This window comes from Polyangium sorediatum (assembly GCF_029946465.1).
Taxonomy (GTDB): domain Bacteria; phylum Myxococcota_A; class Polyangia; order Polyangiales; family Polyangiaceae; genus Polyangium; species Polyangium fumosum.
The window spans coordinates 1-57,671 of record NZ_JARZHI010000068.1 but is presented as its reverse complement, the minus strand read 5'-3'; the positions used below and the strand labels follow the sequence as shown (position 1 = coordinate 57,671).

General features: G+C 69.6%; 40 protein-coding genes. 16 read left to right on the top strand and 24 right to left on the bottom strand.

The genetic code is table 11. From position 1 onward, the window contains the following. Positions 1-85 precede the first annotated feature (85 nt). From QHF89_RS40780 to QHF89_RS40770, 3 genes are all read right to left on the bottom strand, one after another. Positions 86-487 carry a YkgJ family cysteine cluster protein gene (locus QHF89_RS40780; protein ID WP_136972498.1) on the bottom strand — a complete coding sequence of 134 codons (402 nt, stop codon included), beginning with the start codon at positions 485-487 and terminating at the stop codon, positions 86-88. A gap of 73 nt (positions 488-560) precedes the next feature. Beyond that, complete coding sequence (locus tag QHF89_RS40775; protein ID WP_284721583.1) at positions 561-2,093, bottom strand: DUF1552 domain-containing protein; 1,533 nt, start codon at positions 2,091-2,093, stop codon at positions 561-563. A gap of 36 nt (positions 2,094-2,129) precedes the next feature. Beyond that, positions 2,130-3,878: a DUF1588 domain-containing protein gene (locus QHF89_RS40770; protein ID WP_284721582.1), complete on the bottom strand. Its 1,749-nt coding sequence runs from the start codon at positions 3,876-3,878 to the stop codon at positions 2,130-2,132. Between the two features lie 241 nt (positions 3,879-4,119). Between QHF89_RS40770 and QHF89_RS40765 the strand changes: the two genes are divergently transcribed. Together QHF89_RS40765 and QHF89_RS40760 are read left to right on the top strand one after the other, a co-directional pair. Then, a complete protein-coding gene (locus tag QHF89_RS40765) occupies positions 4,120-5,358 on the top strand; it encodes a beta propeller repeat protein (RefSeq protein ID WP_284721581.1) in 1,239 nt (412 codons plus the stop codon). 178 nt (positions 5,359-5,536) lie between these two features. Beyond that, a complete protein-coding gene (locus QHF89_RS40760) occupies positions 5,537-6,418 on the top strand; it encodes a hypothetical protein (protein ID WP_136972494.1) in 882 nt (293 codons plus the stop codon). Positions 6,419-6,448: 30 nt separating this feature from the next. Here the strand turns inward: QHF89_RS40760 and QHF89_RS40755 are convergent, their stop codons facing one another. The 5 genes from QHF89_RS40755 to glgX all read right to left on the bottom strand — a co-directional run bounded on the left by QHF89_RS40755 (position 6,449) and on the right by glgX (position 14,570). After that, positions 6,449-6,859, bottom strand: coding sequence for a hypothetical protein (locus QHF89_RS40755; RefSeq protein WP_136972493.1), 411 nt, complete (start codon positions 6,857-6,859; stop codon positions 6,449-6,451). A gap of 104 nt (positions 6,860-6,963) precedes the next feature. Then, a complete protein-coding gene (locus QHF89_RS40750; protein ID WP_284721580.1) occupies positions 6,964-7,431 on the bottom strand; it encodes a type II toxin-antitoxin system VapC family toxin in 468 nt (155 codons plus the stop codon). Then, on the bottom strand, positions 7,428-9,290 hold the full coding sequence (gene treZ, locus QHF89_RS40745; protein ID WP_136972492.1) for a malto-oligosyltrehalose trehalohydrolase: 1,863 nt from the start codon (positions 9,288-9,290) through the stop codon (positions 7,428-7,430). Before treZ ends, QHF89_RS40750 begins: the two co-directional genes overlap by 4 nt. Continuing rightward, the gene (treY, locus tag QHF89_RS40740) at positions 9,287-12,397 is read right to left on the bottom strand and encodes a malto-oligosyltrehalose synthase (protein WP_284721579.1); all 3,111 of its coding nucleotides are present in this window, start codon (positions 12,395-12,397) and stop codon (positions 9,287-9,289) included. Before treY ends, treZ begins: the two co-directional genes overlap by 4 nt. A gap of 10 nt (positions 12,398-12,407) precedes the next feature. Beyond that, complete coding sequence (gene glgX / locus QHF89_RS40735; RefSeq protein ID WP_136972491.1) at positions 12,408-14,570, bottom strand: glycogen debranching protein GlgX; 2,163 nt, start codon at positions 14,568-14,570, stop codon at positions 12,408-12,410. Between the two features lie 185 nt (positions 14,571-14,755). Here glgX and QHF89_RS40730 point away from each other — a divergent pair, with 185 nt between their 5' ends. From QHF89_RS40730 to QHF89_RS40710, 5 genes are all read left to right on the top strand, one after another. After that, on the top strand, positions 14,756-17,344 hold the full coding sequence (locus QHF89_RS40730; protein WP_284721578.1) for an ATP-binding protein: 2,589 nt from the start codon (positions 14,756-14,758) through the stop codon (positions 17,342-17,344). 19 nt (positions 17,345-17,363) lie between these two features. Continuing rightward, positions 17,364-18,242 carry a S1C family serine protease gene (locus QHF89_RS40725; protein ID WP_284721577.1) on the top strand — a complete coding sequence of 293 codons (879 nt, stop codon included), beginning with the start codon at positions 17,364-17,366 and terminating at the stop codon, positions 18,240-18,242. Between the two features lie 91 nt (positions 18,243-18,333). After that, the gene (locus tag QHF89_RS40720; RefSeq protein ID WP_136972488.1) at positions 18,334-20,004 is read left to right on the top strand and encodes a serine/threonine-protein kinase; all 1,671 of its coding nucleotides are present in this window, start codon (positions 18,334-18,336) and stop codon (positions 20,002-20,004) included. Between the two features lie 58 nt (positions 20,005-20,062). Next, positions 20,063-21,127 (top strand): hypothetical protein, encoded by a 1,065-nt coding sequence (locus QHF89_RS40715; RefSeq protein WP_136972487.1) that lies wholly within the window; start codon positions 20,063-20,065, stop codon positions 21,125-21,127. Between the two features lie 45 nt (positions 21,128-21,172). Continuing rightward, positions 21,173-22,678, top strand: a complete 1,506-nt coding sequence (locus QHF89_RS40710; protein ID WP_284721576.1) for a PGRS family protein — start codon at positions 21,173-21,175, stop codon at positions 22,676-22,678. A gap of 67 nt (positions 22,679-22,745) precedes the next feature. Here the strand turns inward: QHF89_RS40710 and QHF89_RS40705 are convergent, their stop codons facing one another. Both QHF89_RS40705 and QHF89_RS40700 read right to left on the bottom strand, forming a co-directional pair. Then, complete coding sequence (locus QHF89_RS40705; protein WP_136972485.1) at positions 22,746-24,068, bottom strand: hypothetical protein; 1,323 nt, start codon at positions 24,066-24,068, stop codon at positions 22,746-22,748. Between the two features lie 36 nt (positions 24,069-24,104). Next, a complete protein-coding gene (locus QHF89_RS40700) occupies positions 24,105-25,103 on the bottom strand; it encodes a Rab family GTPase (protein WP_284721575.1) in 999 nt (332 codons plus the stop codon). A 451-nt stretch (positions 25,104-25,554) separates the two neighbouring features. Between QHF89_RS40700 and QHF89_RS40695 the strand changes: the two genes are divergently transcribed. Both QHF89_RS40695 and QHF89_RS40690 read left to right on the top strand, forming a co-directional pair. After that, a complete protein-coding gene (locus QHF89_RS40695; RefSeq protein WP_284721574.1) occupies positions 25,555-26,334 on the top strand; it encodes a hypothetical protein in 780 nt (259 codons plus the stop codon). A 301-nt stretch (positions 26,335-26,635) separates the two neighbouring features. Then, positions 26,636-27,598: a macrolide 2'-phosphotransferase gene (locus QHF89_RS40690; RefSeq protein ID WP_136972483.1), complete on the top strand. Its 963-nt coding sequence runs from the start codon at positions 26,636-26,638 to the stop codon at positions 27,596-27,598. Positions 27,599-27,600: 2 nt separating this feature from the next. Here the strand turns inward: QHF89_RS40690 and QHF89_RS40685 are convergent, their stop codons facing one another. The 3 genes from QHF89_RS40685 to QHF89_RS40675 form a co-directional block, all read right to left on the bottom strand. Next, positions 27,601-27,993: a VOC family protein gene (locus QHF89_RS40685; RefSeq protein ID WP_136972482.1), complete on the bottom strand. Its 393-nt coding sequence runs from the start codon at positions 27,991-27,993 to the stop codon at positions 27,601-27,603. 485 nt (positions 27,994-28,478) lie between these two features. Next, a complete protein-coding gene (locus QHF89_RS40680; protein WP_136972480.1) occupies positions 28,479-29,531 on the bottom strand; it encodes a DUF6607 family protein in 1,053 nt (350 codons plus the stop codon). Between the two features lie 152 nt (positions 29,532-29,683). After that, positions 29,684-30,511 carry a siderophore-interacting protein gene (locus QHF89_RS40675; RefSeq protein ID WP_284721573.1) on the bottom strand — a complete coding sequence of 276 codons (828 nt, stop codon included), beginning with the start codon at positions 30,509-30,511 and terminating at the stop codon, positions 29,684-29,686. 289 nt (positions 30,512-30,800) lie between these two features. Between QHF89_RS40675 and QHF89_RS40670 the strand changes: the two genes are divergently transcribed. Beyond that, on the top strand, positions 30,801-32,129 hold the full coding sequence (locus QHF89_RS40670; protein WP_284721572.1) for an MFS transporter: 1,329 nt from the start codon (positions 30,801-30,803) through the stop codon (positions 32,127-32,129). Positions 32,130-32,141: 12 nt separating this feature from the next. On the opposite strand, the gene QHF89_RS40665 is transcribed toward QHF89_RS40670, so the two are convergent. Next, positions 32,142-33,599 carry a M61 family metallopeptidase gene (locus tag QHF89_RS40665; protein ID WP_136972477.1) on the bottom strand — a complete coding sequence of 486 codons (1,458 nt, stop codon included), beginning with the start codon at positions 33,597-33,599 and terminating at the stop codon, positions 32,142-32,144. 150 nt (positions 33,600-33,749) lie between these two features. Between QHF89_RS40665 and QHF89_RS40660 the strand changes: the two genes are divergently transcribed. Beyond that, positions 33,750-34,136 carry a hypothetical protein gene (locus tag QHF89_RS40660; RefSeq protein WP_136972476.1) on the top strand — a complete coding sequence of 129 codons (387 nt, stop codon included), beginning with the start codon at positions 33,750-33,752 and terminating at the stop codon, positions 34,134-34,136. 59 nt (positions 34,137-34,195) lie between these two features. Here the strand turns inward: QHF89_RS40660 and QHF89_RS40655 are convergent, their stop codons facing one another. Beyond that, positions 34,196-34,414 (bottom strand): heavy-metal-associated domain-containing protein, encoded by a 219-nt coding sequence (locus tag QHF89_RS40655; RefSeq protein ID WP_136972475.1) that lies wholly within the window; start codon positions 34,412-34,414, stop codon positions 34,196-34,198. A gap of 139 nt (positions 34,415-34,553) precedes the next feature. Between QHF89_RS40655 and QHF89_RS40650 the strand changes: the two genes are divergently transcribed. Together QHF89_RS40650 and QHF89_RS40645 are read left to right on the top strand one after the other, a co-directional pair. Further along, positions 34,554-36,869 (top strand): heavy metal translocating P-type ATPase, encoded by a 2,316-nt coding sequence (locus tag QHF89_RS40650; protein ID WP_136972474.1) that lies wholly within the window; start codon positions 34,554-34,556, stop codon positions 36,867-36,869. A gap of 50 nt (positions 36,870-36,919) precedes the next feature. Beyond that, positions 36,920-37,537, top strand: coding sequence for an RNA polymerase sigma factor (locus tag QHF89_RS40645; protein ID WP_136972473.1), 618 nt, complete (start codon positions 36,920-36,922; stop codon positions 37,535-37,537). 11 nt (positions 37,538-37,548) lie between these two features. Here the strand turns inward: QHF89_RS40645 and yedA are convergent, their stop codons facing one another. After that, positions 37,549-38,733 carry a drug/metabolite exporter YedA gene (gene yedA / locus QHF89_RS40640; RefSeq protein ID WP_284721571.1) on the bottom strand — a complete coding sequence of 395 codons (1,185 nt, stop codon included), beginning with the start codon at positions 38,731-38,733 and terminating at the stop codon, positions 37,549-37,551. A 184-nt stretch (positions 38,734-38,917) separates the two neighbouring features. Here yedA and QHF89_RS40635 point away from each other — a divergent pair, with 184 nt between their 5' ends. After that, positions 38,918-40,363 carry an aminotransferase-like domain-containing protein gene (locus QHF89_RS40635; protein ID WP_136972472.1) on the top strand — a complete coding sequence of 482 codons (1,446 nt, stop codon included), beginning with the start codon at positions 38,918-38,920 and terminating at the stop codon, positions 40,361-40,363. A 465-nt stretch (positions 40,364-40,828) separates the two neighbouring features. Here the strand turns inward: QHF89_RS40635 and QHF89_RS40630 are convergent, their stop codons facing one another. Both QHF89_RS40630 and QHF89_RS40625 read right to left on the bottom strand, forming a co-directional pair. Further along, positions 40,829-41,632: a hypothetical protein gene (locus QHF89_RS40630; protein WP_136972471.1), complete on the bottom strand. Its 804-nt coding sequence runs from the start codon at positions 41,630-41,632 to the stop codon at positions 40,829-40,831. Positions 41,633-41,657: 25 nt separating this feature from the next. Next, on the bottom strand, positions 41,658-42,518 hold the full coding sequence (locus tag QHF89_RS40625) for a PD40 domain-containing protein (RefSeq protein WP_136972470.1): 861 nt from the start codon (positions 42,516-42,518) through the stop codon (positions 41,658-41,660). A 51-nt stretch (positions 42,519-42,569) separates the two neighbouring features. Here QHF89_RS40625 and QHF89_RS40620 point away from each other — a divergent pair, with 51 nt between their 5' ends. Beyond that, a complete protein-coding gene (locus QHF89_RS40620; RefSeq protein WP_136972469.1) occupies positions 42,570-43,766 on the top strand; it encodes a cytochrome P450 in 1,197 nt (398 codons plus the stop codon). Here the strand turns inward: QHF89_RS40620 and QHF89_RS40615 are convergent, their stop codons facing one another. The 6 genes from QHF89_RS40615 to QHF89_RS40590 form a co-directional block, all read right to left on the bottom strand. After that, positions 43,767-44,345: a hypothetical protein gene (locus tag QHF89_RS40615; protein WP_136972468.1), complete on the bottom strand. Its 579-nt coding sequence runs from the start codon at positions 44,343-44,345 to the stop codon at positions 43,767-43,769. Positions 44,346-44,522: 177 nt separating this feature from the next. Then, entirely contained in the window at positions 44,523-45,326 is an 804-nt protein-coding gene (locus QHF89_RS40610) for a CPBP family intramembrane glutamic endopeptidase (protein WP_136972467.1), read from the bottom strand. Between the two features lie 140 nt (positions 45,327-45,466). Further along, positions 45,467-47,542 carry a S8 family serine peptidase gene (locus QHF89_RS40605; protein ID WP_136972466.1) on the bottom strand — a complete coding sequence of 692 codons (2,076 nt, stop codon included), beginning with the start codon at positions 47,540-47,542 and terminating at the stop codon, positions 45,467-45,469. A gap of 74 nt (positions 47,543-47,616) precedes the next feature. Next, a complete protein-coding gene (locus QHF89_RS40600; protein WP_136972465.1) occupies positions 47,617-50,532 on the bottom strand; it encodes a hypothetical protein in 2,916 nt (971 codons plus the stop codon). 168 nt (positions 50,533-50,700) lie between these two features. Continuing rightward, the gene (locus QHF89_RS40595; protein WP_136972464.1) at positions 50,701-53,862 is read right to left on the bottom strand and encodes a CHAT domain-containing protein; all 3,162 of its coding nucleotides are present in this window, start codon (positions 53,860-53,862) and stop codon (positions 50,701-50,703) included. Then, positions 53,859-54,521, bottom strand: a complete 663-nt coding sequence (locus QHF89_RS40590; protein ID WP_136972463.1) for an RNA polymerase sigma factor — start codon at positions 54,519-54,521, stop codon at positions 53,859-53,861. The genes QHF89_RS40595 and QHF89_RS40590 overlap by 4 nt, the downstream gene beginning before the upstream one ends. A gap of 114 nt (positions 54,522-54,635) precedes the next feature. On the opposite strand from QHF89_RS40590, the gene QHF89_RS40585 reads away from it, so the two are divergent. Continuing rightward, the coding region (locus QHF89_RS40585; RefSeq protein ID WP_284721570.1) for a hypothetical protein at positions 54,636-57,671 on the top strand (3,036 nt) is incomplete at its 3' end.

Genomic DNA, 57,671 nt, shown 5'->3' with positions numbered 1-57,671 from the left:
AGCCAGGCCATGACGGACCCTTCCGTATTCGCAAGCCGCGCGCAGATCCAGCGCGGGCCGAGCTGAGGCCGACCGATCTCGACGTCTACCGCCCGAGCCGCCCCTTCTTCCGAGCATCCCGACGGAACTCGAGGCATTGCCACGATCCCGCCTGGAACTCGCGGCACGTGCTCGCGCGATCCGTATAAATCGAGCAGATGCTCCGGCCCTCGGGGCGCGTGAAGTAGATGCAGGCGCCTTCGTGCGTCGTGGGGAAGGCCATCATGCCGAAATGGCCTTCATCCACGCGCTCGGCGAGGTCCTGCCTGCCCGCTCGGCGCCAGAGGACCAGGTCGTCCTCCGTCAGGGGGATGTTCCCCGGCCCTGCCTCGCAGCAGGCTCCGCAGCGCGTGCAATCGAGCGGCTCGCCCGTGTCCGGGTCCACGGGAGCCTCATGCTCGCGCGCGAGCTCCGGGTCGAGCGGGAGACTCGTCTTGTCGGTCGGCATCTCGTTCTCGGGGTCTCGTTCGGGCCCGGGCGCGCGCTCGCTCGGTCGAGGGCGCGCGCCCGGTCAGGTCTGCTCATGCCTTCAGGAAGGGGAGAATCTCGCTCATCACGCCGAGCTCGGCGTTCGTGTACTTGTTGTACCCGCCATACCAGCTCTCCGTCGAGAGCTGCACGAGCCCGTAGCCGCCGTACCCGTCCGACTCGTAGTCCGAGGGCGCGAGGCCCATCGACTGTAGCACGGTCCCGAGCCACTGGTTGTAGACGAGCCCGACGTGCGAGTCGACGAGGTTGTTCCCGTCCGCCTTGCTCGCCGGTTTTCCCAGGTTGCGATAATCGCAATAGGTGCCCGTCGAGAAGAACCCGTCGGCGCTGCCCGCCGTGACCACGGCCATCTCGATGGGATCGTGCGTGAGGCAGCCCGACTCCTGGGTCCATTGCACGAGGGAATGGTCCAGCACGGAGCCGCCGCTCGCGTCTTGCAATGCGTCGAGCTTGGAGACGAGGTCGAGGTAGACGTCCTCGAAGAAACGCCGGTGCCCCGCGAAGTTGAGCTCGTGCCGCTCGGCGCTCACGTTCGCCTGGTGCGCCACGTCCTGGTGCCAATCGCCGACGTAATTCGAGAAATGGTCGCCGATGTTCATCGTCACGACGCGGCAGGTGTCGCAGGCGAACGCGGCCACGATGACGTCGTTCATGAGCTGCCAGAACCGCTTCTGCGCCTCGGGATCGACCGAAAACGAGGAGCCCCACTCGTCGATCGACGAACTCGAAGGCGTCTGGATGTCGCCGCACGACGCGCTCACGTTGAGCTTGCGATCGAGCTCGTTCACGCGATCCATGTGGTCGTCGAGCCGCTGCTTGTCCTTCGAGGAGAGGCGGCGGCTCCCGTCCCGCAGGCGCTTGTAATCCGCGAGCACGCGGTCGACGATCGGCGGGCGCGTCTCCGTCGGATCCTGCGGGGGCACGAAGATCTTGTTGAAGAGCGCGAGCGAGTCGTTCTCCGGCGCCACCGACTGGATCGTGCCCGTCTGGTTGCCGGGGTTCGACCACCCGTGCGACATCCCGCCGCTGCCGATCACGATCGAGCGCTCGCGGATCGAGCCGAGATCCGGGTAGAACTTGCTCGACCAGGCGAGGATCTGATCGAGGGTCTGCTTCTTCTTCTCCCAGATCGCCTGGCCGTCCGCGCCGTTGCCGTCGTTGTCCGCGTAATTGCCGAGGTGGCCGCCGCGGTGGTGCGCCAGGTAAAACGTGACGTCGAGCCCGCGCAGCACGTTCATCTTTTGCACGAGCGCGCTCGTGAGCTTGCTCGAATCCCCCTCGAGGACCGGGGAGAGCGAGGCCAGCCCATTCGCGGCTTCGAGCGCGAGCGTGCCGCGCCGGACCTCGTGACCTGCATACATCATCGATTGCGTGAGCGTCGCGTCATTCGGGAACATCCGCGGCTGCCAGACGCCGCCGTGTTGCGTCGCGAGCGCGACGAAGCGCTTGGGTCCGCCGGCGGCGAACGCCTCGTCCTTGCCGAAGAGCGAGGGAAGGAACGGGATCGCCAGCGTGAACCCCGCCGCGCCTCGGAGCCACATGCGTCGGTTGAGCTTCTTTACCATGTCCATACTCCAGTTTCCGGGCCGTGTTCACGCACATCAATCCACGAACGAGCGCATGCGGAACGCCTTGCTCCGCGCGATGGATCGGAGGACATCCGCCATGGGCTTGCCCTCGTCGAGGGCGAGCTTGACGTCTTCGAGCGCGCAGGCGTCGCGATCGAGGTCCTCCACCCGGCCAAAGGTGAACCGGAAGTATTGCCTGGCGAAACATGCATACGGCTTGGGGCTCGCGGCGATGAGGCTCGTCAGGTCCGCCGCGTTTTTCGCGACCCGCTCGTCGCCGCTCTCCACGCGCGGCACGACCTCCGTGTCCACGCTGGCCGTCCCCACGACGTCGCCCGTCGCCGGATCGAAGAGATCCTGCTCGGTGCGGACGCGGCCGAGGGAGTCGAAATTCTCCGTGGCGAAGCCGAGCGGGTTGATGACGACCTTGTGGCAACCGGCGCACGCGCCTTGCCCCGTCAGCTCCTCGACGACCTGCCGCGTGGACAGGCTCTCGCTGAGCTGCGGCGGATTCGCGGCGGCGTTCGGCGGCGGCGGCGGGATGTCGTCGCAGAGCAGCGCCTTGCGGATGAACACGCCCTTCATGATGGGGCGTGTATTCGCCGAGCCTGTCGAAAGGAACGCCGCGCGGGTCAGGAGCCCGACGCGCTCCGGCTCGGTGAACGTCGGCGGCTCACCGCTCCCCGACCAGACCGGCACGTGATACAGGCTCGCGAGGTCCTCGGTCCGGGCGAACGATTTGCGGCTCGTGAGCAAATCGCGGAAGGTGCCCGGCTCCTCGAACGTGTAATAAAGCGCCGCGTCCGTCACCTCGGCGAGCATGTGCTCGCGCAGATCGGGCCCCGGGGTATAGTCCGCGGTGAATGCGTCGAAGAGCGGCGTGCCCACGCGGGCGTCGAGCTCTTCCAGCGTGGTGTTGTCGAGCCATTGCCCGAAGAGCTCGCCCATGGCCACGTGCGTGCGCGGGTCGTTGAAAATGCGCTCGACCTCGGCCTCGTAGCCGGCCTCGGTGAGCAGCGCGCCGCTCCGCGCCGACGCGAAGAGCGCCTCGTCGGGCAGCGTCTGCCAGAAATGGTAGGAGAGCCGCGAGGCGACCTCGTATGCGTCGAGCGGCGCCGTGGAATCACTTCCGTCCTGCCCGTGCTCGACGAAATACATCAGGTGCGGCGCATTCAGGAGGAGCGCGACGACGTCGGCGTAGTCGGCTGCCTCGAAGGGAGCCGCGCCGGCCGGGCCTCGATAAAAGGCCACGTCCTCGTCCGTCACGGGCCTGCGCAGGGCACGCTCGCCGAGGCGGCGGATCATGTCGTCGAGGCAGGCGTCGTCGTTCGCCGCGTCGGCGTCCGTCGCGCAGGCGCCCGCGAGCTCCGCGAGCCGCGCGGGCGAGGCCGTGAGCGCCTTGCCGATCTCGCCGCCCACGCGATACGCGCCGTCCACGTGCTGCTGCTGGAGCGCCTGATCGAGGCGCGTGAAGCCCGCGTAATGCTTATCCGGGCCGACACGGCGATCGTCCGGGAGCTGCGCGAACAGCGGATCGGCCGCGCCGAGGATCTCCGCGGCCGCAGAGGGCGCCGCGAAGCGCACCAGATCCGAGACCGTATTGCGGTATTGCAGGTGGCTCAGCCGGCGCAGGGGCAGCGCCTCCGGCACCGCCTCCGTGTCGCACACGAACGATGTGGGCGTGGAGCCCCCCTCCCCGTCCAGAGGCTCACCAATGAGCCCCGTGCAGGCGCCCGTGAGGGCGCCGAGTCCCAAAAGCCATGGCCAGCGTCTTCGCATCATCGAAAAGGACCTCCTGGCAAGAGCGGTCACGAGGCTTTCCCCCGTGAACGAGGGCCCCAACGTATCCGCATCGGCTGGCGCGCGCCAGAGCATCGAACGGCCGAGACCCGCGCCGCATCGCGCAAAGATGGCATTGTGTCCCGCCCCTGGATCCAGGGCTCCGCGTCAAGGCACATCGAGAGACAGGCCCCTTGACGCGCCGCCGTCGCGCGGATCTCCTTTGCCGCGGAGGATTCTCGGCATGCTCGATTCGGCGGCGTTCGTAGGCAAATATGGGAAGGCGGCGCTCGCTGCGGCGGCGCTCGTGCTCGTCGCTTGTGGGGGCGAGACCGCGGGAGGCTCGGGCGAAGGCGGCAGCGCGGGCCCGGGCGGCGCGGGAGGACAGGGCGGCGGCGGACCGGGCGGCGGCGGGCAGGGAGGACAGGGCGGCGGCATCGTCGACCCGGATCTCGTGCCCATCTTCGTCGCGCAGGGCATGGTCGGCCGGACGGTCGTCTCTTGCGACGACGGAATGACCTGGGTCGGCAACCGCTCCGACGACGACACGTATCCTTGCTTCTCCAGCATCGAATTCGATTGTGATCACCGCCCCGGCGCGGGCCGCGGCATCACCTACGGCAATGGCTTCTTCGTCGCGACGTTCGGCTGGGGCGAGCCCGGCTCGATCCGCCGCAGCAAAAACGGCGTCGACTGGGAGACCGTGCTCGAAGGCAAGACGTTCGCGGGGATCGTGTACGGGAGCGACGTCTTCCTCGCGGGGGAGCGCCCGCCGCAGGTCGCGGACGCGTTCGGCGGGGCGTGGGCCCCGGGCGGCGACGTGGATTCCGAGGTGTGGAACGTGCGCCGGACCGGCTTCGCGCCGCACGACGGAGGACGCTTCCTGCTCGCGTTCAACAGCGGCAATGGCAACGACATCAACGTGAGCAAGGACAAGGGCGCGACCTGGGCGCGACCGACCACGCTCCCGGCCGCATGCGCGGGCGACATTCAATGGGCCGGCGGCTTCGCGTACGGCAACGGCACGATCGTCGCCCTCGGCGGCACGGGCGTCGCCTGCCGTTCCCTCGACGGCGGCGACACGTGGACCGCGTCGAACATCGGCGGCGAGGTCGACGCGCGCCTGCTCTGGACCGGCGACACCTTCGTCACGTGGGGCCGGGACGCGGACTACGTCTCGCAGCGGTACACGAGCCCGGACGGCGCCACGTGGACGAAGACGCCGACCGAGGTGCGCAAGAAGAACGCGGACGGCACCACGCAGACGAGCCCCGGGCCCCTCGTCGGCGCCGTGACCCGCAGCGACGGGGGCACGTACGTCGCCGTCAATGGCAACTGGGGGCAATGGTACGACCAGCAGCGGTTTTTCCGGAGCACGGACGGCGTGACCTGGGACGAGCTGCCGGCGGGCGCGTTCCCCGGCAGCCACCCGATCCAGTTCATCACCCACGGCCTCGGCGAACGCAGCGTCGTCTGTCCCTGATGTCACACGGGGAGTGAAATTCCAGGCGCGCGACATCTGCTCAATTCGAGCAACACGCGCCCCGATTGCTCCCCTCCCCTCGGGTTTCCCGCCTGAAACGCGCCGCTCGCGCGCTGGCACGCCGGTTGCCAATACGAAGCCGCACAGAACAACCCCCCGTCCTCGGGAGGAGAATCTCATGCGTGCTCCTTCGATCCTCGGCATCCTGTCCTCCATGGCGTTCCTGTCGGCGTGTGGCGCCGATACGACACTCGGCGAGACGCCCGATCCCGGGCCGACCTGCGCGGCGATCCTCGAGACCGAGGGCACGCTGGGCGGCGCCTCGGCGGCAGAGGCCTATTGCACGGGCGGCATGGCGCGGATGCAATCGGGCGACGCGTGGCGCATTTCGGCCGAATACCAGGTGACGGACGACCCCGCGGACGGCACGCTCAGCGCGCGATTCTGGGGCACGGGCGACGTGGAGGAGGATCAGGCCGTGACGCCGGTCGTGGGGATCGTGGAGGTCTCGTCCCCCGACGCGCCGCGCGAGATCCTGTGCGTCGGGAACACCAGCTCGGTGACGCGTGGATCCACGCCGGACAAGGATTCCTTCACGTTGCCCTCGCTCACGCGGCTCGGCGCCTGCCCGGGCGGCGAGGTCACGAGGGACGTGGTGACGGCCTCGCTCTCGGGCGACCTGACGACGGGGCTCACGACGGAGCTCGAAGGGACGCTCGGCGACGTCACGTTCCGCGGCGCGGACGGCCTCTCGTGCGCGGGTCGCGCGTGCGAGGTCGAGTTCGAGGTCGCGGGGAAGCGGGGCCTGCTCGAGCTGAAGCTGCATGCGCCCGTCGGGGAAGGCTCGTTCGAGACCACGATCGACGAGGCGTATCTCGCGTATCCGTTCGACCAGGCGCGCGTCGCGTTTTTCTGCGGCGGGCCGGCGTCGATCGTGCGGGGCAGGATCGAGGGCACGCGGATCGACATCGATTTCACGCTCGCGGCGCCCTCGGCGCTCGGGAGCTGCCCGGGGACGCCGTTCGAGGGCACGCTCTCCGCGCGCGGCGTCGCGCCCTGAAGAACCCGCGCGCGGCCGCCGCAGGCGGGATTACCCGCTGGTGCCGGTCCGCTTGACGTGGTGAATGCCGAGCAGCTTGTTCCAGAGCTCGTAATCGACCTCCTTTTTCATCACGTACCAGTGCACGTCGTCGGCGAACATGCCCGCGCGGCCGAGGATCTCGCCGCGTTCGCGGTGCCGGATATCCATGTACGTCGCATTTTCGAAGAGCGGGGCGCCCGGCGGGAGCACGCGGAGATCACGCAGCTCGTCCGCGGTCAGGTCGGGCAGGGCCTCGTGGGCCTCCTTGATGTCGTAGGCGCTGTTCCCCTCCTCCTTCTCCGGGTGCGACGCATCCATTCCGATGTTTTGCCCGGCGAGCGCGGTCGGGTTGAGGTCGTGGAGGTATTCCTCGGGATGCTTGTCCGGCGTCGTGGCCTGGGGTGCTTTCGGATGCTTCACGTCGTCCTCCTCCGCGCGTTCCTCTCGCGGCAAAAGCGGACGTGGTGCCGAGGCTTTCCCGATACAAGCGGCGCCGCGCGGCTCGGCTCGACCGCCGCGACCCGTCAATCCAGGCGAACGTGGAACGGCCGCACGACGTCGCAGACCCTTCCGTGATACTTGATCAGGCCGGCGTCGAACGTCACGAGCGCCGCGCTCCGCTGGAACGCGACCCACAGGTACACGAGATCCGTCGCATTCGTGAACGGCGCGTGAGCCCGCGCGTGGCGCGCGAGGCGCTCGAAGAGCACGTCGATCTCCTCGACGCTCGTGATCGGCACGAGCTCGACGGCGAGCGCGGCGAGGAGCTCGGCCATGCCCGGCCACGCGGAAGGGACGCCGAAACGCCCGAGCTTTTGCGCGACGGCGCGCACCTCGAACCAGAGCTCCGGGGGCGCGAAGACCTCGGCCCGGCCGGCCGCGTGGGCGGCGCGCAGGCGATCGAGGAAATCGACCGCATCCGCATGGCCGGGATCGGCTTCCTTCATCGCGGCGACGAGCACCGAGCTATCGAGGACCAGGCGGACGCTCACGCAGACGCGCGCGACTCTAGCACCGCCGCGGCCGGCCCGTCGAGCCGCAGCTCGCCCGCAGCGAGGCCCTCCCGCACGGCCTCGCCCCCGGCGCCGCCGAAGCGGCTCTCTTCGGTCGCGAGAACGAGCGCATGGGACAAACCCTTCGGGAGCTTCTCCCGCAGCCTCCCGCGCAAGTTCACGTGGACCGAGACCTCCTTCCCGCCGCCCCGCCGCAGGAGCACGAGCGCGTCCTCGCCCACGGCGCGGGCCTCGAACGTGCCCCGCTCCCGCGCGCGCAGGGCCGGGTGTGTTGCGCGCAAGTGCAAGAGTTCGCGGTAGAGCGCACGCACGCCGGCGTGGGCGGGAGCGTTGCGCTCCTTGTACGAGAGCTTCGAGGCGAGGAACGTCGACGTCGCCTGGGGATCGGGGAGCTCGGCGTTCTGGAAGGATGCAAAGGCGGAAAACTCCTTCCGCCGCCCCTCCGTCACGAGGCGACCGAGCTCCGCATGGTGATCCGTGAAGTATTGAAACCGCGTCTTTGCATTCCACTCCTGCCCCATGAAGAGCAGGGGCACGTACGGCGAGAGCAAGAGAAGCGCGCTCATCGCCCGGAAGGCCGCGGGGGTCACGCGCTCGCCCAGGCGGTCGCCGAACGCGCGGTTGCCGATCTGGTCGTGGTTCTGGATGCAATGGATGAGCTGCGTCGACGCGATCGATCGCGGACTCGTCCCCCGGGGTTTGCCCGTCCGCGGCGACGTTTGTCCGCTGTAGAACCAGCCCTCGTTCAGGGTCCGGGCGATGTCTGCGGCGCTCCCCGAAACATCTTGAAAATAACCGTCCTTGTCCCCGGCGAACGCGCGGCGCATCTGGTGGTGGAAATCGTCGGCCCATACGGCGTCGAGCCCGAGCCCGCCTTCGCTCACGGGGCGGACGAGGCGCTCGTCGTTGCGCTCGTCCTCGGCGATGACCACGATTCGTTTTCCCCCGCCCGCGCGGCGGGCACGCTCGGCGATCTCGCGAAGGATGTGCGGGTCGCTGTCGTCGCGGATCTCGTGGGTCGCGTCGAGCCGGAGCCCGTCGGCGTGATAGTCGCGGATCCACATCTCGGCGCTGCGCGCGAGAAACTCACGGACGGGCCGCGCATCCTCGCCGTCGACATTGAGCCCCTCGCCCCACGGCGTCTCGTGCCGATCCGTGAAATAACGCCGCGTGTAGGCGCGCAGGTAATTGCCGTCGGGCCCGAGGTGGTTGTACACGGCGTCGATGATCACGGCGAGCCCGTGCGCGTGCGCCGCGTCGACGAGGCGCATGAGCCCGAGCGGCCCGCCGTAGGAGACCTGCGGCGCGTAAAGGCATACCCCGTCGTAGCCCCAGTTCCAGCGCCCCGGGAAGCTCGCGAGGGGCATCAGCTCGAGGGCCGTGATCCCAAGGGCACGTAGCTCGGCGAGGTGCGGGATCAGCGCCTCGAACGTGCCCTCGGCCGTCGCCGTGCCCACGTGGATCTCCTGAAGCACGAGGTCCTCGGGGCGCACCCCGCCAAACCCTCGATCCGTCCATGAGAACGAGAATCGCCTGGCCTCCGACGGCCCGTGCACCCCGAATGGCTGCGAGCGCGAATACGGGTCGGGAAACGGCCCGGCGCCGCCCACGCCGAATTTGTAGAGCACGGACGCCTCAGCCCCGGAGGCGCCGCCGACACGCGCCCGGAAACACCCGCCGGGCTCGGACTCCATGGGGACGCGCACCCGCTCGGTCACGGCGTCCGCGTCGTACAGGACGAGCTCGGCGTGATCATGATCGGGCGCCCAGATGCGAAAAACGACGTCGTTCCCTTCGAACGACGCGCCGAGCGGAGGGGGATTCGTCGGGTTCTTCATGCGAGCCCCTCGCCGCCCGCCGCCTGCCGCGCGAGCAGCGCCACCGGGAAGCCGCCGAGCACGCGCGAGAGGGGCAACCCGAGCCCGGCGTCCGCGGGCGTCGCTTCCATCGTCTCGCCGGTGAACAGGTTTTCGTACACGTATTTCGTGGCCCCGCCGGCGGGAGGATCGATGCAGAGCGTGGTGTCACCCCATACGGCGCCGATCGGCGGCTCGCTCCGCCCATTCGAGAGCCGCGCGGTAAGGCGCGGCGTCACGACGAGGATCTCCTGGTCCCGGGTCCGCCGCGCGAACGCCACCACGTGGTCCTTGAGAGGCCCCGAGACCCCGAGCGGCACGTAAGCGCCCTCCGGCCCGAAAAGCGCCCGCGCCGTTCGCCGTGCTTCGAGGGCGACCCGCGTGACGTAGAGCTTGATGCGGCCGTCGCTCGCATGCGCGACGAGCGCCCGCGCGAGCGCCGCCCTGGATTCGGGCGCGCGCCGCTGCGCCTCGATGTCCACGAGGATCTGCCGGCGGACCCCGAAATCGACGGGCCTTCGGTTGTCCGGGTCGACCAGGCTGAAATCCCAGAGCTCATTGCCTTGATAAATGTCCGGCACGCCGGGCGACGTGAGCTTGAGGAGAAGCTGCGCGAGCGAGCCCCACATGCCGTGGAAGGCCACGGTGCGCGCGAGCGGGAGCAGCGCGTCGCGGAACGCGCGCGTCTCGGGCCCGTCCGAGAGCGTCTTGCGGACGAAATGCTCGACGGCCGCGTCGTACGTGGGATCCGCGTTGATCCACGAGGTATTGACCTTCGCCTCCTTCGTGGCCTTGCGCATGTAGTCGACGAGCCGCTCGACGTACACGGGCGAGGCGGATTCGGCGCCGAACGGCCACGTCCCGAGCAAGGTCTGGTAATACAGGTACTCCTCATTGCGATCGGGCGCGAAGATCCCTTCGAGCTCCTCGCGGAACGGCGCGGTCGCCTCGGCCAGGCGATACAAGGTGCCCGCCCAGTCCGAGGGCAGCTCGGAGAGCACGTGGATCCGGGCGCGGACGTCCTCGCTCCGCTTCGTGTCGTGTGTCGTGGTGGTGAGCATCGACGAAGGCCAGAGCCGCTTTCGGGCCTCGTTCCCGCGGTGCAGCTCGTCCACGCCGATCCCGAACCGCTCCGGCTCGCCGCCGACCTCGTTGAGCGAGACGAGGCGGTTGTACACGTAAAACGCCGTGTCCTCCAATCCCTTCGCGGTCACGGGGCCCGTGAGCTGCTGGAAGCGCATCACGAAATCACGGCGGCTCGCGAGCTCCTGCTCGGCGAGGTGTGGCGGGCGTTCGAGGAGGAGGATTCCGCCGAGGAACGTGTACACCGAGGCGTCCGTCGTGGGATTGCGCCGGCGCGCCGCCCGCAAGGCCGCGCGAATGGCCGCGGCGTCGCGCGGCGCCACGCTCGTCGTGCCCTCGTGGAGGTAGGTCCGGTACACCGGGAAACACGCGATGACCTCGCGCAGCGTGTCCGTGAGCGCGCCGAGCGTGAAATCGCGGGTATGCCGATCCCGCTCGGAGATGCGGTTCAGCGCGCTCGCGAGGACGTTGAGCTCGCTCGCGAGCGAGCTCTCCAGGATGACCTTCTTCTTCTGGTAGGCGAGCGTCCCGAAATCGAGATGGAGCCCCGTGAACCCCTCGTAAATGGACGTGATCGTCCGCTCGGCGCTCCGATCCACGAAGAGCGCGGAGGCGAGCGCAGTAAAATCGTAGCCGCTCGTCCCCTGGACCGCCCAATCGCGCGGCAGCTCCTCGCTGCGCGAGAGGATCTTCTCCACGGCGATGTAAAGGGGCCGCGGCGGATCCTCCGGGCGTTTTTCGGCGTCGCGATCGAAACGGCTCAGGAGGAGCGATTGCAACGCCGCCGCCGCGCCCTTGCCGTCCTCGGCCCCGGCGAGCTCGCGCCGGATGCGGTGAAGGAAAAACGTGCGCTGGAGCCGACAGAAATACGTGGAGGGCGCCCATAGGCCGTCCGGGTGATCGATCCGGAGGCCCGTGACCTTTCCTTCGTCCATGAGCTGGAACAGGAGCCGGTGCGCCTCCTCGAAGACCACGGGGTTTTCCATGCGAATCGCCCCGAGATCGTTGATGTCGAAGAAACGCCGGTAGTTGATCTCCTCCGCGGCCACGCGCCAGTAGCTCAGCCGGTAGGCCTGGTTTTCGAGGAGCGCGTCGAGCGCGTCGAAGCTCCGCGGATCACCCTTTTGCCCGTTCATCACGCGGATCCGCTCCTCGATGGCCCGCGCGACCGCGGGCGACTCGGCGACGACGGCCGCGAGCCGCCGCTTGAGGATCTCCTTTTCGCGCCGGCGCTCGATCACCTTCGATCGATGCGTCTCGCCCTGCGGCGGCAGGTGCCCGAGGCCCGTGAGGATGCTCATGAGCTCGAGCACCGCATCATCCTCCTCGCCGAGCGCGTGCGCGAGCGACGGCACGATCGGCTCCAGGATGAGCGGGAACGTCCGCGGAGAGAGCGGCAGCGGATTGCCATAACAACGCACGAAAAACGCGCCGTGCTCGAACGAGAGCTGGAGATCGCCGTTCTCCAGCACCTTGCCGTAATGCTCGCCGAGCACCGGCAGGAGCACCCGCCGCTCGAGCTCGCTCTTCAGCGGGTTCCAGTCGATGTCGAAAAACGGCGCGTAGAGCGAGCTCGGCCCATTTTCGAGCACGTCCATCCACCAGGCGTTCTCCGCCGTGTGGACCCCCATGTGGTTCGGCACGAAATCGAGGAGCAGCCCCATGCCGCGGGCCACGAGCCGCGCATGAAGCGCGTCGAAATCGGCGCTCGTGCCGATCTCGGGATTCAGGCTGTTGTGATCGACGAGGTCGTAGCCGTGCATGCTGCCCGGCCGCGCCTTGAAGAAGGGCGATGCATAGAGATCCGTCACCCCGAGCAGGTCGAGGTATTCCACGATGGCCGCGGCGTCCTGGAACGTGAACGCGTGGTTCAACTGGACACGATAGGTCGCCCCGGGCACGCGCGCGCCCGCGAGGATCGTCTCGTAAAGCCCCTCGGCCGGGTCCGCTCCGGCGGCCTTGGGGCCCTGTGCGGGTGCCTTGTCGGTCGCATCCATCTGCATCATGGGTCATCCCTCAGATCACGCTCTTCGCGCCGGGCTCTTGCTTGCGGCAAAGGCGGAGCACCGCCATCGAGCGCGACTCGAGGGCGTAGGGCTCCCCCGCCCCGGTCGGCAGGCCAATCTCGGGCGCCGCCGCGGCGCGGGTATCGATGACGACCTCCCAGCGCTCGCCCCACTCGATGGCCGGGAGGACGAAGGGCATGGGCTCGTGGTGCGCATTGCAGAGGACGAGCAGCGTGTCCCCCACGATGGGCTCGCCGTGCACGTCGGTCGAGGGAATGGCGTCGCCGTTGAGGAACATCTGGAGGGCCCGCCCGTGCGGGTTTTGCCAGTCCTCGGCGCACATCTCCCGGCCGTCCGGTCGGAACCAGACGATGTCTTTCATCTCGCTGCCGCGAACGTAGCCACCCGAGAAAAACTTCTTTCGGTGCAGCACGGGCTGCTCGTGCCGGAACGCCGAGAGGCGCCGGACGAACTCCAGCATCGATCGCTGCCGGGCCGAGACCTCCCAGTCGTGCCAGGACATCTCGTTGTCCTGGCAATAGGCATTGTTGTTCCCGCGCTGGGTCCGGGCGAGCTCGTCGCCGCCGCAGATCATCGGCACGCCCTGCGAGATCATCAGGGTCGTGAAGAAATTCCGCATCTGCCGATCACGCAAGGCCACGAGGGCCGGATCATCACTCTCGCCTTCGACACCGTGGTTCCAGCTCTCGTTGTTGTCCGCGCCGTCGCGGTTCTCCTCGCCGTTCGCCTCGTTGTGCTTGTGGTCGTACGTGACGAGGTCGCGCAGCGTGAATCCGTCGTGGGCCGTGACGAAATTGATGCTCGCGGTGGGCCGCCGCCCGCCACCCTCGTACAGATCACTCGACCCGGTGAGCCGATACCCGAGCTCGGCCGTGACCGCGGCGTCGCCCTTCCAGTAGCGGCGCACGGCGTCGCGATACCGACCATTCCACTCGGTCCACAAGACCGGAAAATTGCCCACTTGATACCCGCCCTCGCCGACGTCCCAGGGCTCGGCGATGAGCTTGACCCGCGAGAGGATGGGATCCTGGTGGATGATGTCGAAAAACGCGCTCAGCCGGTCGACGTCGTGGAGCTCGCGCGCGAGCGTGGAGGCGAGATCGAAGCGGAAGCCGTCGACGTGCATCTCCGTCACCCAGTACCGCAAGCTGTCCATGACGAGCTTGAGCGTCTGCGGGTGCCGCATGTTGAGCGAGTTCCCCGTGCCCGTATAATCCATGTAATACCGCGGGTCCCCGGGGACGAGGCGATAATACGTGGGGTTGTCGATGCCCTCGTAGCAGAGCATCGGCCCGAGGTGGTTGCCCTCGGCGGTGTGGTTGTAGACGACGTCGAGGATGACCTCGATCCCGGCCGCGTGGAGCGTCTTCACCATCCGCTTGAACTCGGCGACCTGCTCGCCCCTCCGGCCCATCGAGGCATACCGGCCCGCCGGCGCGAAATACGAGAGCGTATTGTACCCCCAGTAGTTCCGGTGCCCCCGGTGGACGAGCATCTGATCGTCGACCATCTCGTGCACGGGGAGAAGCTCGACCGCGGTGACGCCGAGCTTCTTCAGGTAGGTGATCACCGGCTCGGAGGCGAGCGCCGCGTACGTGCCCCGGAGCGAATCCGGGATGTCGGGGTGCCGCACCGTAAAACCCTTGACGTGAAGCTCGTAGATCACCGTGTCGCGCCAGGGCGTCCGCGGGTGTTTGTCGTTCTCCCAGTCGAAGACGTTGTCGACGACGACGGCCTTCGGCGCGCCCCACGCATTGTCCTCCTCGCACATGGCGAGGTCCTCGTCGGGGTGGCCGAGCTTGTAGGGGAACATCGGCGCCCGCCAGTCGACCTCATTGGCGACGGCCTGGGCATACGGATCACACAAGAGCTTGTGCGGATTGAACCGGAGGCCCCGCGTCGGGTCGTACGGGCCATGGACGCGATACCCATACAGTTGTCCCGGGCGCAGCGCCGGGACATAACCGTGGAAGACGTGCGCGGTCCGCTCCGAAAGGACGATCCTGTCCCGCTCGGACCGGTCGTCGGGCCTCTCGAAGAGGCAAAGCTCGACCCGCTCGGCGTTCTCCGAGAAGACGGCGAAGTTGACGCCGAATCCGTCGTAGAAGGATCCCAAGGGGTACTCGCGACCGGGCCAGAAGCGTGCGGGCATGGAGTCCTGTGCATAGCATCCACGCTGGAATACGGTATCCCGAGCGCCTTCGGGGAATTCCTTCATCCTCGTCCGGGTGAGCCCGCACGAGTGATCGGTTTGGCAAGCCCAGCCCGGCTCGCCTCACGGCTCGACGAAGGACGATGTGTCACGCATCTTATCGTCCCAAAGGGGATGCATGCGCCGTGCGATGGAGGCGCCGCCAGCACGCTGTGGAGAGCCTATCGGGAGACCGGCTGCCTGCCGCCGAGGCGACGGACGAGATGGTCCGGCGGCGCCATTTCGCGGGGATGGCCGTGGTGCGTCCGCTCGTCCTCGGGGTGCTCATGCTCGGCCTCTTCCTTCTGGATATCACGACACCCCTGGGATTCATGCTTCCCTACGGGTATGTCGTGCCCGTCTCCCTCGCCGTGTGGCTCCCCCGTCGCAGCGCGACGCTCGTCGTCGTCGGGGGATGCACAATCCTCACGACGCTCGGCTTCTTTCTCTCCACGGGGACGCCCGTCGTTCCGCCGTGGGTCGACGCCACAGGCCGCGTGTCCAGCCTGGCGGTCATGTGGGTGACGACGGCGTTCGGCGTGCAATGGCGGCGCGCGGCCGAGCGGCTGCGCAAGGCCGCAGAGCAGAGCGCGCAGGAGGTCGCCGAACGGAGGCGCATGCAGGAGGCCCTGGAGGCCCAAAACACGCACCTCGGCCTGCTCGCCAAGGCCGCCGGGCGCCTCGTCCTCAGCGACGAGCCCGGGGAGCTGCTCGGGCCGATGTTCGCCGAGCTCGGCGCCGGGCTCGGCGTGGAGCTTTATTTCAATTACATGAAGGGGCACACGCCGAAGACGCTCGAGCTCGAGTCGAGCGGGGGGCTCACGGACGAGCAGCGCAAGCGATACCATGTGCTCCATTTCGGCGAGCTCCTCTGCGGCGCGGTGGCCGAGGCGGGCAAGCCCCTCATCCTCGAAGACCTCCAGCATTCCACGTTCCACGGTTCCGACCCGCTCAAGGCGGTCGGCGCGCAGGTCTACGCAGGGTATCCGCTCATCGCCCACGGCCGCGTGCTCGGCACGCTGGCCTTCGCGACGAGCCGGCGCCCCCGGTACACGGACGACGAGCTCCGGCTCATGCAGACGCTCAGCGATCAGGTGGCCGCCGTCATCGATCGCGGCGAGTTGCTCCACAGGCTCAAGGAGAGCGAGCGAGCCGCGCAGCGCCACCTCGCCGAGCTCCAGAGCGTGTACAAGACCTCGCCCGCGGGCCTCTGTGTCCTCGACACCGAGCTCCGGTACGTGAACGTCAACGAGACGCTGGCCCGCTACAATGGCGCCTCCGTCGCCGCCCACATCGGCCGCACGCTCGGGGAGGTCGTGCCTGGCTTGCCGGAGTCCATCGAACCCTTGCTCCGTCGCGTCTTCGAGACCGGCGAGAGCTCGATGGACCACGAGTATCGAATGGAGACCCCCGCGCAGCCTGGGGTCCTGCGGGATTGGATTTCGAGCTACGTGCCGATCAAGGACCCGACAGGCGTGGTGCAGGCCGTCAACGTCATGGTGCAAGAGGTCACCCGGCTGAAGCAAACCGAGCGCGCGCTGCGCGAGGCGGGGCTCGCGCTCGAGGAGGCCGATCGCCGCAAAGACGAGTTTCTGGCCATGCTCGGGCACGAGCTCCGAAATCCCCTGGCCCCCATTCGTACGGCCGTGAAGGTCCTCGACATGCAGGCCGGCCGTTCGCCGGAGGCGCGCCAGACGCTCGCCATGATCGAGCGGCAGGTCGCGCACATGGCCCGGATGATCGACGATCTCCTCGACGTCTCGCGCATCACCCGCGGCAAGATGGAGCTGCGCCAAGAGCCTTGTGACGTCGTGCAGATTGTCCGCGACGTCGTCCACGATTACGCGTCCATCGTGTCGGGCAATGGCCTCGCGCTCTCGCTCTCCGTGCCGGAGGAGCCCCGCTGGGTGGAGGGAGATCCCACCCGGCTCTCGCAGGTCGTCGGCAATCTGCTGCACAACGCGGTCAAATTCACGGACGCGGGCGGGCGGATCGAGGTGCGGGTGGACGAGGACGCACCGACGAACCTGGTCAGCATCACGGTCAGCGATACCGGGATCGGAATGGATGCGGCCATGCTCGGGCGGCTCTTCGAGACGTTCAGCCAGGCGGATCGGAGCCTCGATCGATCGCGCGGCGGGCTCGGGCTCGGGCTCGCCGTGGTCAAGGGGCTCGTCGAATTGCACGGCGGCGACGTCGAGGCCGAGAGCGCGGGGCCGGGGAAAGGCTCGACGCTCCGCGTGCGGCTCCCGCTCTCGGCGGAGGCCGCGCTCGCAGCCCCGGCGCCCTCAGCCCCGGCGCCCCGACAAACCGAGGGTCCTTTGCGGATCCTCGTCATCGAGGACAACCACGACACCGCCGACATCCTGCAGAACCTGCTCGTGCTCCTCGGCTATCGCGCCGAGGTGGCGTACACGGGCCCCGAGGGAATCGAGGTGGCAAAGCGGCTGCGCCCCGACGTGGTGCTCTGTGATCTCGGCCTGCCGGACATGGATGGGTTCGCGGTGGCCCGCGCGCTCCGGGCGCTCCCGGCGACGGCGGGCAGCTACCTCATCGCGCAGACCGGATACGGCGGCGCGGAAGATCGACGCCGCACGCTCGCCGCAGGATTCGATGCCCACATGACGAAGCCGATGGATCCAGCGGAGCTCGAACGTGTCCTTTCCTCCGTTGCGGACATGCGCCTCGAACGCCCGCGGGCCGTCGCGCGGAGGCCCGTGCGTCGTTCGGCCTGAGCGCGAAAGGGAAGGCGGATTGCGAATCACGCTTGACAAACGCAGCCTGTTCGCATTCCGTCCCGCCATGGTTCGTCGGCTCGCGGCAGCGATGACATTGACGCTCTGCTTTTCGCCGGCCCTCGCCTGGGCGGCCGGCAGTGAGCTCGCCGAGCTCGCGGAGCGCACGAAGCCCTCGGTCGTCCTTCTCACGGTGGAGGACGCGACGGGCCACACGGTCGGGACGGGGACGGGCTTTTTCGTTTCGTCGGACGGGCGGATCGTCACGAACCACCACGTCGTGGACGGCGCCGCGAAGGTGACGGCGACGCTCGCCGACGGCTCGAAGCTCGACGTCCTCGGGCGCCTCGGCGACGACGAGGCGCGGGACATCGCCATTCTGAAAGCGGATGGGGCGGGGCTGCCGGCGCTCACGCTCGGCGATTCGAGCGGCATTGCGACGGGCGACGAGGTCGTGGTCATCGGCAGCCCGCTGGGGCTCTCGGGCACGCTGACGGTGGGGATCGTCTCGGCGAAACGCGAGCGCGGCGTGGGCAAGGAAATCGATCGCGCCTCGGAGCTCGAATCGTGGGGCATCCAGATCACGGCCGCGATTTCCCCGGGATCGAGCGGATCTCCCATCATGACGAGGCGCGGCGAGGTCGTCGCCGTCGCGGTGGGCACGTTGAATCGAGCCCAGAGCTTGAACTTCGGCATCCCGATCGAGGTCGTGAAGGGAATGCTCGAAAAGCTCGGCCCGGCGGCGCCGGTGCTCCCCTTCGAGAGCAATCCGGAGCAGGACGTGCTCCGCAATCTGTTGATATCGGCCGCCGTGATCGGGGGGCTCGTCGTCGTGGTCGCCGTGTGGAGCTTCGTGAGCACGCGCGGCTCACGTCCCAAGGCGCGCCGGGGGAATTAGCCCCGGACGAATCTCGATCAAAACGGGAGCCCGCTCGGCTTTTCCGTGTTGTTGCTCACTGCCAGTGGTAACATCGCGCGCCGGGGGGGTCATGAAAGCCGGAGACTGCATCGGGGGTGACTATCGCCTCGTCCGTCCACTCGGCGAGGGGGCGATGGGGTCGGTGTGGGAGGCGCAAAGCGAACGCACTGCGCGTCGCGTCGCCATCAAGTTGATTCTGCGGCCGAGCGCGGACCTCCGCCTTCGCCTCAGCCGCGAGGCGCGTGCATTCAAGAGTTTGTCCCACCCGAATATCGTCGACGTCTACGACGCTGGTGAGACGTCCGCGGGGGATCCTTTTCTCGTCATGCAGCTCCTCTCGGGAGAGACGCTCGCCGATCTCCTGGAGCGCGAGCGCAGGCTGCCATCCAAGCAGGCCGCGCGGATCGGCCGGGACGTCGCGCTCGCCCTCGCGGCGGCGCACGGGGCCCGCATCATTCACCGCGATCTGAAGCCGGAGAACGTGTTTCTCCACCGGGAATCGAGCGCCGACGGCTTCGTCGTGAAGGTCCTCGATTTCGGCGTGGCCAAGCAGCTCGATACGAAGGACTGCGTCCGCACCGTCACGGGCGTCATGGTCGGCACGCCGGGGTACATGAGCCCCGAGCAGGTGTTATGCGTCGAGGATCTCGATTTCCGCACGGATGTGTGGTCGCTGGGCGTCGTCCTGTACGAAATGCTCACCGGCGTGCGGCCCTTCAAGGGCAATGTGGACGTCCTCTTTCAGCAAATCCTGACGGCCGAGATTCCGCCGGTCGCGAGCCGCGTCCGTCACGTCGATCCACGGCTCGCGGCTCTCGTCGACCGATGCTTGCAGCGTGAAAGGGCCAAACGTCTCCAGTCCGCGCAAGAAGCCGCGGCCCTGCTCGAGTCCATGGCAGGCGCGCGCGAGAGCCTTTCCTTCGTGGATCCGGCGCTCGAGGTGCCCATTCCGTCGACGCTCCCGCGACCCGACGTCCTGCCGGAGACGCAGAAGTTCACGCTTGCGATCGACGGGACGACGCCCGAGGAGGCCGAGGCGCCGACGCAGCTCGGGGAAGTCGCCCTGAATGGCACGGTCATCCTTCCCCCCGGGACGAATCCAACGACCGACGGGGACGAGCTGCGCCCCGCGCTCCCGGGGTTCGATGGACCGCGGGCGCCGTGGCGCAATGCGTCCTTGAGCGCCATTCTCACCGCGACGACGCAGGTCTCCCCGATCGCCGGGAACGGCACCGCGCCGAGCACCGTGATGACCGTCGGAGCCATCACCATGACGGCCGGGACCGAGCCGGCGGATGGTGCATCGCTGAAACAGCGGCGAAAGCGGCAGGTGATGCGCCGGGGCGCGCTCTTGTTCCTGCTCGTCGCGGCGCCGTTCTTGATTTTCATGGTGGCGTCGCGGGCGACCTCGAAAAAGCCCGCGGACACGGCCGCGCCGAAGGAGACGATCGCGCTCCCCTCGCCTCCGCCCGCGCCGGACGATCGGGCGCACATGGCGCCTGCGCCCGTGTCGTTGCCGGAAGCCGAGCCCGCGCCGTCGTCGGCGGACGCAGGGCCCGCGCCACAAGTCGAAAGCACGGACAAACGGAGCGCATTGCCCGTCCGCGGGGGCAAGCCGCCGGCCGATCCGCCGGCGCCGCGCGCACCGGCGACGACGAAGGCGAAATCACCCGCCCCGAGCACGAAGGCGCCTGCGGGCCCGAAGGCGTGCCCTCGGTTTTTCCCGAATTGCAAGCGCTGAGCGGGCGAGTTTTCCGCAGAAGCGCTCGATTCATTGGCAATTCATGTTATCCTGCCGCATGGGTGGGAGCATCAAAAGGGCCAAACGAGCGCGGTATTTCTTGCCGCTCGTCCTGGGGCTCGCCGTGCAGAGCGCCGCGCGGCCCGCCGCTGCGGCCGATCCTGCGGAGCCCCCGGAAGTGTCGTCCTCGCCCGCCGACGTGGCCCGCGCGCATTACGTGCGCGGCAAAGACGCGGCGAAGGCGAAGCAATGGCAGGCCGCCCTCGACGAACTGCAGGCCGCGTGGCGGATCATGCAGCATTTCCAGATCGCGGGCACGCTCGGGTGGGTCGAGCTCGAGCTCGGCCACCACCGCGACGCGGCAACGCACCTCTCGTATTTTCTGCGGCACGCCGAGGACGTGGCGGCCGACGAGATGAAGGCCACGTCCACCATGCTGTCCGAGGCGCGCGCCAAGGTCACGGAGCTGTCCGTGCAGTCGAACGTGGCGGGCGTCCATTTGATCGTGGACGGCGAAGACATGCCGTGGCCCGAGGCAAACGCCGGCGTCTTCGTCGAGCCGGGGAGGCGGACGATCGAGGCGCGGCTCGGCGAGCGTTCGTCGGGCCCGGTCGTGATCCACGCCAAGCCCGGCGCGTCGCAGCTCTTGCGGCTGGATCTGCCGAAGGGCGAGGCGCCACGCGCGGGGGGGCTCGCGCCAACGGAGGACGAGGCAGGTATGGACGCGCCGTCGGGCGTCCCGGGATCGATGCGCAAGCCGCTGCTCGTCGCGGGCAGCGTGACCGCGGGGATCGGAATCGTGGGGGGAATCGTGTTCACGGCCCTCTCGCAGGCGCGCGGCCGCGAGGCGGCGGCGAAGGCGGAGCCCCTCGCCGGCGCGAAGGACGATTACTGCACGTCGAACCCCGGCGCGGGCCCGTGCCCCGATCTCATTCGCCTGAAAGCCGCGCAAAACCAGCTCGGCGAGGCCGCGCTGTGGAGCTTCGTCGGGGGAGGCGTGATCGCGATCGGGACGCTCGTGTACGGCCTTTCGGGGCCGAAACGCGAAACGACGGGCTCGGTGTACGCGCTCCCCGCGGTGTCCTCGCAGGGGGGCTCGCTCGTGGTCCTGGGAACCTTTTGAGGAAAAACGATGATGCGTGGTGTGAATGGGGGAGGTTCGCGGCCCATGCGCCGGCATGGCGCGAGCTCCGCGCTGGCGCTGCTCGCCTGCGCCGCGGGCGCCGTCGCGTTCGGGGGCTGCGGGCTCGACGTGTTCGCCGATTGCAGCGTGACGAAGACGTGCGCCGGGGAGGCGAGCTCGCAAGCGGGATGTCCCCTCGGCGAGGATCCGAGCCGGCCTTCGCCGTGCGGGCTTTACGTGGCAACCTCGGGCGACGACGACCATCCGGGGACGGCCGAGCGCCCGCTGCGGACACTGCGCGCGGCCGTCGAGAAGGCGCAGACGCAGGGCGCGAGGCCCATTTACGCGTGCGCCGAGGCGTTCATCGAGCCGCTCGTGCTCCGCGGCGGAGAGGTGCTCCACGGCGGATACAATTGCACCGGCGGCTCGCCGTGGACCACACAAGCGGGCGTGACGACGCTGTCCGCGAACGCGGAGGAGGTGCCCTTGCGGGTCGGCGCGGAGGGGCCGACGGTCGTGACGAATTTCAAGGTCGTCGCCGCGGACGCCGTTTCGAGTGGAGGCTCCTCCATCGCGGTCGTCGCGGACCGGGCCGATTTGAAGCTCGTCCGGTGCCATCTGGAGGCCGGCCTCGGCGCCGACGGGGTTGCCCCGCCGAGCGAAGCGACCGGCGCGACCGGCGGCGTCCCCGGGAAAATGGGGTTTGCCGCATGCACCTATTCCACGGTGCAAGAGATCTCCTCGGTGTGCGGCGCCGTCGAATCGACGGGGGGATCGGGAGGATTCGGCACGTCACCGTGGGGAAAGGCCGGTCGCAATAGCTCGTTCGGCAAGGACGTGAGCGGCGGGCAGGGCGGCGAGCCCGAAGAATTCACGCTGACCGAATGCACGCCGGGCGGGCCCGGCGTGGCCGGGAGCATGGGCGTGCACGGCGCAAACGGCCTGGAAATGGGGGCGCTCTCGGCGAATGGATACGTTGGGGCGCCGGGGACGAGCGGCGGCGAAGGCGGCGTGGGATTGGCCGGCGGCGGCGGCGGCGCCTCTTTGGGCGGGTCGGGCGCGAACAAATGCCCGACGGGGAGCGCGACGCTCCACGGGGCCGGCGGCGGAAGCGGCGGCACGGGCGGCTGCGGCGGCAAAGGCGGCGCGGGCGGGGGCGCGGGCGGCGGGAGCTTTGGCCTGATGAGCCTCGACGCGCGCCTCTCCTTCGAGGCCGTCACGATCGTCACGGCGAGCGGCGGCAAGGGCGGGAGCGGGGCCGCGGGCCAGGCGGGCGGCAAAGGCGGCGCGGGAGGAATCGGCGGCACGCCGCCCCTGATCTCCCCATTGAAGCCCGGATGCGGCGGCGGGAGCGGCGGCAAGGGCGGCGACGGCGGGCACGGCGGCGGCGGGCGGGGGGGGCATTCGATCGGCATTGCCTACGTGGGGAATGCACCGCCGGCCACGGGCGTCTCGTTCGAGCTCGGGCTCGAGGGTCCCGGCGGCACGGGCGGCGATCCCCAGGATCCGGCGCCCGCGGGCGTCCGCGCAAGCACGCAAGCCTTCGACTGATTCGCTGAAAACGACGTCGCCGCGCTCCCCCGGGGGCGCGGCGACGTTCCTTGCCAACCGCGGACGTTCAGAACCTCGGCGGGCCCCCGACGACCGGCGGCGGCTTGCGGGACGCCTTCGGCGACCGCGCCTTCGCTTGCTTGTTCGACGAGGCGCTCTCCTGCTCGGCGAGGCCCGCGCCGGCCTTGTGCTCCGGGTTCGGCGCCGCGGATGACGGGCTCGGCAAGGGCGTCTCCGCGGGCCGCGCGACGCCGAGCGGCGCGACCTGCGCGCCGGGCGTGAGGAGCGGCGCCGGCGATTCTGCCACGGATTCGGCGCCTGGATTCGTCCCGCGCAGGAGAACCAGGCCAAAGCAGCCCATGGCCACGACTGCGCCGAGCCCGGCCCAGGGCCATCGTTTGGCCACGGGCAATGGCATTTCGGCACAGGGATCGGCCTCGTCCGCCGGCGCGGGCTCCTCCGCGCACAGGGCCTCCGCGGGTCCACGATATTGATCTCGCCAGCCACGCCCGCGCTCGGGTTCGTCGTCCCCACGCACGGGCGTCGCGCCGAACAGCTCCCGCGCGAGCTCGTCCTCGTCGAGAGGCACGCGTTCGAGCGGGAACACCGGCGTCCCCGAAGGCTGCGGGCCGACCTCACTCGCAGGCAAGAATCGGATCGTGACGCCGTTCGGCAGGTCGGACTCGCGCCCGTTCGAAAGGGCCGTCCATTTGATGTTCGATCGATAGAGGACGGCCGCGATCCGCGCCGCGCACCCTGCGATCTCCTCGAAGGGGGCCTCGTCGTCGTGCACGATCACGATACGCCCCGGCAGCTTGACCTCTTCGGCCACCGCCCAGCGGAGCGAGCGTGTCCCCGAGCCCGCGGCCGGCAGCCCCTCGAAGCTCGCTTGGTAGGCTTGCAAGAGCGGCAGCGCCGCGGCCGGATCCTCGCCGCGGCGGGCATACGTGTGATACCAGCCGCTGCCCTCCGCCGTCACCGCCGTACGTTCGAAGAGCCGCGCCCGGAATTCGAGCGCGGCGCGCTGCACGAACGCCGCGTCGAGATCCCGCTCGATGGCCACGATGGCGTGCGAGAACGGCGGGTCTTGCCGGCCTGCGTGGTCGCGGGCGCCGCGGATGCGCAGCCCGAAGATCAGCGCCACGCCGCCGCGCCCCGGCTCGTGTTGGGTATCGTCGCGGGAGAGGTTCCCGATCGCGAACGCGCAATCACTCGTCGTCCGCGGCTCGATGTACTTGAGCAGCCGCGAAAGGTGGCCGAAATGCTGCCGGGACAAGGGCCCCTGCGGCACCTCGGGGTGATGGATGAAATCGATCTGGTGCCCTGGGACGTTCCCGTGCAGGAAATGGTACCACGCCACGTCGGGAGGCGCCTTGTACGTCGGCGCCACGTAGCTTCCCCTTCGGTCGCCGCCGCGCGCGCTCATTCAGTTCACCCGCGAGAGTTTGGGAGGTTCGGACGACGCGCTCACCGCGGGCAGCGGGATCGTCTTCTCCGACGTCGCCGCCTTCGGCGCCTCCGAGAAGTCCTTCACCATGCGCTGCAAGAGCTGCGAATCGTACGCGTGCTTCGGGAGGATGCGCTCCACGAAATGCGAGAACAGAAGGTGGGTCGAGTGCCCAAAGTTCGCGGAGCCGACGAAGACACGGATGTCGAGCTGCATCGAGTATTTCATCAGGTTCTCGATGAGCGGGGCATAAAGCTTCTTCGCTTGCTCCTCCACTTCGAGCGGCGTGCCCGAGAGCAGGTCACTCTTGTTGATGAAGAGCACGACCGTCTTGCACGACGCCACGGTCTTCGGGCCGAAGAAATACTTGAGCGCCTGCGACTGGAACTCCTGGAGCTGCTCCTGGATGCGCCCGGGCTCGACCTTTTTTGCGTCCTTGCCGCCGAGATCGACCACGATGAGCAGGCCGTGAATCTCGTCCCCGATGAGCTCCTGTTGCGCGTCGACGATGTGCTCGCCGCCCCAATCGCCGACCTCGAAGACGTGCTCGATGACCACGTCCTTCTGGGACACGTGGCTCACCGTCCGCTCGTACCGATCGATCTTGGTGCCCGCGAGGACGCCGAGGTCGATGAGCGGGTTCGCCCATTTGAGCGTGAGCGAGGTCTTTCCCGTCGCCTTGACGCCGAGGGTGAGGATCTTGTACGTCTTGCGCGTGATCTTGGGCCGCTTTTCGAGCTCGGCCCGGAGCCAGAGGATCTCCTGCTCCTGGTGGTCGAGCCAGCCGACCTTTTTCTTGTCTTCTTCCACGGCGACGTGGAGCTTCGCCCCGAGCGCCCTGTTTTCATTTTCCAAAACCTCGGCGCGCTTGCGAGCGTCGATTTCGGCTTGTGTCGTCCGCCGATGTCGCGACGCCATGAGGACGAGCCCGGCCAGGGCGAATGCGAGCAAGATGCACGAGGCGATGAGCATCGACATGAAAGTCCCCCGAAATGGCCCCCCATCGTCGAGGACGGGACGGCCCGCGCGTCACGCAAGGCCGTCCGGCTCGTCCGTCGGCGAGCTCCAGTGTAGCCCACAATTGAATCACGGAACACAGGGTTTCGGCGGTTGTCGGGAGTCCGTTGCGCTCGGAATGCGCTCTTCGTCGTGCACGTTCTCCAGCGCCATGCGCGCGCGTGTCTTTCCTCTCCTGGCCTCGTTTGTCCTGCTCGCCTGTGGGCAGGGCCGGAATCCTTCACACGCGACCACGGTCCGAGGTTCCGAGGTCGTCCTCTCGGCCGAACGTGACGCGGGCGCGCCAGATACATCGACCTCCGAAACGAGCCCGGTCGCCGAGGAAAACCCGCCCGAGCCTCGAGGGTCGAGGGAGTGCCCTGCCGCAGCCGCCGCGCCCGAGCCTTCCTGGAAATCCATCCGGTTCGAGCTCGTGCCCCGACAACCGGAAGACGACGATACGTCGCCGGTTCCGTGGGAGGTGCAGGTCGCCGGAGGAGACGAGGAGGTGTTTCCGGCCGTGAACCACGAGGGCACGATCCTGGTCGAGCGCTTCTCGGACATGGAGAGCTTCCGCGAGGCTGTCCACGATTCGGTGGGGTTCTTTTCGGTGGTGACGGGGAAGTTGATCGGGCTCTACATGCTCTCGTCGGACCTCGGGGAATCGAGCCCCAGCCCCGCCGCGATCACCAAGGAGCGCAAGCGATTGAAGCGGGACCTCGCCGCCGCCCATCACCTTCTCGACAAGAGCACGTGGAAGCGCGTGTCGTCGGGGCGAAAGCCCGACGGGCCGTGCCCCGGGACGCCCTTCACGAAGCTCGACCGGGAGCGGGACGAGCGCGACGGCTTTCGGTGGCCACGCGTGACGCGGTTCGATCGGGAGGGGCTCGATTTTGAATATCAGCCTTTTCAGGAGGAGGAAGGGGTCAAGGTCGAGGAAAAGATCATCGTCCGAGCGCTCCAGGCCGACGGGACGATTCACACGGTGGCGCTTCCCCACAACCTCGTTCCGCCCGGAAAGACCACCTGGATGGCCGACACGAGCGGGACGTGTGGTTGGTCCGAGGGGTTCTACGGGTTCGGCTCCCGAGAGCTCGGCGTCTTTTTCGTGTACGGTGACGAGAATTTCGGCGGGGATAGCTGCGGGGCCGAGCTCGCGGGGAAGCGCATGTCCGTGATTCGGCTTCCGCCGGCGCTCCGAACCTCACGCTGAAGCGACGAGAGGGTTGCCTTCTCGGCCGCCGTGTGGCAGGGTCGCGCCGTGGCATTCCTTCGGCTGCGCTGAGCTCGGCATCCTCGTCTCCTTGCATCCCCGGCATGGCTGGGTCGATGCAGCGAGCGCGTGGGTGCTTGTCCGTGCCCGCTTCCCCCGGGGAAGACGGGGCGCGGTGGCTCACGCCGGCAGCCTGGCAGCCCACGGTGAATGCTCTCTCTTGAGCTGCCGGTCGTGAGACGGCGCGTTGCGCGTCTTCCCCTTCCGTATGCGCCTTCGGGCGCGCGAAGAGGAGTTTTTCATGACTGAAGGTAACAATCTCTCGTCCGCGACATCTTCGTCCTTCGAGCCACTCGATTCTGCCCCCGCGCTCCTCGCGGCCGCGCGCCGCGCGGGGCTCCGGGTCACGACCGAAATGGCCGATTTCGATCGAAGTGGCCTCGATTTCCTCGTGGTGCACGCCCACGACGAGGAAGGCGTGCCGTGGGTCGTGCGGACGCCGCGGCGCTTGTCCGTGGCCTCCGCCGCGCGCGTCGAAGCGCGGGTGCTCGACCTCGTGCGCGCGCACCTGCCCGTCGCCGTGCCGCATTGGCGTGTGTTCACCGATCAGGTGATCGCCTACCCGCGCCTCGGCGGCGTCCCGGCCGTCACCATGGATCCCGCGGCCGGCGTCGTCTGGAATCGTATCGATCCACAAGCCCCCGCGGCCGTGTTCATCACGTCGTTCGCCGAGGCCCTCGCGGCACTCCAGAAGGTGGACGCCCGTGCGATCGAGGCGGCGGGTGTTCCCACGAAATCGATCGACGAGGCCCGCGCCGAGATCGCCCGTGCCATGGACGATACACGCGCCGTGCTCGCGCCGTCCGAGGTGGTCTGGGCGCGCTGGCAACGCTGGCTCGCGAATGACGCGATCTGGCCGCGCCACCGCGCCCTGGTGCACGGCGATCTCCACCCGGGCCATCTGCTGCTCGACGAGGAGGGTCGGTTGACGGGGATCCTCGACTGGACCGAGGCCCACCTCGGGGATCCGTCGATCGATTTCGCGCTCTTCGTCGGCACGTTCGGCAAGGCCGCGCTCGAATCGTGTATCGAGCGGTTCGAGGCGGCCGGAGGCACGACGTGGAGTGGACTCGCCGCGCACGCCGCCGAGCGCTGGGCCGCGTTCCCCGCGCTCGGGGCGAAGTGGGGACTCACGACGGGAAATGAAAGCGTGATCGAGTTCTCCCGGACGATGCTGGCGACGATCGCCCAAGAAAGCGGGTAACCTCAGGAACCCTGCAATCGCCAGGGCGGAAAACGTCGCGCCTCCCCGGCCCGATAGAGACATACCCGGTTGCCCGCTGGATCCGTGAGGTACGCCTCGCGCCAGAGCCAGCGCTGGTCCGTGGGAAGCACGTCGAAGGTGAGGCCCGCCTTCGATAGGCGCTCGACCGTCGCGTCGAGATCGTCCTCCTCGAAATAAACGACCACGCCGTCCTTTCCGGGCGGCGTGGTCTGGAGGTGCAACGAGAACGTGGCCGGCTCGCCGCCGGCCGCGTCGGGGCATTCGAAGCGCGCGTAGTGGTCGGCGCGCACGATCAGCCGCAAGCCGAGCGCCTGGTAGAAGGCAATCGAGGCGGCGATGTCCGTGGCCGGCACGGTGACCTGGTTCATTCGCATGAACCAAGTGTATGGCGGCCGGCGCCGCGGGAGCAAGGTGGTTCTCCGCGGCGGCCCGGGGCGGGACATTGCATGGGGCATACGACCTGCACCGAGCCCGCCGCGGCATTGAAGGCCTCGCCCTCGCTGCCGGAATCGACCGTGTTCGACTGGATCGAATCGGAGGGATCTTCTGGCGGAGGTCGAGGACCTTCTGGCGGAGGTCGAGTGACCTCCTGGCGCCCGTCGAGGACCTCCTGGCGCTCGTCGACGACCTCCTGGCGCTCGTCGACGACCTCCTGGCGCTCGTCGACGACCTCCTGGCAGAGGTCGACGATCTCCTGGCGGAGGTCGAGGGACCTCCTGGCAGAGGTCGAGTGATCTCCTCGACCGGGTCGAGGACCTCCTGGCGCTCGTCGAGGTCCTCCTGGCGCTCGTCGAGGTCCTCCTGGCGCGCGTCGACGACCTCCTGGCGCTCGTCGACGCGCTCTGCCCCGTGGTCCTTTCTAAGGAACGTTCCGGGCCCCCGGCCCCGCGAGGGCCACGGCGGGCGCGGGCGCGGGCGCGGGCGCGGGCGCGGGATCGGCGCGCACCATCTTCGCGAAGTGCGCGTCGAGCCAGCGCTCGGCTTCTGCGAGATCGGGGGTGCTGCGGAACGACTCGGCGCGCTTGAGCACGTCGATGAGCAGCGTCTCCTCGTGGACGGGGTAGGCCAGCGACAGCGCTCCATCCGCGAGGTGCGTCTCCCAGCGGCCGCGCACCGCGGCCCAGAACGGGGCGGTCTCCTTCCAGTAGCGCTGCGCGGAGCTCAGCGGATCGGCGATGCGGGTGTACTCGTTGAAGCCGAACTCCCGAACCAGCGGCCGCTCGGCGCCGTCGCGGCGGATGACCTTGGTGTTGTCCTGCTCGTGGGTCCAGCCGAGCGGCGTGATGGTGTGCCGGTTCTCGGCGATGATGACGTCGTAGTCCTTACGCGAGGAGTACTCGCGGCGCGGGAGCGGGCGCAGCGTCGTCTCCGAGGTCCAGGTCGACGAGCTCTTCTGGTGCACCCAGGCGCCGCTGCCGGCGTAACGGGGCGCATCGTTGACTTCGTAGACGAGCTGGGTCCACGTGCCCGCGCGTTCCTGCTCGCTCCGCGTGCGCCGGTCGAACTGCTGCGCGCCGAGGAACCGGAAATGCTCGGGCGCCTCGTAGACCCACACCTGGCGCCAGTGCTTGACCACCATGCCCGCGGGGAGCACCAGCAGGTGCTGGAGCTCGATGCGCCGCGGCTCGTCGCTCACCACCACCACCGCCTCCGTGCCGGTCACGTCCTTCACAGGGCGCGGGAGGTAGCCCGGTTCGAGGAGCGTCGTCTCGTCGAAGTGGAACGACACGCGGTAGTTGCCGGCCATCGCGAGGATCGCGCGGCGGTCGCAGTCGAAGGCAGCGACGCCCGGCCCACACCAGGCCTCGGTGCGGGGGACGCCCTGGGCGAGCCGGTCGCCTCGCGAGCCTGCATGTCCACATCCCACGAGCATCGTCGTCGCCAGAGACAGAGCCAGAGCCACAGTGCGCATACGGAGGCTCGTAGGTTTCGTTGCGAATGAAAGTCAATATCAAAAAGAGGACGCGGCAAAAATAGAACGCTCGCTCACGTCGCGAACGAAAGGCGCGCGACCGCGGCGTGCAGAAGGAGGTGGCCCGCGCCGACCCGCGCGGGGAGCGTGCGTCAGCTCAGCGGCTCGTGATGATCGTGCGCGACCACGCCGCGCTTCCAGTGCCCCGAGGCGTGGATCCGTGCGCGCGCGAAGCCTCGCTCGCGCAGGAGCACGCGCATCACCGCAGAGGTTTCGGAGGCCTCCCCCGCGAGCCAGGCGAATCCCTCGCCCGGATCACGAAGCTCGGCCGCGCGCACGATGTCCCCGAGCCGCTGGGCCATGTCCCCCGCTCCGCCCCCCTCCGCGCGGTGCACCCAGCGGGTCTCCACGCCCGGCCGGGCGAGCTCGGGCCACGCGGCCTGGTCGTTCGTGTCCTCCACCAGCGCGACCACGAAGTTGTGCACGGTCGACGGCGTCTCCTCCAGGCGACGTACCATCTCCGGCAGCGCCGTCTCGTCGCCCACGAAGAGCTGCCACGCCGGTTGCAGCCGGAGCAAGCGCGAGCCACGCGGCCCGGCGAGGCCCAGCACGTCGCCCGGCGTCGCGCGCGCCGCCCAGGAGGAGGCGACGCCATGCCCGTGCAACAAGAAGTCGACGTCGATGGTGTCCGCGTGCCGCGCCCGGATGGTGTAGTCGCGTGCGATCGGACGCGCGCCCGGCGGCGGCCGAATTTCGCCGCGCTCGTCGACGATGGGCAGCGCAGGCTCGGACTGTCCCTCGGCGGGGAACAAGAGTTTTACGTGATCCTCCGGTGCCAGGGAGACGAAGCCCTCGAGTTCGGGACCGCCGAGCGTGATGCGACGCATCCGCGGCGAGAGCTCGCGGACGTGGGCGACGACCAAACGGCGAACCTTCAGCGGATGACGAACGATCTCGAAGGGCGAGTCTTCACGGTTCATGGAGGACACTCCTGCGGAGACGAAGGTGGGCGGCCTTCGTGGATCAGGCAAGCGAGATACGTCCCCCCTGGCATCGACGGCCCACGGTAGGTGCCGGTCCGCACCAACACGGGGGGCAGCGCGAACCTGCCGATCGCCCCCTCGGGAAAGCATCGTCCGCGCGAGGGGCTTCCGCGGTCAGGAGGGGGAAAGCGGCAGGGGGTGCGGGGCAGCTCTCGATACCAGGCGAATCCGCCCGAGCGATTCGAACACAAACGGATTCCGGCCGCGGCGCGTGTATCGTTCGCGCATGGCTGCCCCTCCCGAAGCGCGCGCCGATGGCTCTCTCTCGGCCGATCTGCGCGCGCTCGCCGCCTCTCCGCGCGAGCTGTGGACCGTGTACGCGATGAAGCTCCTCGAGTCCGTCGCGTATTTCGCCATCTGGTCGCTCCTCGTGATTTTCTTGTCGGACGACCACGGCTTCTCCGATACCGCCGCCGGCTCGGTCGCGGGCACCTGGCTCACGGTCATCAGCCTCGTCATGTTCTTTGCGGGCTTCATCGCCGATGGCCTCGGGATCCGGCGGGCGCTCGTGATCGCGGCGCTCTCCACCGCCGTCGGCCGGGGCATGCTCGCGTTCGCCGGCGACAAGATGACCATTTATGCGTCGCTCGCCGCATCGGTCTGGGGCATTGCGTGCATGAAGCCCACGATGAACGCGGCCGTGCGCAGCTACACGACCCCGGCGACGGTCTCGTTCGCGTTCTCGTTTTATTATGTGCTCATGAACATCGGCTCCCTCGCCCAAGGGCCGCTCATCACCGAGTTCCGCAAGTGGTTCAAGGGCGGCGCGACGATCGCCGGGGTCACCTTCTCGTCGAGCCAGATGGTCTTCCTCGTCGGGTTCGTCGTCTCCTGCGTCAATGTCGTCCTCGCGCTCTCGATGCGCGAGGCGAAGCCGGCGGCGTCCTCGGACAAGCCCACGAAAAACCCGCTCATGATCGCCCGCGAGGTGCTGCGCGAGCCGTCCTTCTGGATCTTCCTGGGGTTCATCGCGCTGCTCACGTTCGTCCGCCTCGTCCTCCAGCACGCGCATTTGACCTGGCCGAAGTACACGCTCCGCGAGTTCGGGCAGGATTTCCCGTTCGCGTATTACTGGTCGATCAACCCCGCCATGATCATCGTCCTCACGCCGGTGGCGACGGCGCTCACGCGCAGGTACCCGCCCTACCCCGTGATCACGATCGGCGCGACGATCACCGCGTTCTCCGTGCTCGCGATGGCCGTCTCGACGACCGTGGCCGCGAGCGTGGTGTTCATCGTCCTGCTCTCGATCGGCGAGGCGCTCTGGTCGCCGCGGCTCTACGAATACACGGCGACGATCGCCCCGCCCGGGCGCGAGTCGAGCTACATGGGGCTCTCGGAGATTCCCCTGTTCCTCGCCAAACCTTTCGTGGGCTTCCTCAGCGGCTACCTGCTCAGCGTGTATTGCCCACAGACCGGCCCGCGGGACTCGCAGCCGATGTGGCTCGTGATCGGGCTCATGACGATCGCGGCGCCGGTCTGCATGCTCGTCTTCCGCCGGAACATCGAGCGCCGCGCGCCCGCGGAGGCCACGCCAAAACCCGAAGCCGCCTGAGCCAAGGCGCGCTCAGGGACCCGTGCCCCCGGCGCGCGGCGCCATCATCGCGCTCCGCACGCCGGCGCGCGGGGCATCCGCGGCGAGCGTCATCTCCCGCCCGGCCCCCTTCACGCCGAGGGCCGCGAGGATCTCGGCCGTCTCGGGAAAATCCGCTCGATCGATGTACCGCTCGAAGAGCGGCCCCATGACGGCTTGACCCGTCTTTTGATCGACGAACGCGGCGAACTGCTCGGCAGACCACGCCTCCTCGGATCGGGCACAACAGCGCGCGAGCTCGCGCAGCGGTCCATCGAGGCCGCCTTCGACGCCCCGCTTCCGCAGCTCGACGTCCGCGAGGAGCGAAAGGGCCGCGCCAGCCCAATACACGCGCTGGTAGGCGTGTGTCTCGTGCATGTCGATGCTCTCCTGCCGCAGCGTACGCCCTGTCCCGCGGCGGCTCCCCCGCCGAAAGCCGTCCTGCAAATCGTCCCAGGCGCCCTGTTCCTTCGTCATCCCCGCCCGCGCCATCAGGATGTACGTGTAATACGTCGCGAGCCCTTCCGACAGCCAGACGTCCTTTGACTGGAACCGCGGCGCCGACAGATGGAAGAGCTCGTGCACGGCCGTCCACTCCGCGTCGAGCGCCTCGGGCGTGATGGACGATCCCACCAGGATCATCACCGTCGGTCCGCCGCCGCGCAGCGCCATGCCGAATCCGACGTCCGATCCCGGCTGCGGGATGAGCAGCGCCATCACGCGCGGAACGGGAAACCCGTCGTGGAGGTGGGTCAGCGCGGACGCGCTCCTCTGCATCCATTGCGTGACGAGCGGCGCCCGCGCGCCGAACCCGCCACCGAGCGAGACGAGATCGAGCTCGGCCCCGCCCACGCGCACCGTCTCCCGTTCGAGTTTTCCAAAGGCACCCGCGCCACGCATCGTGAATGCGGTCTCCGGCACACGATACCCTCGTGGATCCCCGGGCCAGGGGACGGCGGCGTGAACGCCTGGCGGGAGCGTGAAGCTCGCCGTCAAGCGCGTCCCGGGGGGCCTGGGCTCCGGCGCGAGCAACCAGACATCGGGCGCCGCGAGCACGTGGGCATCCCCGTGCGTGATCCAGAACCCCTCCCCCGGCGGCCCCAGGTCCACGTCGTACCCGATGCAAGCGCCGTCCGCCATCGATGCAATGGGAACGGCGTCCTCCTCGAATGCGAGCGGCACGTCGCCCGTGGCCTGCACGAGGCGCGGCCGGCGCACGCGATCGAGGAGCTCGGGCGTCGTCATGCGCAGGTGGGTGAACCGCAGATCCCGGGGACACACCGTGGCCGAAAGCGTGCGCAGCTCGGGGTCGACCTCAAAGGAATAATGCACCGCCGGGGTATCCCCCGTCGCGCCGCTCGCCGGCGTCGTGGGCGCGCCTCCGCACCCGCTGAGGAGGAACAGGCCCAGACAAACGGACCGCCGGACGAACAGGCCTTCCCGTCGCGCCATGATCCATGTCTACACCCTTCGTGTTTGGTTTCAAGGGGCCCCGCCGGGCCGCGGGGGAGCTGTCACGGGCGCACGACGGACGGCTGTAATGGGCGGCGCCCTCCTGCGTCGGCAGGGTCGTACCCCTGCACCACGTGAAGGAGCTTGGTCATGCATGCAAAGCGTATCTACGAGGCGCTGGCCGCCCTCGGGGCGGGCGCCCTGCTCGCCGGTTGCACCACGTCCCCGGCGCCGACGGACGGCCCGGACGTGAAACCTGTGGCCGAGGCCCCCGCCGCAATGCCTCCGCCGGCCCACGACATGCCCGCAGCCGCGACACCTGCGGCCATCACCCCCGCGCCCCCGAGCGCAACGCCCCCGCCCTCCGCGGCTCCTGCAAAGGTCGCGGCAAAACCCGCTGCGGCACCTCCCCCGTCGCCCGTGACCGCGACCCCGGTCGAGCCTGCCGAAAAGCCCGCGCCGGCCCCTGCGACGACCCCGACGGCCGCGCAAAAGCACGGCGCACAGATGAGCTGCGGGGAAGGTTCCTGCGGGTGACGCACGAAGCGCCGGAGCTCGCGGGGAGGGCCGAGAGCTCCGGCGCGCTCGCCCGCGCATCAGGCAGCGCGGGGGCGCGACGTATACCCGGCATCGCGCAGCGCCTCGATGAGCGCATTCGTCGGCGCGCTCGACGGGTCGTGCGTCACGAGGACGGTGCCCTCGCGGAGCTTCACGTCCACCTTCTCGACGCCCTGGATCCCGCGCAGCGCGCTGTCGATGTGGCGAATGCAGGAGGGGCAGCTCATCCCCTCGACGTGGAGCAACGTTTCGTTCATGGCGTCTTTCCTTCTTCCGGGAGCGGCCCGTTCGCCGCCCACACCCCGAAGACGCAGCCGCCTGCCTTTCATTTCACCCCCTCCGCCGGTGTAATGCGCCGGGCCGGAGCGCGTCTGCGCCGGTCGACAGCGAGGTTTCATGTCGACCGCATCCGCCCCCGCCCTCCTCCCCGAACCTTCCGCCGCCGCGGCCCACCGTATCGACCTGCCCGTCGAAGGCATGACCTGCGCCGCCTGCGTGCGGCGCATCGAGCGCGCCTTGCTCACGACCCACGGCGTCCACGAGGCCAAAGTCAACCTCGTCACGCGCACGGCCACGGTCACGTACGATCCCGCGGCCTCCGACCCCAACGCGCTCGTCACCGCCATCGAACGCGCGGGCTACACCGTCCCGCAACCCGCAGCCGCGCCGGCCACCTCCGCCGCCGCGCCGATCGAACGAACCCACGCCGCCGACGCGAGCCTCGACCACGAGCGCCGCGGGCTCCGGCGCGACTTCGCCCTTGCGCTTGGGCTCTCCGTCCCGCTGCTCGTCCTCGGCATGTCCCACGGCCGCATCCCCGGCGCGGACGGGCCCCTCGGGCGCTTCGTGCAGCTCGCCCTCGCGACCGCCGTGATCCTCGGCCCCGGCCGCCGCTTCTTCCGCCTCGCCTGGGCCGCGCTCCGGCATCACGCCGCCGACATGAACACGCTCGTGGGCCTCGGGACTGGCGCCGCGTGGGTCTACTCCGCGATCGCCGTCCTCGCGCCCAGCCTCTTCCCGCACGCCGCGCACGGCCAGCGCCCGCACGTCTATTTCGAGGCCGTCGGCGCCATCGTGAGCTTCGTCCTTCTCGGCAAGCTCCTCGAAACCCGCGCGAAAAAACGCCTCACCGACGCCGTACGCGGGCTCGTCGCGCTCCAGCCGAACACCACGCGGCGCCTGCGCGGCGACGTCGAGGAGGAGATCCCGCTTTCCCAGCTCGCGCCGGGCGACCTCGTGCGGGTTCGTCCCGGCGAACGCCTGCCGAGCGACGGCGACGTGGTCTCCGGCGCGTCGGCCGTCGACGAATCGATGCTCACCGGCGAGAGCCTGCCCGTCGACAAAACCGCAGGATCCGCTGTGTTCGGCGGCACGCTGAACCAGAGCGGACAGCTCACGGTGCGCATCACGAAGACCGGCGCGGAGACCACGCTCGCGCAGATCGCCGTGGCCGTCGAAGAAGCCCAGGGCTCGAAAGCGCCCATTGCGCGCCTCGCGGACACGGTCAGCGGGGTCTTCGTCCCGGTGGTGCTCGGCATCGCGACCGTCGCGTTTGCCGCGTGGCTCTTCGTCGACCCTTCCGCGACGGGCCTCGCCGCTGCGGTCGAGCGGTTCGTCGCGGTGCTCGTCATTGCTTGCCCCTGCGCGCTCGGCCTCGCCACGCCTGCGGCCGTCGCCGTGGGCACGGGCCGCGGCGCCGAGCTCGGCGTGCTCGTGAAGGGCGGCACCGCGCTCGAAGCGGCGAGCCGCGTGGACACGGTGATCCTCGACAAAACGGGAACGGTCACGGCCGGACGGCCCACGCTCTCGGCCGTGCAGCCCCTGCCGATCTTCAGCGACATCGAGCTCCTCCACCTCGTGGGATCCGCCGAGCTCGGGAGTGAGCATCCGGTCGCAAAAGCCCTCGTCGACGGGGCGCGCGCGCGAGGCCTCGCCCTCGTGGCCCCCGAGGACTTCCGCGCGGACGCGGGGCGCGGCGTGATCGCGCGTGTCGCGGGGCGCGAGGTTCGCATCGGCACCACGCGTTACCTCGCGGAGCACGGCATCGATGCCTCCCCCCTCGAAGAAGCTGCGGACGCGCTCGCGCAGGGCGGGAACACGCCTTCCTTCGTCGCCATCGAGGGCAAGCTCGCCGGCCTCGTCGCGGTCGCGGATCTGCCGACGGCGGAGGCGAAAGAAGCCGTCGCCGCCCTGCACGCGCTCGGCGTGCGTGTCGCCATGGCGACGGGCGATCGCGAGGCCACCGCGCGCGCCGTGGCGCGATCGCTCGGGATCGACGAGCTGCACGCGGACGTGCGGCCCGAGGACAAAGCACGAATCGTGTCCGAAGCGCGCGCAAGCGGGCGCGTCGTCGCGATGGTCGGCGACGGCATCAATGACGCTCCGGCGCTCGCCGGCGCCCACGTCGGCATCGCGGTCGCGAGCGGCACCGACATCGCGGTCGCCGCGGCCGACATCGCCCTGCTCCGCGGCGGAATCGCCTCTCTCCCCACCGCGCTCGGCCTCGCGCGCGCCACGCTGCGCACCATCCGCCGAAACCTCTTCTGGGCCTTCGCCTACAACGTGCTCGGCATCCCCATCGCCGCGGGCGCGCTCTATCCGCTGACTGGCTGGCTCCTCTCGCCGGTGCTGGCGAGCGCGGCCATGAGCCTGTCGAGCGTGTCCGTCCTCCTCAGCTCCTTGCGGCTGCGCGCGTACGGCGCGAACCAATGAGCAAACGCGCCACGTTGACAGAAGCGCCCACCGAGGGGACAAACGAGCCCATGGCCGATCCTCGCCCGACCTCGGAGACGACCGCCGCCTTGCCCATGGAGGGCGACGTCGCGCGTGTCCTCGTCGACAACCACCGGGAGTTTCTGGCGTTCCTCGAACGCCGCCTCGGGGACCGCGCCCTCGCCGAGGACATCCTGCAAGAGGCGTTCACGCGTGGGCTCCAGCGCCTCGACACGCTCCAGAAGGACGAATCCGCGATCGCCTGGTTCTACCGCCTCCTGCGCAACGCCGTCGTCGATCACCGCCGCCGCCAGGGCTCCGCGCGCCGCGCGCTCGACGCCTTCGCCTCCGAGGTCGAGGATCACGCCGAGCCGAACCAGGAGGTCCGCGGCGCGATCTGCCAATGCGTCACGCGCCTCGCGAAGACGCTCAAACCCGAATACCGCGCCGCGCTCGAGCGCATCGAGGTGGAGGGCGTCGCGGTGAAGGACTTCGCCGACGAGCAGGGCATCACGCCCTCGAACGCGGCCGTGCGCGTCTTCCGCGCGCGCGAGGCGTTACGGAAGCAGGTCGCCATCTCCTGCGGGACCTGCGCCGAGCACGGCTGCGTCGATTGCACGTGTGATCCCGAGGCGCACGCGCACAGCGGCTGCGCCCCGAAGGCCTGACGCTTTGCGGATCACGACCTCGACGGCCGCGCCCGCGCGACCGACACGATCACGACGCCCGCGATCACGATGATCGCCGCGAGCCACGTCGTCGCCGAGGCCGCCTCGCCGCCGAGCCAGATCCCGAGCGCGATGGCGACGAGCGGATTCACGTACGCATAACTCGTCGCAATGGCCGGCCGCGTGTTCCGGATGAGGTAGCCGTACGCGGAGAACCCCACGATCGAGCCGAACACCGTCAGATACGCGAGCGCCGCGAGCGAGCGGGCCGAGGGCGCGACCGGAAACGACTCACCAAGAACCGGCGCGAGGGAGAGCATGATCACGCCGCCCGCGATCATCTGCGCGGCCGAGGCCATGAGGCCCTTCGGCAGGTCCATCGATCGGCTGAAGAGCGAGCCGAGCGCCCAGGCGAACGGCGACAGCATCATCAGCAAGAGCCCGCCCGTCGAGCCGCCCATCGCGCCGCCGAGGTGCAAGAGCGCGGCGCCCGTGAAGCCGACCAGGAGGCCCGTCCATTCTCCGGCCGAAGGCGCGGCGGACGAGCCTTCGCGGCCCCTCCGGCGCTGCACGAACGCCGCGGCGCTGCCGAGCACGGCGACCCAGAGCGGCATCGTCGTCACGACGACCGCGGCCACGCCCGAGCTCACCCACCCCCGCTGCTGCCCGATCGCGAGAAACCCATTGCCACAGGCGAGCAAGAGCGCGCCCACGAGCGCGGCCCCGGCCCATTGCCTCCGCGTCGGCGCGGCCTCGCCGCGCAGCCGCAGCGCCCCGTACAGAATGCCTCCCGCCAGCACGAACCGCGTGCCGCCCATGTAAAACGGCGGCAGCGTCTCCAGCGCGATGTGCATCCCGAGGTACGTCGAGCCCCAGATGACGTAGAGGGAAAAGAGCGAGACCAAGACGAGCCATTGCTGCCGCAAGGCCGCGAGGACCCGCCGAAGCTTCCCGGAGACACCTTCTCTCGACACCGTGATGTGCGCCCGCGAAAGGGCCTCGACCACCACGAGCCCTTGATCGGCGCCACGGTAGCAGCCGCCCGCCGAGAGCACCACGTCGTCCGGATCACCCTCGCGCGTGAGCCAGACCGAGCCGCTCGTACACGCGAGGGCGAACGGCCCCCGGAGCTTCTGCGCCCACAACGCACCTTTGGCAAGATCGAGCTCGACAGGGTGCGGCGTCAAGGGAGCCACGCCCGCGCGAAACCTTGGCACGGTCATCATACCCCAAGCTTGACCCCGGACCGGCAGCCGGCACAGATGCAGTTGCTCGGCATGTGCGACCGGTACAGTCGAACGAAACCCGTGCTGTGCTGGTCGACGCCCGCGGCAACTGTACCGGTGCGCGGGAGGCCCACGCGCGGTATCCTCGGCCCTCGTGCAGCAAGAAACCGTCGCCGCCGGGCAGGGGCTTCTTTACGAGCGCGTCGCCGCGCACATCGAGGAGCTGATCGAGCGGGGCACGCTCCGCCCCGGTGATCGGATCCCCTCGGTGCGGCGGCTCGCGCGCCAGCAGGGCGTCAGCATCGCGACGGTCCTGCAGGCCTACCTCGAGCTCGAGAATCGTGGGGTCATCGAGGCGCGGCCCCAGTCGGGACATTACGTGCGGGCGCGCCGCGCGCCGCTCCCGCCCGAGCCCCGCGCGGCGCGCGCGTGCACGACCACGAGCCGCCCGAGCATCGGAACCCTCGTCGCGAGGCTCTACGGCGCCGGCCGAGATCCGAGCATCGTGCCGCTCGGCGCGGGGTTCCTCGATCCCGAGCTCTTGCCGACCGAGCGGCTGAACCGCTCCTTGAGCCTCATCGCCCGGAGCGCGGGCGGCGCGGGCGTGGCCTACGACCTGCCGCCCGGCCTCGTCGCGCTGCGCCGGCAAATCGCGCGTCGGTCCATCGAATGGGGCTGCGCGCTCTCGACGGACGACATCGTCACCACCGTCGGCGCGGCCGAGGCGCTCCACCTCTGCCTGCGCGCAGCCACGCGGCCGGGCGACACGGTGGCCGTCGAATCGCCCGCGTATTATGGCCTCTTGCGCCTCCTCGCCAGCCTCAACATGCGGGTCATCGAGATCCCCTCGCACCCGCGCACGGGCCTCGATCTCTCCGCGCTCGCGGAGGCGATGGGGCGCCACCGCATTCGCGCCGTGATGGCGATCCCGAACTTCAACAACCCGCTCGGCTCCTTGATGCCGGACGAGGCGAAGGAGGAGCTCGTGGAGATGCTCGGACGGCGGGAAATCCCGCTCATCGAGGACGACATCTACGGCGACCTCCATTTCGGCGACGAGCGCCCGCGGCCGGCCAAGGCCTTCGACAAACGTGGCCTCGTGATGCTCTGCTCCTCGTTCTCGAAGACGGTGGCGCCGGGGTATCGTGTCGGCTGGGCCGCGCCGGGCATCTTCCGCGAGGAGGTCGAGCACCTCAAGTTCGCGCAGAGCGTGGCCACCGCGACCTTGCCGCAAATGGCCGTCGCGGATTTCCTCGACAATGGCGGCTACGACCATCACCTGCGCGCGCTGCGGCGCAAGCTCGCGGCGCAGGTCGAGCGGGTGAGCGAGGCCGTGGCCGAGCATTTCCCGCCCGGAACGCGCATTTCGCGGCCTGCGGGAGGATTCCTTTTGTGGGTGGAGCTGCCGCCGGGCACGAGCGCGCTCCTGCTCTTCGAGCGCGCGCTCGCGCGTGGCATTGCCATTGCGCCGGGGCCGCTCTTCTCGGCGAAGCAGCGCTTCACGGGGTACATCCGCTTGTCGTGCGGGCACCCGTGGTCGGAGCTCTTCGATCACGCGATTCGTACGCTCGGGAAGCTCTGCGCGGAGTGCGCGGGGTAGGTCCCCCCGCCTCCCGGAGCCATCGTCGGGTCCGAGAGGGGATTCCCCAGGATCGGTGACACGCCCGGCGTGTGTCCGCGGGGGCCTGGTCGCACGGCAGCTCCCTCCGACGCCCATGGGGCCCGCATCCCTCGGCCCGACGCTCGGGCTTCCCCCGCTCCACGACCGCGCTCCCCCTGCCCCACCAGACGATCCCCCCCGGGGGATCCCGCCGGGGAGCAGGGGAATGTACGATCGGACACGGGGGATCACGTTCCGGAGCAGGGGGATCACTTCCGGGAGCAGGGGGATCACTTCCGGGAGCAGGGGGAATGTGAAGTCGGATACGGGGATCGACGTTCCGGAGGGGGGGAATCACCTCGGGGAGCGGGGGAGTGCCCCGCGAGCTCGCGAACGAAGGGCTCGGCATGCCACTCGGCAGCCCCGCCGAGGTGGCGACGAGCGGAGATGATGAAGGCCCTCGGCTCACGGGCGCACGCGCACGCCCTGCCCCGTCGCAATGCCCATGAGCACCGCCGCATGTGTGTCGGAGATCCCGAGCAGCGAAAGGATCTCGAGCGCCCCTGTCCAGGCCGGGGCGCCGGGCGCGTCCACGGCGAGCCCTCCTTGCGCGCCCACGAAAAACGTCGTGGTGAACGGCACCGGCTCCCTGTGGCTCGTCGTATGCATATCGGGCCCGAGCCCGAGCGAGATTTTTTGGTCCATGATGTTTTCCCCCTGCCGCAGAGGGACCGACAGGGCCACGACGGGCCCGCCGTACGGGCTCACGAGCCAGGGCGCGCTCCCCGCTTCCCCGCCGACCTCGAACGAATGGCCGAAGAGCGGCGCACCGTCGAGCGTCAGCGCGACCGTCCCCTTGTTCGTGCCCGCGATCCCCGCGCCTGCCTTCAGCGCGAACCAATCGAGCTCGCCCGGATTGAACCGTCCCCACGTCCGCGCCGCATAAAGAAAGCGCGGATGACCGTGCCGGGGGAGGAAGCCCGACCCGGAATCGTCGCCGTCGTCATCCAGATTGAGCGCGCCCGAGAGCCCGCCGCCCACGGTCGCCCATTCGTTGACCTGGGATTCCACCCGCAGCTCGGCCCCGACCCCGGCATCGAGCCAGATCCCCGCGCCGAGCCCCACGACGAGCATGACCCGCGTGTCGCCCGGCTCGTTCGGCGCGACCCTCGCGAGGTTCGGCATGAGCGGCGGAGGGGAGATGACGTTGCAGCTCAAAGAAAATGCGGAGAGCGCGGCGCCAAGAAGGAGGCTGTGGTTCCGGGACATCACCCACCCTTCTATCATGACGGGCTCACTTCTTGTGGAAATCGAGCCGCCGTGGGGGACGGCAGAAGGCCCCGGTCTGGGCCCCCGGGCCCTCGGGGGGATCGTCGGTGAAGGCCGAAGCTTCGAGCGGGCGCACGGTACGCCCGGCGCGATCGACGATCTCGTAATATTCCGTGGGGCCGGGGCTACGCCACCCCTCGGCGTAGAGGTGGCCTCGATGAGGCCCGGTGCGAATGGCGACGACGCAATCGGTCCCTCCCGCGATGGCCTTCACCACAGGCGTTTTTTCCCGCAGGTCGACGCCGCAGACGCTCGTGTGGGTATACCGGGGGATCTCGTAGCCCCGCGCGTCGATCAACACCAGATCGTCGAACGCGAAGACCGGGGACCACAAGCTCAGGCACGTGCCGTTTTTCGCGATCTCACGGGTTTGCCCGGTCGCGAGGTCGTGGAGCAGAATACGATTGTCGGTGAGCTGCATGCCTTCCTCGTCGACCGGCGCAATCCCCTCGGCCCGCACGAAGACGACCCGCTTGCCATCCGGGGAGAGCGCGGGCGACTTGTCTTTCCCCGAATCAGTGAGCTTGCGCGTCGCTCCATCCTCCGCGCAATAATAGATATGGCCCTCGTGGGCCTCCACGCCGGGGCGCGCCTCGGCCCCCGCGCACGGCGGCGCGGCCGCTGCGGCGACGGAAGCGCTCGGCGCGGCCGCGGCGGAAGCTTCGGGGGGCGACGCGGACGCAGCCGGGGTCGCCTCCAACTTCGCGGAAGGCGCGGGATCCTTGCTCTCCCCGCGTGAACAGCCGGACGCGACCAGGGCCACCGCTATCATGAACGCGGCCTGTGGTTTGCCTTTCTGCCGGGTCGCGGTAGGGAGCACGGGCATGGCGGCGAAAACGCGCCGGAGCGCGTCGACCTTCCCCCTTGGAGTTCCTTCATGACCTCTCGATACAACGTGCTCTCGCCGGAGTTCAGAACCAACCCCTACCCGATTTATGCGGACATGCGCCGCGACGCGCCCGTCTGCCAGGTGGACCCGGGTGGCATGTGGGCCGTCACGCGGCACGACGACGTCCTCTTCGTCCTCAAGCATCCCGAGCTCTTTTCGTCGCGCGGCTTTGGCCTGGCGGTGAACCCGCCGTGGCTCGGCGGCAATCCGTTCGCCGATTCGATGATCACCCTGGATCCGCCCCAGCACGGGCGGCTCCGCGCGCTCGTCTCGAAGGCCTTCGGCACCTTTGCCATGGCGCGGGTGGAGCCACGCGTGCGGGCCTTTGCCGAACAAGCCGTCGCCGAGCTGCCGCTCGGACAACCGATCGACATCATGCCGCCTTATGCCCTGCGAATCCCGGCCTTCGTCATCGGCGACCTGATGGGGCTCTCCCCCTCGCTGCACGCGCGCCTCAAGCGATGGGCGGACCTCATCACCGGCGGCGTCACCACGGTGCGTCCGGACGAACACGATCGGAAGCAGCTCGCCCGCGACGCCGTGGCCGACCTGCGGCGTTATTTCGGTGAGCTTCTGGAAGAACGCCGGCGCGCGCCTGCCGAGGATCTCGTGAGTGACCTGCTCACGGCCAAGGTCGACGGCGAGGCGCTGACCGAGGACGAGCTGATTGCCTTCATGACCCTGCTCCTCGTGGGCGGCATCGAGACCGCGGTGAACATGCTCGGCACCTCGCTCGTCATCCTCCTCGAACGGCCGGAGTTATGGGAAAAACTTCGCGCGGATCGGTCGCTCCTCCCTGCCTTCATCGACGAGGTGCTGCGCTACGAGCCGCCGCTCCACGCGGTGCCCCGCACGACGACCGCGGAGGTCGAGCTCGGCGGCGTGAAACTACCCAAAGGCGCGCCGCTGCTCGTGATGGTCGGCTCGGCCAACCACGACGAATCCCAATTCCCCGACGCGGGCCAGTTCCACCTGGAGCGGCCCGGCGCGAAAAACCTGCCCTTCGGCCACGGCGTGCACTTCTGCCTCGGCGCGCAGCTCGCGCGCCTGGAGGGGCGCCTCGCGCTGGAAGCGCTTTTCGATCACGCACGCCGCATCTCACCCGGGCCCGAGCCGATGGCCTGGCACCGCACGCTTCTGGTGCGGGGCCCGAGCTCGCTCCCGATCGTCTTGCATTCCTCCTGATCAGGGCTCTTCGCCTTCGGATTCGGCGCCTGCGTCCGTATTCGCCTCTTCGCTCTTGGCCCCGTCGGGCTTTCGGAAGAAGGACTCGACCCACGACTTGGAGAACTTCTTCTTGGTCGCGATCTTGAGCAGCTCCGCGTAGGTCGTCATCCGCAGGGCGTTGATGCCTTCTTTCCATTCGTCGGTCTCGTTCGTGACGAGTTGCCGATTTCCTTTGGCCTTGGCGCGAACGTCGAGCGCATCGAGCGCGGCTTCGCTGCCCGTGCCGAGGGGGGCCGCGAAGGGGATGAGCTCGTGATGGGGGTTGAGCTTCTTGACCTCGACGAGCAGCACGTCGCGCGTCTTCTCGCATTGCGAGCGCAGCCCCTTGCGCACGAATTGCCCCGGCGCCGCGCCGCCGAAGAACTTCCCGAGCAGCTCCGGCGCGAATGCGCGCACGGCGGCCCCGAAGCGCTTCGTGGACGAATCGAGCCGCTCGTCGCGGACCGCGACCACCGCCTCGGCCCGGGTCACACCCCGGCGCGCCGCGCGCTCCTGCGCGAAGAGGCCCTCCCACTCCCCGGAACATGGCGTGACCACGGAAGGCTCACGGCTCGACTTGGTGCGCGCGGCGGCGGCGCGGGGGAGGATCGGGGCGTGCCTTCTGTGGGGTGGACGCGGAGCGGGCGAGAGACGGGGTCACCTGGCCGCTTTTGGTCGCGGAGCGGAGGTGGATCACGGCCGAGGCGATGATGCTCGCCCTTGGAATGGGCAACGTCAGGCTGCTTTCGCTACCAGGGGAGCCAGTACGTGCAACACGATGTCGGCGCTGAAGTGGGCGAGGATCGCCATCTCCAGCCCGCGCTTCCAGTACAGCCAGCCGAACGCCAGTCCGGCGATGGAGTTGAGCAGCACGGTGCGTACGACGACCACCGCATCGAGCCCCCAGACATGGTCCGCGGCGGGCAGGTGGCCCACGCCGAACAGCAGCGCGGCCATGGCGATCGCGATCCCGTAGACGCGCGGCGACGGCCTGGCCTTGCGCAGCACCGCGACCAGCCACACCATCAGCGTCATCAGGAACAGGCGCAGTTGCAGCTCCTCGGCGATGCCGCCGTAGAACGAAGCGAGGAAACCGTTCAACGCCGATTCTCCGGCACCCGATTTCGCCGGCGGGTGCAGCATCGGCGGCAGAAACGGATCGATCCCCGCGGACAGGGCGACGACCCCAAGCGCGGCGGCAACGCCGAGCAGGATCGCCTGCAGAGGCCGCGGCGCGATGACCAGCGGCTCGCGGTTGATCCAGCGTTGCAGCAGCGGCGCGCCGAGGCCGACGCGACGGCCCATGCGCAGGCCGGCCAGCGACGTCAGGCCCATCAGGACCAGCGCCTGCAGCGACTGCGCGACGACCAACACCGGGAGCGGCACCGGCAGCTTCGCGAACTTGTCCGGCATGAGCTGCACCAGGTACGGGATCAGCGCGGCCACGGCCAGCGCCGACACCACGCCGAGCAGCACAGCGATCTTCAGGTCGGGCTTCCACGGGGCGGTGGAAACGGGCAGAGGGGTCGTGGCGGCCATTCTTGCGCCTTCTTGAACACCCGCATCGCCGACGCTCTCGGCGCGGGGCCTCGTCGACGCGTAGCATGCTTGCCGTGCGGCGGGCAACCGGGCGGGCCTCCGTGCAGCTTGCGGCTGGCTGGGGATTCTCCTCGGATGCGTCAGAGCCCGGTCACCGCGATTTGCTGAACGACGGAGACGGGGCTCCCGCTCTGCGTCGTCGCCGTCCCCGAGAGCCAGACGCTGCGCGCGTTGGCCACGGAAAACCCGGTCTGCGGCGTGATCGTGATCCGCAGGGCATCATTGCGCTGCGCCGTGGCCGCCACGCGCGCCGAGCGAACGATACCCTGGCGATCGACGATCACGAGCGTGAGGTCGGTCATCGTGACGCCGGGCCTCGCATAAAGGATCACGTTGTTCGGGCCATCGACGGCCAGCACGCAGGCCGGGCACGCAGGCCAGTTCGGCTGCGGGAACGTCCACGGCGAGGCGGCGACCGTCGGGTGGCCGGCGCTCGGAATGGGCAATGTGTCCGGGAACGACGCCTGCGAGACGATCGCCGCATTGAACTCGCCCGCGAGCGTGGCCAAGAGCGTGGACGCCAGGGCCGGATTGGGCAACGGATCGTTCTGCGCTCCCACGGGCGCGGCATCGTCGCAAGGCACGCCAAGCGCGCGACATAAGGAGAGGCGGTGCACGGCGCACGCGCTCGTCCCGACGCACGTATCCGGATCCGCGCGGATGTTCGAGCCATTCTGCTGGAGCACCACGCCCGATTGATAAATCGCGTCGAGGATCTCGGGCGCGGTGGCCGCGGGGTTGTACGCCCACCTGCCCGCGGCGATCGCGCTGGCGACCGCCGTCGCGACGGACGTGCCCGTCAAGAGCGGCGGCGCCGTGGGGGGTTGCCCGTTCGTATTGGGCGTGACCGCGGCGTTCGACGACATATCCCAGCCGGCCGCGAGCAGGCCGAGGGCCGCGAGGCGCGGGCGCGCGAGCGGGCGCGACGGGACGAGGGGGGCGTCGTTGTAATCGACGCCGCCGACGGCATACACGACGCGATCGTAGGCCTGCGCGGACGCGGGCCTGCGCGGGAAGCTCGGCCATCGCTCGGCCCACGCCGCGATGAACTTGGTGCCGACGAGCGCGTTGCACGTCGTGGTGTCGGGCGTCGTGATCACCTCCCAGCGCGCAGGACACACGAGGCCACTCGCCGGCTTGGGGCCGCCGGTGTCGTTGCCGGCGGCCGCGAGGAGGAGCGCGCCGTGGCACGCGGCATACCGCATCGCATCGAGCACGGCGCGCGCGGGCGGCGCGAGCGAATCAGGGTTCTGGGCGAGCTGAGCGGGCGCGCAATTGTTCCGCTCCGGATCGTCCTCCCATCCCACGCTCAAATTGAGGACGAGCCGCGGATCCCCCTGCCCTGCGGCGACCTCGGTCCGCCAGGAGAGCACGCTCCGCTCGATGGCCTGCGCGAGATCTCCCTCCGTGCCGAAAAACCCGCCCTGCGCCGGCGAGGTGACCAGGGGATTCGCGAGGTCCGCGCGGGGCAAACCGAGCGCCGTCGTGACGTGGGCCGCGCAAGGGGCCGCCTCGGTGTTTGGACACGCGACATCACGGGCGACGTGCGCCACCGTATCGCCGTGCCGGCTCTGGCCGACGGCAATGCCTCCGGAGAGCGCGTCGGGCGACGTGTCGACGGCGACGACCCGCGCCGGGCGCGGGAGCGTGGGATCCATGGCGGACGGCGCCAGCGAATCGACGCCGCCGGCCCGTCGGGTGAGCGATTTGCGCGCCCAGCCCGCGGCGTCCTCCTCGAAGCCGAGCGGCGCCGTGTCGATGCAGTCCTCGCCGAGCTCCGCGCCCGCCGCGACGACCGTCTGGAGGTGATTGATCTCGTCATCCCCCGGTCCATTCGCGCCGTACGGCAAGCATTGCGTCGCGCCGGGGTTCACGCGCGCGCCGGTCCACTCGTAGACGCAATACCGCGCGAGCGCGGGCGGAGGGCCGCCCACGGGCCCCTTGAAGAGCTTCTCCTCCGCCCAGATGCCGAGGGAATCGGCGGGACAAGGGGCGCTGGGGTTGCCGATGGAGATCCAGCGCTGGCCGGTGCAGCCGGCGTCATCCTCCGCGGGAGGACACGGCGTGGGCGTCGGGACGCAGGCGAATCCGGGGGCGAGCACGGCGCCGAGGACGACCAGAGAAAGCCCGAAGCGGGACGACAGGAAGCGGGACACGAGACCTCCACGGTGAGCGATCGTGAGACTTTACGCCGCTCACCGTGGAGATTGGACAGAGAATCCGCGTGGCCTCACGCGCGGCGGCGTCGCGCGAGCCCGCCGAGGGCCGCGAGGCCGAGAAGGAGGCCCACGACGGAGCCTCGCTCACCCCCCGCCGCGCTGACGGAGCAGCTCTCGGCGGCGGCGAGCTCCTTCTTCGGCGAGGGCAGCTCGCCGGGGAACTCCTTTTTGCAAGGCTGGGGCACCTTGAAGCAAACCTCGTCCGCGCAGCACTCGTTCATCTCTTCGTCGTGAATCCCCACGGTGAGGCAAAGCTCCTCGCCGGGCGTCGCGCCCGTGAACGAGAGCCCACCCACGTGCGCGAGGCCCCCCGGAGGCGTGGCCGGGACGTCCACGTATTGCGGCGAAACCGTCACGCCGCTCGGCGGGAAGAGGAAGACGTGCTCGATCGTGTCGAGCGTGCGGTTCTCGAAGTTGAACGAGGCCTCGAACGTCCCGCCCGGCGCGCCCTGGATGCAGGAGGTCTTTTGCCCCTCGACGGAGAAGCAGCACGCCGGCACCTCGAAGCAGACCTCCTTCGAGCAGCATTCATTTTGCGAGGGGTTCGACATCCCCAGGTTGAGGCAAACCCCGGCGCCGGGATTGACGCCGGAGACCGTCACCGTGACCTTCGTCGACGCCCCGGGCTGGAGCGGATCGGCCAGCGTGACGACGTTCGGGTACACGTGCGGATCGGGCAGGAGCACGTAGGTGATGGGCTCGTCGAGCTCGTTCTTGATCTCGAGCGTCAGCGAATATCCACCCCCGCCGCCCTCGCAGGCGAGCGGCTTCACGTCCACGGTGGCGCACGTCTCACCGGAAGACGGCGGCGGCTCGCAGGAGCCCTCGCAATCGACGCCGTCGTTCGGATCCTCCCACGTCGTCTGCGTCGTGACCGAGGTGGTTTGTCCGCCCGCGCTCGCGAAGACCTGGATCGTGTTGCCGCAGGCGGCGAGGCTCACGGGCGCGCTGAATTGCGGATCGGCGCCGCAGTTCGAGGCGCAAATGTCGATGTCGGGCCCGCCGTTGACCGTGTACCAGATGCGATCGACGGGGACGCCGCTGCTCGCCACGGCGCCCACGATATCGGGCGTGGCCGAGGCCGCGCAGAGCGGGAGCTCGGCCGAGACGCTGAGGCCCGGCGACACCGTGACGCGTTGCCCGCAGCCGAGCTTGAGCTCGGTTGACGCGAAGGTCGCGTTGCTGACCGCGCCCGAGGCCGACTGGACGCTCGATCCAGGCTGGATCGTGTAGGAGCCCTGGGGCAACGCCAGGACGACCGAGCCATTCTGCGAGGCATTCCCGACGGTCTTCGGCCACCCCTGGAACGTGCCCTGGACCGTGTACGAGGTGGCCGTCCCTTGCCAGTCCGTGCCGTTGAAGGACCCGTTCACCATCGCGTACGGATCAAAGAGGAGCCCACTCGCGATGGAGTAAGGGAGCTCGACCTCGTTGAAGCAGTACGCGTGGTCGATGGCCACGGCGTCGCCGGGCGAAAGGAGGTGGTTCGTGTTGTCCCGCTGGATCGTGAGGTTGCCCTCCCGCTGCTGGGAGGGCGCGAAGAAGTCGAGCGTCAGCCCCGACTGGTTCCAGAGCGTGGGGATATCGTAGGCATTGACGACGAGCTGCTCGTACCCGGATGCGAGCGCGCCGGTCATCGGATCGAACTGGCCTTCGAACGAGGTGATGCTCTGGCCGCTGAACGTATCCACGTCCCTCGCCCTGAGGGTCGTTCCCCAAGGATACTGGCTCAACCAGGGAGCATCCGCGGAGAACCGGAGGGCCGAGAGCGAGCTGTAGGCGCCGTTCGCGACCACGTAGGGATCCACGAGGAGGATTTTCCCGTGGAATCGCGCGGGCTTCATGACGAACGGATACCGGAGCTGCCCGCCGATGTTCTTCTGGAGGTCGCTACTCACCCCCGCCAGGACGTCGACCGAGCCGCCGGGGGTGCCCGAACCGAGCCGCGTCGTGGTGAGCTCCGTGGCCAGGCGGCCCGTGCGCACGAGGCCCCTGCCATAGGCCTGATAACTTCCAGGGACCATGTTCGGCAGCGTCCACCACGTCCCTGGCGAGGCGAGAGGCATCTCGGGCGGCGTGAAGTTCCCATACCGCTGATTGTTCGCAGGGCCGCTGTACGCGTGGATCAGGGTCTTGTCTTGCTCGACTTCCCCGAGCACGTCGAACGGGCCCGTCAGCGAGCCGAGCGCGCCGCCGCCGTCGATGAGTTGGGACATGTCGATGCAGATGTCCTGGACCTCGTCACACGCCGGATGCAAATCCAGCGGGATCTGAAACGTGATGGTGTTCTGCGTCGGATCGTTCCCCGTCGTGATTGACAGGTTCCGCGTCTCGCTCGTGCCGCCGAGCTGCAAGATGTAATGCTCGGCGGTGCTCTGGAAGCTGCTATAGCTGTAGCTCGTCTGGATCGAGCCCGAGCCGATGGTGAAGGGCGTATCGCACTGCGGATCGAGCCCCCAGCGGACGCGCACGAGGCCGATGCAGTCCGCGATGTCCGCGGTGGTCCCGCCGGGCTGCTGCGCCAGGGGCTGGAGCACGACGCCCGTCGTGGGCTGGAACCAGTACACGCCCGACGCGCTGTACCCGGCGGCCGCATAAAGATTGCCGCTCGCGCCCAGGCTGTACGTGACGCCGCCCGGCCCCCCAGCGCCCGATTCCGCGGAGAGCTCGAAGCTGCGCGAGAGCGGCGTGCCGAGGAGCGCGTTCGTGTTGCTGGAATAACCGCCGGGCGACGAGCTCCCAGCGCTCACCTGGGCCGACGTCATCCCGAGCTGCTGGAGCAGCGCGACGACGCTGGGGTTCGTATTGGAGAACCGCGCTTGGCCTTTGATGACGTTGGGCTCCAGCACGACGTCCGCGAAGGCCGTCGTGCAAGGCAATACGATGGATACACCGATGATCGTGGACAGAACCGTCCTCTTCGACATGCGCGCCATGTCTCACCTCTCGAAAAAAGCCCGAGCGCCCCCCGAGAGCGCGCCACGGCCATGCGGCGCGCACGCGGGACCTACCTCGCGGCGTGTTCGGCGGGGCTTACGCCTTCGGATCCGGAGATTGGACAGAGGTGGAGAAAAAAATCTCGCGGGCGCCTTGGCTCACTCCCCGAGCAGGCGCAGGGCGGTCCAGTCGGCCTCGGGCGACGCCTTCCGGAGAGCAAGGGTCACGGCGCGCAGGGCGTGGGCCGGGTCGCGCTCGATAGGCTCTGCATAAAGGAGGCGCGTCGCCTGCTCGGCGAGCGCGTCGCCCATCGGGCGGGGCGTCGCGACGGCCGCGCGGGCGCCCTTCAAGAGGAACGCTTGCGCGAGGCCGAGCCCCCCGGCGCTCGCGTCGACCTCCGCGGCGCGCGCGGTATCACACCCCGCGAGCACCACAACCGCGGGGACACGGGCCAGGGCCATCACGTCGGCCACCGAAAAACGACCCCGGCGGGCGAGGCGGAGCGAGGCTTCGAGCCCGTCCGGACCCTCGAACGTGGCATGCCCCGCATAATGCAAGAGCCGCACGGAGGGCAGCTCCAGCGCGTCCCGCACGGCCTCGTGCGTCGCGGCCTCGCCGAGCAGCGAGACGACACGCAAGCCCCGGGCTTCGAGCGCCGCGACGACCGCCCCCGCGCTCCCGCGCGCGCCGGGCAGATCCTCGGTCGGATCGGCGATCACCACGGCCGTCGTACCTTCGGGCGCCCCGGGCCGCGGCGCGAGGTCCATCGAATACACGACCTCCGCGCGCTCGATCAGCGGCGCTCCATCGAGCGGGAGCGCGTGCCAATCCGTGGACAAAAGCTCCCCCGGTACCACCAGACGCACGCGACGCACGTTCGCGAGGGCGCCTCGAAAAGGCGCGAGCCACGCCTCGGCGCGCGCGGCCGGCGCGCTCGAAGGCTCCAGCGCTCCGAGCCGCCGGGCCTCGACCTTCCGCCCGCCCTCCGTCACGACGAACCCCGCGAGGCCCTCGTGCGCCGGGTGCACCACGAAAAGCGCCTCCTCCGCGGCCGGAACGGACAAGGGCGGCGCCGCATCTCGCGCCTCGCCCGCGCCGAGCGCCGCGAGCCCCCGATCGAGCGCGCCCCGCAACGCCGCCCGCTCCGGTTCGAGCCCCCCTGCGCCCGGACCACGCGCCGCGGCCTTCTCCTCCAGCACCGCGCGCTCGTGCCGGTACGCCGCCACCGCCTCGTCCCAGCGCCTTCGCGCCTCCGCGGGGAGCGCGCCCACGCGGTTCACCCAATGAAATGCCTGGACGAATCCCGCGAGCGACCGCCGCGCCGCCTCCATCGCCTCCCGCGCGGCCCGCGCGTCGCCCCGCTCCGCCTCGCGCAACAAGAACTCCACCCAGAGCCGCGCCCCGCGCTGCCGCGCCGAGAGAAACGACCCCCGCCCCTCCCCGAGCGGCACGCCCCGCCCCCACGCCGCGAGCGCCGCCTCGGCCTCCCCGAACGCCACGCGCGCCTCCCCGCGTTTTCCGAGCGCCGCGAGCGCCTCCGCCCGGCCGAGCGCGCCCTCGAAGACGAGCTCGGGCAAGAGCAGCCGCTCCCCCTCGGCCCGCAGCGCCTCGTGCGCCGCGAGCGCGTCGTTGGGTTTTCCCTCGGACAGGAGCAGCCGCGCCTCGATCATCCGTTGCCATCCGCCGAGCTCGGCCCAGCCGCCCGCGCGTTTTGCTTCCTCCAAACGCGCCCGCGCCTCCTTGCCGCGCCCCCTCTCATGCTCGACGAGCGCGAGATTCACGAGCACGTTCCCGAGCCCCGCCGGGCAGCCCTCGCGCGTGATCATGAGCGCCTCGTCGAGCCCCCGTTTGGCTTCGTCGAGCCCGCGCCCCGAGCGCGCGGAGGCCCGGAGCGCGATCCACCCGGCATTGCTCGCGAGCTGCGCGCGCCGGCACGCGTCCGCCGAGGGCCCCGCGAGCGCCCGCGCCTGCGCGAGCCGCGACGCCGCCTCCTCGTGCCGCCCGAGCACGGCGAGCACCTCGGCCTCCTGCTCCAGCACCGCGCTTCGATACGCGTCGAGCCCGAGCCGCTCGGCCCCCGCCGCCGCGGCCGAGAACGAGGCCAGCGCGGCGCGCAGATCCCCCGTCTCGATGCCAAGCAGGCCCTTGTAATACGCCGCCTTGGGCTCGCCCTCGGGGCACGCCGAAAGGAGCGGCCCGAGCCCATCGAGCAAGGCCCGCGCCTCGCCGAACGCGCGCTTGTCCAGCAGGAGCCCGTACGAAAGCGCGAACGTATCGTCGAGCTCGTCCGCGAGCCGCCCCGCCGCGTGATCCTGCGTGATGGCCTCGCGAAAAAGCGCGGCCGCTTCGTCGAACCGCCCGCGCGTGGCCATGACGATGCGGGCTTTTTGCCGGATCGCGGCCCGCCTCGTGTCCGGCGCCCCCTGCGCGAGCACGCCCTCCACGAGCGACGAGGCCCGATCGAGCTCGCCGCGCTTCCGCGCCGCCTCCGCCTGCACCAGGGCGTCCGGGAGAACCTCCGCCGGGGCGGAGGCGCACTGGGAAACGCGATTCTTCGGCGCGCCCTCGTTCTCCCCGCCCCCGCCGAGCGCCCCGCGCGGCCGCGAGAGCGTGATCCGCAGCCGATGCGTCGACAACGCGGCGAGGGTTTCGCCGGACGCCGCCGCCTTGGCGAGCATCGCCTCGTCCGGGAGCGCCTCGGGGCGGCCCACGAGCAAAACGACGTCCCACGCGCCTTCGGGTACGTCCCCGAAGAGCGCCGCCGCGGTCCCCTCGATCCGCACGACGCCGCCCGCCCCGACGACCATGGGCGGCTCCCACGCCTTCGCGGCGCCCTCCCGCACGAGAAACCCGCGCACCGCGATCGCCCCCGCCACGGGTGATCCGGGCCGGAGCGCGAGCGAGAGCCGCGAGGCCGGATCCAGCCGGATCACCGCGTCTTCCGGCGGCCTGTCCCCCCGCTCGGCCTGGTTGCCGCCCTCGACGGAGAGCGTGTACGCCGCGATCGGGGCCGGCGCGTCCCGGCGCAGGAGGACGAAGAGCGCGAGCGCCCCGAGCGCCGCGGCGAGCAGCGCCCCGACGAGCCCAAACCTCCGGCGCGCGCCGGCCTTCGTGGGCCTCTCGATCGGGACGACCGGCGCCGGGCGGGCTTCTTCCGGTTCCGGCGCGCCCTTTGCGTCGAGCGTGGCGAACACGGCGTCGGCGAGCGCGCTTCGTTCGGCCTTGTCGAGCGGGCGCAAAAGCTCGGCGAGCTCTTTCTCTTCGCGCTCACGCGCGCGCCGGGCGAGGTCCTCGATCCGCGGATCCTGCTCTTCGTTCACAGCCCCTCCTCCCGGGTCCTCGGCGCCCCGCGCACGGGCGGACGCGAGCTCGCGGCCTCGTCCTCGAGGATCCGCCGCACGCGCTCCCGGAGCCGCTGGCGTTGCTTGTAGACCGCCTCCCGGCTCTTGCCCGTGACCACGCACATCTCCTCGATGGAACGCTCGTCCACGAAGAACGCGAAAAACCCCTCCCGCTCCTCGTCGTCGAGCTCGGCTTCGAGCCTGCGCAGCGCCTCGCGCGAGACGATCGTCGTCTCGTGGCTCTGCTCGCCGCGGGGCAACGCCAGTTCGAGGGCCTCCTGCTCGGTCGCGATTTCGGTGAAGGGGCTCCGCACGCGGCTGCGCAGGATCGAGCGGACGTGGTTCTCCGCGATGGTCCCGACGAACGCGCCGAGCGGGCCCGCGGCCGGATCCCAGCGCGCGAGCAGGTGATGGCCGAAGACGTGCACGAAGACCTGCTGGCAGAGATCCATCATCTCGGTGCGCAGATCTCCCTTCGCGCTCAGGCGCCGGACGAGGACACGGGCGACGCGGGCCTGGACGACCGGCGCGAGCACGTCCTCGATGAGCGCGCGTTGGGCCGCACGATTGCCGCTGAGCGCGCCTCGTACGAGCGCCTCGATCTCCGACGAACCGTGCGCGCCGCTGCTCTCCGACACGAAACTTCCTGGTGCTTCCCGGTCTGCCGCTCATACCACCCGGTCCGCCCGGGGAGCAAGCGCGGGCGTAGAGCGGCTTCCCGCGCCCGCCTGCTCCGTGGTAATCGATGTGGGATGATGCCCAAGGATTTCCCACGCCTCCGTTTTCTCGCCGATCGCGTGAGCCTGCTCCTCTCGGCGGCCCTGCTCGCCGCGTGCGCGCGCGGCGAGAGCCCGGCGCCGGCCGAGGGCCACGCGCTCGGGGGCGCGGCGTCCGGGGCGAAGGTGTCACCCGCGTTTGATCTCGACGCGAGCGTCCGCGCGTCCCGCGCGAGGTTCCGGGCGGAGAACGGCAAGTTCGTCGGCGCGGGGTCCGCACACCAGATCGCGGCGACGGCTGAAGGGTTCGAGATCGTGCCGATCGCGCCGGCCGCGTCGCCGCGCACGTCGCCGCGGGCCGGCGCGCCGCTGCGCGTGAAGACGGCGCGGGTCACGCGGGGCGGGACCGAGCTTGGGCGCGGGGCGGGCGCGGGGCGCGTCGAGGCGGATGGGCACCTCGTCGTTTCGCGCGGGGACGTCGACGAGCACCTCGAAAATCGGGACGGCGGCGTCGAGCTCTCGTATTCGTTCGCGCGCGCGCCCGAAGGCGCGGGGGATCTCGTGATCGCGCTCGACGTCGGGGGCGAGGCGTTCATCGGCGAGACCCACGACGGTCACCATTTCATCGACGCGGCCACGGGGATCGGCGTGCGATTCGGCCGGGCGACGTGGATTGACGCGACGGGGAAAAAGACACGCGTGGACGTACGCGGCGAGCAGGGGCGCGTGGTGATGCGCGTGCCGGCGCGCGTGCTCGCGGCGTCGGCGTATCCGGCGGTGCTGGATCCGCTCCTCACGCCGGAGTTCGGGATCGATACGCCGATCGCGGGCCTGCCGGCGGGGCGGCGTCGGTTCCGGCCGGCGGTCGCGTCGAACGGCAGCCATTACCTCGTCGCCTGGGAGGAGGATCGTTATCTCGATCCGATCCAGGACAAGCGCATCTATGCGGCGCGTATCGCCGCCGACGGCACCGTGCTCGACACGACGGGGTTTCCCGTCGTCGAAGGCTCGAACCCGATCAAGCCCGCGCTCGCGAGCGACGGGAACGGCTTTTTCTTGACGTACCAGACGGGCAGCCCGTTCATGATCTCGAGCACGGGCGTCTACGGCCAGCGCCTCGACGCGAACGGCAAGCCCGTGGGCGCGCCGGTCACGCTCTCGACGTCGACGACGATCCAGCAGAAGACGCGGGTCGCTTATGACGGCGTGAATTACCTCGTCGCGTGGATCGACAATTCCACGGGCCTGTACGGACGCGTCTCGCCGGCCGGGCAGGCTCTCGATCCGGGCGGGATCGTGGTGGGGCCGGGCTACCGGCTCGACGTCGCGTCGAACGGCGCGGGGGCGCTCCTCCTGCGCGAGACGGGCGGGTCCGGGTATGCACACCGCGTCGACGCCCAGGGCGCGCTCGTGGATGCGGCGGGCATCGAAATCATGACGCCTTCGCCGATCCTCGACACGTGGGATCCGGTGCCGGTGTGGACCGGGCAGAATTACTTCATCGCGTACGGCCAATACGACGATGACACGTACGAGACGACGATCAAGGGGACGCGCTTCGACGCGCAGCAGGGCGAGGTGCTGGATCCCGATGGCATCGCCATTGGCGATCCGGTCTACGACTTGACGGAGATCGACGTGACGACGGACGGCACGAACGCCGTCGTGACATGGTGCAATTACTGGACGGATTACGTCGCGTACCCGCTGCGCCGCGCGCGCGTGTCCCCGCAGGGTGTGGTGCTCGATCCGGGCGGCGTGACGTACACGGACCTGGGCGCGAGGGGGCAAGGCGCCTCGAATGGATCGCAGGCGCTCGTCGTGTGGCAAAATGCGTATTTCGATGGCTTTTTCCCCGGCGGGTATTCGATCCAGGCGCGGCGCTTCGACGCGACCGGCGCGGCGCTCGACGCGGCGCCGATCCTGGTCTCGGGGGGCGTGAACGATCAGCGGTCGCCGTCGGCGGCCTTCGACGGGCAAAACTTCGTCGTCGCGTGGTCCGACGCGCGTGACTTCCTGCTGGAGCAGGGCACGAACCTGTATGCCGCGCGTGTCACTCCGGCGGGCGTCTCCCTCGATCCGAACGGGATCTTCGTGGAGGACGGAGGGGGCGACGTGGCGCACACGAGCGTCGCGTTCGACGGGACGAGCACGATCCTCGGCTTCTCGAATTGCATCAATGGTTATGACTCTTCCACCTGCGCGAGCTTCGTGAACCGGATGGATACGCATGGCGTCGTGATCGATCCGCCGTCGATCGAGCTGCCGAATTTCTCCGACCTGAGCGCGCGTGTGGCGCTCTCCGTCGGCGCGGGCCGGACGCTCGCCGTGGGCTCCGCATACGACACGGACCTCGGGGACGACGTGCTCGCCTCGTTGACGATGGACGCGGGGGGACAGCTCTCCCCCGGCGGTGTCGTCTCGCTGGAGGCGACGTCCTCGGCCCTGAGCGCGTCGTTCGACGGGACGAACCACCTCGTCGCGTGGGAGCCGTCGAACGGCTCGGCGGTGCGCGTGGCGCGCGTCGATGGGATGGGCGCGCCCTTGGCTCCGTCGCCGCTCACGCTCGCGGGCCCGGGCAGCTTCGGGGGTGTCTCGACGGTGTTCGACGGAACGAATCATGTGGTGTTCTGGATCGACAAGGCGGCGCAGAAGCTCGTCGGGGCGCGGGTGAGCCCGGCCGGCGCGCTCGTGGACGCGGCGCCGATCGAGCTCGCGAGCCACGCCGGCTGCGCCTACCTCGCGCTGGAGGAGCGCGGCGTGGTGAGGGAGGGCGACCGGTTCATCGTCGCCTACCGGGCTTGTGGCCCCACGATGACCGACGAGGCGGCCCTCGTGCTGGACGGCCATCTCGCGGTCGTCACGAGCTTGCCGATCACGGCGGACGACAAGCCGAAAGGCCCGCCGTCGCTCGCGTCGACGAACGACGGGAAGGTGCTGGTCACGTATTCGACGTTTTTCGTGGAGGCGCCGTTCGGCACGGCGCGGGTTCAGGCGCGGGTGATCGATTTTACGGAGAACACGGGCGGCGGCGGCGCGGGTGGGGCCGGGGGAATGGGTGGGGCGGGAGGC

Bases quoted from the DNA above. Each gene is read 5' to 3' on its own strand.
- QHF89_RS40780 (WP_136972498.1), bottom strand. From the start codon at position 487: ATGCCGACCGACAAGACGAGTCTCCCGCTCGACCCGGAGCTCGCGCGC.
- QHF89_RS40775 (WP_284721583.1), bottom strand. From the start codon at position 2,093: ATGGTAAAGAAGCTCAACCGACGCATGTGGCTCCGAGGCGCGGCGGGG.
- QHF89_RS40770 (WP_284721582.1), bottom strand. From the start codon at position 3,878: ATGATGCGAAGACGCTGGCCATGGCTTTTGGGACTCGGCGCCCTCACG.
- QHF89_RS40765 (WP_284721581.1), top strand. From the start codon at position 4,120: ATGCTCGATTCGGCGGCGTTCGTAGGCAAATATGGGAAGGCGGCGCTC.
- QHF89_RS40760 (WP_136972494.1), top strand. From the start codon at position 5,537: ATGCGTGCTCCTTCGATCCTCGGCATCCTGTCCTCCATGGCGTTCCTG.
- treZ (WP_136972492.1), bottom strand. From the start codon at position 9,290: ATGAAGAACCCGACGAATCCCCCTCCGCTCGGCGCGTCGTTCGAAGGG.
- treY (WP_284721579.1), bottom strand. From the start codon at position 12,397: ATGATGCAGATGGATGCGACCGACAAGGCACCCGCACAGGGCCCCAAG.
- glgX (WP_136972491.1), bottom strand. From the start codon at position 14,570: ATGCCCGCACGCTTCTGGCCCGGTCGCGAGTACCCCTTGGGATCCTTC.
- QHF89_RS40720 (WP_136972488.1), top strand. From the start codon at position 18,334: ATGAAAGCCGGAGACTGCATCGGGGGTGACTATCGCCTCGTCCGTCCA.
- QHF89_RS40715 (WP_136972487.1), top strand. From the start codon at position 20,063: ATGGGTGGGAGCATCAAAAGGGCCAAACGAGCGCGGTATTTCTTGCCG.
- QHF89_RS40710 (WP_284721576.1), top strand. From the start codon at position 21,173: ATGCGCCGGCATGGCGCGAGCTCCGCGCTGGCGCTGCTCGCCTGCGCC.
- QHF89_RS40700 (WP_284721575.1), bottom strand. From the start codon at position 25,103: ATGTCGATGCTCATCGCCTCGTGCATCTTGCTCGCATTCGCCCTGGCC.
- QHF89_RS40690 (WP_136972483.1), top strand. From the start codon at position 26,636: ATGACTGAAGGTAACAATCTCTCGTCCGCGACATCTTCGTCCTTCGAG.
- QHF89_RS40685 (WP_136972482.1), bottom strand. From the start codon at position 27,993: ATGCGAATGAACCAGGTCACCGTGCCGGCCACGGACATCGCCGCCTCG.
- QHF89_RS40680 (WP_136972480.1), bottom strand. From the start codon at position 29,531: ATGCGCACTGTGGCTCTGGCTCTGTCTCTGGCGACGACGATGCTCGTG.
- QHF89_RS40675 (WP_284721573.1), bottom strand. From the start codon at position 30,511: ATGAACCGTGAAGACTCGCCCTTCGAGATCGTTCGTCATCCGCTGAAG.
- QHF89_RS40670 (WP_284721572.1), top strand. From the start codon at position 30,801: ATGGCTGCCCCTCCCGAAGCGCGCGCCGATGGCTCTCTCTCGGCCGAT.
- QHF89_RS40665 (WP_136972477.1), bottom strand. From the start codon at position 33,599: ATGGCGCGACGGGAAGGCCTGTTCGTCCGGCGGTCCGTTTGTCTGGGC.
- QHF89_RS40660 (WP_136972476.1), top strand. From the start codon at position 33,750: ATGCATGCAAAGCGTATCTACGAGGCGCTGGCCGCCCTCGGGGCGGGC.
- QHF89_RS40655 (WP_136972475.1), bottom strand. From the start codon at position 34,414: ATGAACGAAACGTTGCTCCACGTCGAGGGGATGAGCTGCCCCTCCTGC.
- QHF89_RS40650 (WP_136972474.1), top strand. From the start codon at position 34,554: ATGTCGACCGCATCCGCCCCCGCCCTCCTCCCCGAACCTTCCGCCGCC.
- QHF89_RS40645 (WP_136972473.1), top strand. From the start codon at position 36,920: ATGGCCGATCCTCGCCCGACCTCGGAGACGACCGCCGCCTTGCCCATG.
- QHF89_RS40630 (WP_136972471.1), bottom strand. From the start codon at position 41,632: ATGTCCCGGAACCACAGCCTCCTTCTTGGCGCCGCGCTCTCCGCATTT.
- QHF89_RS40625 (WP_136972470.1), bottom strand. From the start codon at position 42,518: ATGCCCGTGCTCCCTACCGCGACCCGGCAGAAAGGCAAACCACAGGCC.
- QHF89_RS40620 (WP_136972469.1), top strand. From the start codon at position 42,570: ATGACCTCTCGATACAACGTGCTCTCGCCGGAGTTCAGAACCAACCCC.
- QHF89_RS40610 (WP_136972467.1), bottom strand. From the start codon at position 45,326: ATGGCCGCCACGACCCCTCTGCCCGTTTCCACCGCCCCGTGGAAGCCC.
- QHF89_RS40600 (WP_136972465.1), bottom strand. From the start codon at position 50,532: ATGTCGAAGAGGACGGTTCTGTCCACGATCATCGGTGTATCCATCGTA.